This is a genomic window from Geothrix alkalitolerans, from assembly GCF_022808885.1.
Taxonomy (GTDB): domain Bacteria; phylum Acidobacteriota; class Holophagae; order Holophagales; family Holophagaceae; genus Geothrix; species Geothrix alkalitolerans.
On the sequence record NZ_JAKZLE010000003.1, the window covers coordinates 168,131 to 224,949 of the forward strand.

The following is a 56,819-nucleotide window of genomic DNA, read 5'->3' on the forward strand; positions in this document are numbered from 1 at the left end:
TCCGCCAGGGCCGCCTGGTCCGCATCGCCCCGCACCCGCATCATGGAAAACTCGAAGAAACCGGCCATGGGCGGCGGCATCACGTAGCGCGTCTCGCCGTCCTGCTCCCAATCCAGCAGCATGGCCCGCCCGGCCAGGGTCTCCAGGATCGCGCGGGCCCGCGCCTCTGGGAGCTTCCAGATGGCCGCGGTCCGGTGGGCCGTGAACGGGCGGATCGGCACCTGGGCGAGCAGACCGGCCTCCTCCTCGCTCACCAGGAGGCGGAGGATCTGGAAGAGGCGCTCGGAGGGCGGCGCGCCCTGGGGGAAGCGGTTCAAGCGGGCCGCGAAGCGCGCGTAGGCGCTGTGTCCGGGGCGGAGGGTGGCGTGGGCCATGGGGGGTTCCCGCCCCCAGGATAGTCCCGGAGCCGGCCGGATCGTCCGTCTCAGGGAATAAAACCGCTGACCCCAGGTCCAGGCGGGGCTGGGATTCTCTCCAAAAATGGTGACAATGGAGCCTTCCGCCGGGGGTGCCCATGCCGTCCAGCCTCCACCGTTCCGTCTGCCCCTATGATTGCCCCGACGCCTGCGGTCTCGTGGTCGAGGTGGAGGATGGCCGTGCCGTGGCCGTGGCGGGCGATCCCGAACATCCGTTCACCCGCGGGGCCCTCTGCCCCAAGATGAACCGCTACCAGGACACGGTGCACCATCCCGAGCGGCTCACCACGCCGCTGCGGCGCACGGGCCGGAAGGGGGAGGGCGCCTTCGCGCCCGTCTCCTGGGAGGAGGCCATCGGGGAGATCACGGACCGCTGGCGGGAGATCATCACCGCGCACGGCGCCGAAGCCATCCTGCCCTACTCGTACGCGGGCACCATGGGCCTCGTCCAGCGCAATGCCGGGCATGCCTTCTTCCATCGGCTGGGAGCCTCCAGGCTGGACCGCACCATCTGTTCGCCGGCCAAGAACGAGGGCTGGGCCCTGGTGATGGGCGGCACGCCCGCGCCCCACCCGGACGCCTGCGCCGCCAGCGACCTCATCCTGCTCTGGGGCATCAATGCCGCGGCCACCAACGTCCACAGCCTCCATGCCGTGCGCGAGGCCAAGCGGAAGGGCGCGCAGGTCTGGCTCATCGACACCTACGCCCATGCCACCGCGCCCCTCTGCGACCGCGTGGTGCTGGTGCGCCCCGGCACGGACGGCGCCCTGGCCCTGGGCATCCTCCACCTCCTGGACCGGATGAACCTCTGCGACGAGGCCTTCCTCGCGGCCCACGTCCGGGGCGCCGCCGAGCTGCGGGAACGCATCCTCCCGGACTATCCGCCGGAGCGGGTGGAGGCGATCACCGGCGTGCCCGCGGCCACGGTCCGCGAGCTGGCGGAGGCCTATGGCCGCGCCCGCGATCCCCACCTGCGCCCGGGGAACGGGATCTCCCGCTACGGCAACGGCGCCATGACCCTGCGCACGCTGGCCTGCCTCCCGGCCTTCGTGGGGGCCTACGCCAAGCCCGGCGGCGGCGCCTTCGCCTCCACCAGCACCGGGGGCGTGTTTCCCATGCGCCTCATCGAGCGCGAGGATCTGCTGCCCCGCCCTGTCCGCACCCTCAACATGAATCAGCTGGGTCGCGCCTTGAACGAGCTGCAGGACCCGCCGGTGGCCTCGCTCTACGTCTACCACTCGAACCCCGCCGTGGTGGCTCCGGACCAGAACGCCGTGCTGAAGGGCCTCGCGCGCGAGGACCTCTTCACCGTGGTGCACGAGCGGTTCATGACGGATACGGCCCTGTTCGCCGACCTCGTCCTGCCCGCCACCACCTCCCTGGAACACAGCGACCTCTACCGCGCCTTCGGGCACTACGCCATTCAGCGCGCGCGCCCCGTGGTGCCGCCCGTGGGGGAGAGCCGCTCGAACCTCGAGGTGTTCCAGGCCCTGGCCCGGGCCATGGGCTTCACGGAGGAGGTGTTCTCCCAATCCGCGGACGACCTCATCAACGCCCTCCTGGCCGAGCCCCATCCCTGGAAGGCCGGCCTGGACGCAGGCCGGCTCGCCGAGGGCTTCGCCGTGGAGCTGGATCCTCACCGGCAGGCGCTCCAGTTCGGCACGCCCAGCGGCAAGGTGGAGGTCCTCAACCCCCGTGACCCGGAGCCCCTGCCCCGCTTCCTGCCGCCCCACAGCGATGCCGACCCGCATCCGCTCCAGCTCGTCACGGCGCCGGCCGTGCAGGGGCTCAACTCGACCTTCCACGAGCGGGAGGACCTGCGGCGACGCATGGGTCGGATGACCCTCCGGGTGAACCCCGCCGAGGCCGCGACCCGGGGCCTGGCGGACGGCGAGGCGGTCACCGCGTTCAACGGCCTCGGCGAAGTGGCCTTCACCCTGGAGGTGACGGACAAGGTGCCCGTGGGCGTGGCGGTGGCCGAAGGGGTATGGTGGCGCCACCACGCTCCGGGCGACCGCACCGTCAACGCCCTGACCTCCCAGCGCCTCACGGACCGCGGCGGCGGCAGCACGTTCTACGACAACCGGGTGGACCTGCGGGCGGGCCAGCCCTTTTGACGAATCGTCAACAAAATGTCCGATGCCCCAGGCAGATAGCCCTCTTTTAGTGCTTCGCATCACCTCTTGATACTCCGCCCTCCCTCGGGGCAGCCCGTGCGGCTAGAGTCATGTCGTCCTGTTTTTGCCCCTGCATCGCGCCGCGGACGCCTCGGGACGGCCCCGCGGGATCCCAGCACGAATGCATTTCCCGGCCGGAGCCCCGGTTCCGCCTCCACACACCCTTCCTTCCCGGAGGAACCATGAGCCAGTACGTCAATGAAGTCCTTGAGGGCCTCAAGAAGAAGGCCCCCTGGGAGAGCCTGTTCATCCAGGCCGCCACCGAGATCCTCCACTCCCTGGCTCCGGTCCTCGAGAAGGAGCCCAAGTACAAGAAGCACGCCATCCTCGAGCGCATCGTGGAGCCCGAGCGCGCCATCGGCTTCCGCGTGCCCTGGGTGGACGACAAGGGCCAGATCCGCGTCAATCCGGGCTGGCGCGTGCAGTTCAGCAGCGCGATCGGACCCTACAAGGGCGGCATCCGCTTCCATCCCAACGTCACCCTCGACACCCTGAAGTTCCTGGGCTTCGAGCAGATCTTCAAGAACAGCCTCACCGGCCTGCCCATGGGCGGCGGCAAGGGCGGCTCCAACTTCGATCCCAACGGCAAGTCCGATGCCGAGGTGATGCGCTTCTGCCAGTCCTTCATGATGGAGCTCTACCGCCACATCGGGGCCGACACGGACGTGCCGGCCGGCGACATCGGCGTGGGCGGCCGCGAAGTGGGCTACATGTTCGGGATGTATAAGAAGCTCGCCAACGAGTTCACCGGCGTGCTCACGGGCAAGGGCCAGTACTGGGGCGGCAGCCTCATCCGTCCCGAAGCCACCGGCTACGGCGTGGTCTACTTCGCCGAAGAGGCCTTGAAGACCAAGGGCGAGTCCATCGGAGGCAAAAAGGTGGCCGTGTCCGGCTTCGGCAACGTGGCCTGGGGCGCCGTCACCAAGGCCACCCAGCTGGGCGCCAAAGTCGTCACCATCTCCGGCCCCGACGGCTACATCTATGACGCCGACGGCATCAGCGGCGAGAAGATCGCCTACATGGAGGAGATGCTCCGCATCGACCGCATGTCCGTGGCCCCCTACGCCCAGAAGTTCAAGACCGCCCAGTTCCACGCCGGCAAGCGCCCCTGGGAGCAGAAGGTCGACGTGGCCCTGCCCTGCGCCATCCAGAATGAGCTGAACCTCGACGAGGCCAAGAACCTGATGGCCAACGGCTGCATGGCCGTCATCGAGGGCGCCAACATGCCCAGCACCCTGGATGCCGTGGAGTTCTTCCAGGCCAACACCGGCAAGATCCTCTTCTCCCCCGGCAAGGCCTCCAACGCCGGTGGCGTGGCCACCTCGGGCCTGGAGATGAGCCAGAACTCCATGCGCCTGGGCTGGACCGCCGAAGAGGTGGACGCCCGCCTGCACCAGATCATGATCAACATCCACAAGTCCTGCGCCGACGCGGCCGCCCGCTTCGGCACCCCCGGCAACTACGTGAACGGCGCCAACATCGCCGGCTTCATCAAGGTGGCCGATTCCATGATCGACCAGGGGCTTGTGTAGTGGTTCTTGCCTTAGACCAAGGCACAGACAGGGGGGCCGTCAGCGGCCCCCCTTTTTGCGCCCAGACCAGTAAACTGCGGTGGAACCGAGGCCCCCGCATGATCAGCCGCGACTTCAACGAGATCTTCCACAAGTACGCCACGGACAAGGAGATCTTCCACGAGCTCATGCCCCTCCGCACCCGGGAGATCCTCCTGGTGGCCCCGGCCTTCGACGCCTTCACGCTGGAGCAGGACGGCCTGCTGACCGAGATCCTCTTCGACGGCTACTACCAGCTCAACATGAGCAACCCGCCCCGGGTGACCAACGTGTCCACCGTGGACGAGGCGCTGGATCGGTGCGCCAGCCGCCACTTCGACATCATCATCGTCATGAGCCGCCTGGGCCAGGGCGGCCACGTGGAGCTGTCACGGGCCCTGCGGAAGGCCGCCCCGCGGATCCCCATCTACCTCCTGCTCAACGACAACGTGGAAGTGGGCGTCATGGACCGCCGGCGCCAGGAGCTGCTGCGCCACTACGACCAGATCTTCGTGTGGAACGGGAACCCCGAGATCTTCATGGCCATGGTGAAGTTCATGGAGGACCGGGCCAACGTCCTCAACGACACCAAGGTGGGCCTCACCCGCGTGATCCTCCTGGTGGAGGACAGCATCCGCTACTACTCGCGGTACCTGCCCATCCTCTACAGCGAGATCCTCAAGCAGACCACGCGCCTGGCCAAGGAGCAGAACATGGACCGCATGACGCGCACGCTGTCCATGCGCGTCCGCCCCAAGGTGATCCTGGCCACCTCGTACGAGGAGGCCATGGCCTTCTGCGACCAGTTCCAGGACTGCCTGCTCTGCGTCATCTCGGACCGCAAGTTCCCCAAGGATGGAACCCTCGACCGGGAGGCCGGCATCAAGCTCATCCGGGCCCTGAAGGAGCGGATTCCGGACCTGCCGACCCTGCTCCAGTCCTCGGATCCGCTGAAGGAATCCTGGGCCACGGCCCTGGGCAGCGGCTTCCTCAACAAGAACTCGTTCACCCTGGGCGCGGAGCTCTCGAGCTTCTTCTACGAGCGCCTGGGCTTCGGCGACTTCATCTTCCGGAACCAGGCCGGCGAGGAGATCGCCCGGGCCACGGACATGGAGGACCTGCGGGAGAAGCTGCGCACCGTGCCCGCCGAGTCCCTGGTCTACCACGCCCTGCGCAACCACTTCTCCTCCTGGATCATGGCCCGCGGCGAGGTCCAGGTCGCCAAGGTCCTGGCCCGCTTCCGCATCTCGGACTACCGCGACCCCGAGGACATGCGGACCTTCCTCATCGACGTGGGCGACTACGTGCAGCGCATGCGGACCCTGGGCAAGGTGATCCCCCTCACCGAATCCACGCCCCGGGACGAGCCCAACATCCTCCGCCTGGGCTCCGGCTCCATGGGCGGCAAGGCGCGGGGCGTGGCCTTCACCCACTCCCTGCTCTCCCGGCTGGACCTGGAGAGCCTGATCCCCGGCGCGAACATCCGGATCCCGCGCTCCGCCATCATCGGCACGGAGGAGTTCACCGGCTTCATCCACCGGAACGGCCTGAGGCAGATGGTCCAGAGCGACGCCGACGACGACGCCATCAAGCGGCGCTTCCTCATGGGCTCTCTGTCGCCCGAGCTGATCGCCAAGCTGCGGCTCTTCCTCACCAAGCACGCCAAGGTGCCCCTGGCCGTCCGTTCCTCGGGCCTGCTGGAGGACAGCCTCTCCCATCCCTTCGCGGGCCTCTACAGCACCTTCTTCCTGCCCAACAACGACGCCGACCCCGCCGTGCGCGAGGTCCAGCTCATGGAGGCCATCAAGCTGGTCTACGCCTCGGTCTATTCGAAGGCCTCCCGCGCCTACTTCCAGGCCATCGACTACAAGATCGAGGAAGAGCAGATGGCCATCCTCATCCAGGAGGTCTCGGGACGCCGCTTCGGCGGCCGCTTCTACCCCCACATCTCCGGCGTGGCCCAGTCCTTCAACTACTACCCGGTGGCCTACACGCTGCCTCAGGACGGCATCGCCAGCATCGCCGTGGGGCTCGGCAAGTACGTGGTGGAGGGTGAGAAGGCCTACTGCTTCGCGCCGCCCTATCCCGAGATGGACATGCTGCCCCCCAAGGAGCAGCTGCGCACCACCCAGAAGCGCTTCTACGCCCTGGACATGAGCCGCACCTCCGTGGACCTCTACGCCGGGGAGGACGCCACCCTGCTCAGCCTCGACATCCAGGAGGCGGAGGCGGACGGGGCCCTGCAGCACTGCGCCTCCGTCTGGGACTGGAACGACGACCGCATCCAGGATGGCCTCGACCGCCCGGGGCCTCGCATCGTGAACTTCCGCAACATCCTCAAGTACGACCAGTTCCCCCTGGCCCCGATCCTCCAGCGGCTGCTGGAGCTGATCCGCGGGGCCATGGAGACGCCCGTGGAGCTCGAGTTCGCCGTGAACCTCGACCCCGATCCGCACAACGGCAAGCCCACCTTCACCCTCCTCCAGATCAAGCACCAGCTCATGGAGACGGGGGACGTGAACCTGTCCCCGGCGGACCTCGACCCGGCGGACCTCTTCCTCTTCTCCGAGAAGTGCGTGGGGAACGGCATCGTGGAGGGCCTGCGGGACGTCGTGTGGGTGGATCCCGAGGGCTTCGACAAGTTCGAGACGCCCGCCCTGGCCGCGGAGATCGAGAAGCTCAACGACCGCTTCCGCACCGAGGGCGGGAAGTACGTCCTGCTGGGCCCCGGGCGCTGGGGCAGCAACGACCGCCACCTGGGCATCCCCATCGTGTGGTCCATGATCTCCTGCGCCCAGGTGATCGTGGAGTACGCCATGGAGAACTTCCAGGCGGACGCCTCGCTGGGCTCGCACTTCTTCCACAACGTGACGTCCCTGAACATCGGCTACTTCACGGTGCCCTACCCCCGGGGCACGAGCCTGCTCGACTGGGGCTGGCTGCGCCGCCAGCCAGAGGTCTGGCGCTCGGGCTGCCTGGTGCACACGCGGCTGGACGAGCCCGTCCACATCGTCATGGACGGTCGGCGCAGCGCCTCGGCCATCTTCAAGCGCGCGCCGAAACCCACGCCCGAGGAGCCGGAGGAGTTCCAGTAGGAACGTCGAGGAGCGTCGCGCCTACTTCGCCCGGGTGTACTCCATCTCCATGAGCTTCACGAAGGCACCGTCCTTGCCCTTCACGAACATCGACGCGAAGCGGTGGTCGTGGTCCGGCTGGGTGTGGACCTCCTTGAAGGTGAGAGGTTTCCCGGCCTCGTCGTAGCCCTCGAAGTAGAGGGTCATCTCCCGGCAGTCCTTGGTGCAGGTGCCCTTGCTGACGGCCATCCAGGTGCCGCCGTTGTCCACCCAGCTGCCCACGTGGGCGTTCTGGTGGGTGTCGTAGCCGAAGAGGCCGTGCCCCTCGAAGGCCTGGCCCATCATCTCGGCGCGCATCTCCGACTTCAGCCACAGCCCGCCCGACACCAGCGTGTTGGTCTCCGTCCCCTTGGACACCACGGGCGGCTTGGACGGGTCCATGTACATCTTCGCCACGGCGATCCAGATGCCGGCCTGCTCCTTCATGGCCAGGTGATGGGCCGTGGGCTTGGGAAGGGGGCTTTCCTGGGCGGACAGGGTCAGGACACAGGCGAGCGAGAGGATCAGGGCGCGCATGGAACCTCCAGAGGCCCATGCTACCCCCGCCGGAACCCGGCGCCAGCCCGGCTTCCGCTAAAGTGGGGGAAGGAGGGGCCCTTGATCCAGCATCCCGGCAATGTGTTCGTGGTCTCCGCGCCGTCGGGCGCGGGCAAGTCCACGCTGACCCAGCGGCTGGTGCAGAGCGTCCCGGACCTGATCTTCTCCATCTCCTTCACCACCCGGAAGCCCCGGCCCGGCGAGGTGGACGGCCGGGACTACTTCTTCATCGACGACGCCCGGTTCGATGCCATGGTGGCGGAAGGCGGCTTCGTGGAGTGGGTGCAGGTCTACGGCCACCGGTACGGCACGGGCCGCGCCTGGCTGGAGGACGTGCTGGGTACCGGGCGCGACGTGCTGCTCGACATCGAGACCACCGGCGCGTTGAACGTGCGCCACGCCATGCCCGAAGCGCGGATGATCTTCATCCTGCCCCCCTCCGCCGCCTCCCTGGAGCAGCGGCTGCGCAGCCGGGGCAAGGACTCGGACGAGCAGATCCGCATCCGCATGGAGCATGCCCGCCACGAGCTGGAGCTGTATCCCGCCTACGACTACCTGATCCTCAATGACGACCTTGAACTCGCCTACCAGCAGTTCGAGGGCATCGTCCATGCCGCCCGGGCCAGCCGGGAGCGCATGGCCCCCACGGCCCGGCGGATCCTCGAGGGGTTCTGATAAAACCGCGCTTCGTCCTCCCTGCGGGCGGGGCGTATCCTGGAGGGACACTCCCCGGGAGCCTCATGGCCCGTTTCATCAAGCGCAATTGGATGTGGATGGTGGTGGCCGCCACGGTCGCCGTGGCGGGGCCCCTGCTGGCCCGGTCCGGCGCCGAGAGCGCCCGCCAGCGGGGCCTGGACACCCTCACCGAGGTCATGGACCTGGTGCAGAAGCAGAGCCCCGAGCCGCCCACCCCCCGCCAGATCACCCACGCCACCATCCAGGGCATGCTCCACACCCTGGACCCCCACTCGAACTACATGGACGAGAGCGAGTTCCGCCTGCTGCGCGAAGAGCAGAAGGGCTCCTTCTTCGGCATCGGCGCCATCATCCAGCAGCACGACCAGGGCATCGCCATCATCAGCCCCATGAAGGGCGGCCCGGCCGAGCGCCTGGGCGTCCGGTCCGGCGACATCATCAAGGAGATCGACGGCACGAGCACCGAGGGCATGACCTCCAACGCCGCCCTCCAGAAGCTGCGCGGCGAGAAGGGCACCCTGGTGGAGATCGCCGTGCAGCGCTCGGGCATCGCCGACCTGCTGCGCTTCTCCATCCCCCGCGCCGAGGTCCCCACCAACAGCGTCTACTACAGCTTCATGCTGAATCCCACAACAGGCTTCATCCTCATCAAGGACTTCGGCGAGACCACCTCGGACGAGTTCGAGAAGGCCGTGTCCTCCCTGAAGAAGCAGGGCATGAAGCAGCTCATCCTCGACCTCCGCGGCAATGGCGGTGGCGTCCTGGATTCGGCCATCGGGATCTGCCGCCAGCTCCTGGGCCCCGACCAGCTCATCGTGAGCCAGAAGGGCCGGGACGGCCGGGACGAGAACCAGACCCGCACCAGCAAGGGCGCGCAGCTCGACCCCTTCCCCCTCGTGGTCCTCATCAACCGCGGCTCGGCCAGTGCCAGCGAGATCGTCACCGGGGCCGTGCAGGACCACGACCGCGGGGTCGTCGTCGGCCAGACCAGCTGGGGCAAGGGGCTCGTCCAGAGCGTGCTGCCCATCAACCGGTCCCGGGGCCTGGCCCTGACCACCGCCCGCTACTACACCCCCTCGGGCCGCAGCATCCAGCGGGACTACACCCACGGCCTGGACGACTACTACAACCCTGAGGACGAGAAGGACCCCAAGCCCCAGGGCCCGGCCTTCAAGACCGACCTGGGCCGCACGGTCTACGGCGGAGGCGGCATCAATCCGGACTATCCCATGCCCCTCGTCCGCCTCGACGAGTTCATGATCAACCTCCGCTTCCGGTACTCCGCCTTCTTCCGGTATGCCGTGCAGGAGAAGGAGCGCTTCGGCATCCGGCCCGGCGAGCGCGCCGACGACGCCGTGATGGCGCGGTTCCGTGCCTGGGCCCAGGAACAGAAGCTCACCATCAGCGACAAGGACTGGGAGACCCACCTGGAGGCCATCCGGGAGCAGCTCTCCATCGAGATGCAGAACGTCGCCTTCGGCGTGGAAGCCGGCTTCAAGCTCCAGTGCGAGAAGGATCCGGTGATCCTCAAGGGCCTGGAGGTGATGCCGGAGGCCGAGGCCCTGCTCCGCAAGAAGCAGCTCCTGAGCCGCGCCCCCGCTCCCAGCACAGCCACCCTCCGCTGAATCGAGGCTCCCATGGATGTCACGCTCCCCGAGCACGTTGAGGCCCTGCGCCAGGAAGTGCGCCGGTTCGCCGAAAAGGAGATCCGCCCGCACGTCATGGCCTGGGACGAGGCCAAGACCTTCCCCATGGGCGTGGTGAAGCAGCTGGGCGAGATGGGCATGATGGGCGTCATCTTCCCCGAGGAGTACGGCGGCGCCGGCATGGGCTACCAGGAGTACGCGGTGGTGGTGGAGGAGCTCTCCCGGGTGGACGGCTCCGTGGGCATCACCGTGGCCGCCCACAACAGCCTCTGCAGCAACCACATCTACGCCATGGGCGACGAGCGCCAGAAGCAGGCCTACCTGAAGCCCCTGGCCAGCGGCAAGGCCATCGGCGCCTGGGGGCTCACGGAGCCGGGATCGGGCAGCGACGCGGGCTCCCTGCGCACCTCCGCCAGGAAGGAGGGCTCGCACTACGTCCTGAACGGCACCAAGACCTTCATCACTCACGGCACCGTGGGCGACATCTTCGTGGTCATGGCCCGCACCCGGCCCTCGCTTCCGGGCCGCAGCAGCGCCGACGGCATCAGCGCCTTCGTGCTCGAGAAGGGCATGAACGGCTTCCGGGCCGGCAAGCAGGAGAACAAGCTGGGCCTCCGGGCCAGCGACACCTCCGAGCTGATCCTGGAGGATGTGAAGGTGCCCGAGGCCAACCTCCTGGGCGAGGAAGGCGTGGGCTTCAAGCAGGCCATGAAGACCCTCGACGGCGGCCGCATCAGCATCGGCGCCCTGGGCCTCGGCATGGCCCAGGGCGCGTTCGAGGAGGCCCTGCGCTACAGCAAGATCCGCCACACCTTCGGCCACCCCCTGGCGGACCACCAGGGCATCCAGTTCAAGCTGGCCGACATGGGCACGGAGATCGAGGCCGCCCGCCTGCTCATCTACCGCGCCGCGGGCCTGAAGGACGCGGGCCTGCCCTACGCCAAGGCCGCCAGCATGGCCAAGCTCTACAGCTCGGAAGTGGCCTGCCGCGTGGCGGACCAGGCCGTGCAGATCCTCGGCGGCTACGGCTACATCAAGGACTACCCGGTGGAGAAGTACTACCGGGACGTGAAGCTCTGCACCATCGGCGAAGGCACCAGCGAGATCCAGCGCACCGTCATCGCCCGTCACCTCCTCTCTGAGTACTGACATGAACAAGGGGAGACCGCCCGGTCGCTTCGCGCCCTCTGCGTCCCCCTCGTGCACCCCCACGCGGTGTCCTGGCGAAGCCCGGCCACCACGTCTAATCCCGGAGTCCCCATGAAGGCTCAGATCCTCCTCCTCGCCGCAGGCCTGCCCCTCCTGGCCGCCCGCCCCCTCCAGGTGGACGACCTGTTCAAGGTCAAGCGTGTCACCGATCCCCAGCTCTCCGTCACGGGAGCCCTGGCCTACCAGGTGGGGACCCCGGACGTCGCCGCCAACAAGACCACCACCCACGTCTGGTACAAGCCCGCCGGCGGCGAGGCGAAGGCCCTGGACCTGGGCGCCGGCAGCCAGACCCGTCCCCGCTTCAGCCCGGACGGCAAGAAGCTGGCCTACCAGTCCGGCGGCCAGATCTGGATCGTGGACCTCGGCACCCACGAGAAGCGCCAGCTCACGAAGCTGAGCGGCGGCGCCGAAGGCCAGGTGTGGAGCCCCGACGGCAAGTGGATCGCCTTCCTCTCCACCACCGTGCCCTCGGGGAACGAGGCCGAGAACGCGGCCTACCTGAAGCGCCAGGAGGAGAGCAAAGTCAAGGCCCGCGTCATCACCCACCTCATGTACCGCCACTGGAACGAGTGGAAGGACGACCAGCAGGTGAGCCACCTCTTCGTGGTGCCCGCGGACGGCAGTGTCGCGCCGCGGGATCTCACGGCGGGCCTCGCCACGGACGTGCCCAACTTCGCCGATGTGGCGGCCGGGGACGGCTTTGACTGGGCCCCCGACAGCAAGGCCCTGGCCTTCGAGACCCACCCCGAGCAGCGGAAGGCCGTCAGCACCAACGGCGAGATCTACGAGGTGGCCCTCTCCGGCGGTCCGGCCAGGAAGCTCTCCGACAACCCGGCCATGGACACCACGCCCCGCTATTCGCCGGACGGCAAAGCCCTCGCCTGGCGCGCCCAGCGCCGGCCCGGCTTCGAGTCCGACAAGTTCGAGCTGTGGGTGTTCGACCGCGCCGCCGGCCAGGTCGTGCGCACCACCCAGGCCTTCGACCAGAGCTTCGGCGACTTCCAGTGGCAGGGCCAGGACCTGGTGGCTGTCAGCGACCAGCAGGGCCATGCGGACCTCTTCCGTTGGGACGCCAAGGGCCTCCACCGCCTCAGCAAGGGCCTGCACGTCGAGGGCTTCGCGCTGCCCCCGAGCGGCTCCGCCGTGGCGAAGGACCACGCCGTGCTGGTCTCCACCAGCCTCGCCACGCCCCAGGACCTCTACGCCCTGGACCTGAAGACGGGGACCGTCGCCCGCGCCTCCCACCACAACGAGGCCCTGGCCAGGGAGCTGAGCCTCAACCCCGGCGAGGACCTCTGGGTGGACACCCTGCCCGTGGACGGGAAGCCCACCAAGGCCCACGCCTTCGTCGTGAAGCCCGTGGGCTTTGATCCGAAGAAGTCCTATCCCGTGGCCTTCGTCATCCACGGCGGGCCCCAGGGCGCCTGGGCCGACAGCTGGCACCCCCGCTGGAACGCGCAGGCCTGGGCCGGCCGCGGCTTCATCACCGTGCTGCCCAACCCCCGCGGGTCGACGGGCTTCGGCCAGGCCTACTGCGACGCCATCAGCGGCGACTGGAACGGCGCGGTGATGAAGGACCTCATGACCACCCTGGACGCCGTCCTCAAGCAGTTCCCCAACGCCGACCCCAAGCGCGTGGTGGCCTGCGGCGGCAGCTACGGCGGCTACGCCACCAACTGGCTGGCCGGCCATGAGGCCGACCGCTTCGCCGCCTTCGTGACCCATGCGGGCATCTTCAACACCGAGAGCATGCAGGTGGGCAGCGAGGAGCTGTGGTTCCCCCGCTGGGAGTTCAAGGGCTGGCCCTGGGAGAGCGCCGAAACCAAGGCCCGCTGGCAGTCTCAGAGCCCCAGCAGCGCCGCCGCCCAGTTCAAGAAGCCCATGCTCGTCGTCCACGGCGAGCTGGACTATCGCGTGCCCGTGGGCGAGGCCTTCCAGCTCTTCAACACCCTCCAGCTCCGCGGCGTCCCCAGCGAACTGCTCTACTTCCCCGACGAGTTCCACTTCGTCCTCAAGCCCCAGAACAGCAAGCTCTGGTACGAGACCGTCCTCGGCTGGTGCGAGCGCTGGACGAAGTAGAAAGGACTGTTCAACCGCAGAGACCGCAAAGGGCGCAGAGAAGGCATTCTTCCCTCTGCGGTCTCTGCGGTCTCTGCGGTTAAGGGGTTTTTTCTTTCGGAATGACTCCACCGCACGCGCCGGGATCGGACAGGGCGCGCCAGGGTTCGAGCACGAAGGGGCGGCTGAAGGCCCGGGGGTGGGGCAGCTCCAGGCTCAGCTCGGTCCCCAGGGCCCGGAGGTCCTCGGGCGCCTCCCAGGTCCAGCTGCCGGGCGGACCATCCGTGGTGATGAGGTCCAGGTCCAGGGTGCGGGGCGCGTTCCTCCCGGCGCTGCGGTCGCGCCCGTTCGCCAGCTCCAGGCGCAGCAGGGCCTCCAGCAGACGACGGGGATCGGCCTCCTCCGTCACCAGGAGGACCACGGTGTTGAGGTAGGCGGGCCCGCGGCCCGATTCGTCCGGCGTCTCCATCACCAGGGGTGAGGGCATCACCGCCCCCAGCGTCCGCAGCGCCGCCAGCCCTGCGTCCAGGTGAGCCCGGCGGTCGCCGAGGTTCGAGCCGAGGGCGATGACGGCCTTCATGAAAAAAGGCCAAAAGAAGCCACAGATGAACGCGGATAAACACGGATGGAGACGCGGTTCGTTTTATCTGTGTTCATCTGAGTTCATCCGTGGCTACTGCTTTTTCCCGTGTTCCGCCACCACCAGCGTGCGGATGCCGCCGCGAATGAGGAAGTCGCCCTCCACACGCATCCACTGTGGTTTCGTGGCCTTCACCAGGTCGTCGAGGATCTGGTTGGTGACGGCCTCGTGGAAGGCGCCCTGATCGCGGAAGCTCCAGAGGTAGAGCTTGAGGGACTTCGACTCCACGCAGAGCTGGTCGGGCTGGTACTGGATGCGGAGCTTGGCGAAGTCCGGCTGGCCCGTGAGCGGGCAGAGGCAGGTGAACTCCTCTGTCTCGAAGGTGATCGTGAACGGCCGCCCCGGCCGCGGGCTGGCGAAGGTGTCCAGCTCCCCCGTGGGGCGCGTCACCACGTACTTCGGCAGGTCCGTCGGGAGCGTGGGCTTGGAGGTCTTCTTGGTGGCCATGGCAAATTCCTAAAAAAGATGTTTAACCGCAGAGGACACAGAGATCGCAGAGGAGGTTTCACAGGGGTTCCGGGAGGTTGTGGACCACGCGTGTGATCCCATCGACCAGTCGGACCTGATTGAAGTTCACACCAAGCCCCAAGGAGAGGCCCATCAGCTTCAGGTAGGTGAGCACCTGAGCTCTCACAAGTCCCACAGGATTCTTTGCAGCCTTGAGCTCGATGACCAACTGACCTTCCACGAGCAAATCGATCCGGTAACCGGCATCGAGCCTTTCTCCCTTGTAGGTCACAGGCACCGGAACCTGCCGTTGGTAGGCTATCCCCGCCAGTGTCAGTTCCCTCGCCAGGCAGATCTCATAGGCGGATTCGAGCAGCCCAGGTCCCAGTTCCCGATGCACCTCGATGCAGGCTGCAATGACCCGTTGAGATAGCTTGTTGAGCCCTTCAGGATCCGATTCCACTCTGCGCCCTCTGCGATCTCTGCGGTTAAATTTTCAGGTTTCCAGGAATGTACGCGTACGGAATGGGGTCGGCCACGCCGGCCTCCTTGAACCCGCGCAGACGCAGGTGACAGGAGTCGCAGTGGCCGCAGGCCTCGGCCTCGCTCTGGTAGCAGGACCAGCTGAGGTGGAGCGGGGCCTGCAGCTCGAGACCCTTCCGAACGATCTCTGACTTGCGCAGGTGCAGCAGGGGCGCGTGGAAGGCCAGGCGCGTCTCAGGCTTCGTGCCCAGGTTGGCGGTCTGCTCGAAGCTCCTCAGGAAGGCTTCGCGACAGTCGGGGTAGCCGCTGCTGTCCTCCTCCACGAAGCCCACGAAGATGGCCGTGGCGCCCAGCACCTCCGCCCAGCTCACGCAGGTGGCCAGCAGGTGCGCGTTGCGGAAGGGCACGTAGCTCACGGGCACGCCCTGGCGCTCGGGATCGCCCTCAGGCAGGGCGATGGAGGGATCGGTCAGGGCCGAGCCGCCGATGGCCTTCAGGGAATCGAAGCCGATGATGAGCCGGCGGGCGGGAGGCACGCCGTAGAAGTCCGCGATGTCGCGGAAGGCCTGCTTCTCGCGCTCCTGGGTGCGCTGGCCGTAGTCCGCATGGAGCAGCGCCAGCTCAAATCCTTCGGCCCTGGCGAGGGCGGCGGTGACGCAGCTGTCCATGCCGCCGGAGAGGGAGACGACAGCAAGCTTAGTCACGGTGGAATGCCTCCGCCCACGCTTCCAAGTCATCCATCTCGCGCTGGAGCCGCCCGGCTTCGACGCCGTCATCCGCCTTCGGTGGCACCTGGTAGGGCGTTCCGTACTTGATCACGCAGGTCGCGAACGGGAAGGGGATCACCATGCGGTCCCAGGTCCCCAGCTGGAAGCTGTGATCGTAGGCGAGGCTCACGGGGATGATCCAGGCGCCGGTCTTGCGGGCCAGGGCGACGGTGCCGGGCTTGAGCTGCATGAGCGGGCCCCGGGGACCGTCGGGGGTGATGCCGAAGTCCCAGCCCTGCTTCACGGCCTGGATCATGCGCACCAGGGCCTTGGCGCCGTCTTCGCTGGCGGTGCCCCGCACGGCGTGGATGCCGAACCAGCGCCAGGTGGCCGCGCTGCGCTCGCCGTCCTTGCTGTCGCTGGATAGGATGGCCACGCCCCGCGCCTCGCCCTGGGCATTCCGCCGGTGGAAGGGGTACGAGAGGGGCATCATGAAGAGGCGGCGGTGCCAGAAGGCCAGGATGATGCGCTGGTCCCGGGCCACGAGATCCTCGACGGGACCGAAGTCCTCGCGGCGCACCCGCAGGGTGTAGGACCAGAGCTTGGTGAGGCCGGCCACCAGGAAGGGCACCACGCGGAAATTCAGCCACACGGACAGGGGTGAGCCCAGGGGGCGGCCCCGCTCGGCGATGGCCACGCGGGTCTTCATGGCAGCAGGTCCTCGCGGGTGATGGGGTACATCGTCCCGCAGTAGTCGCAGCGGACTTCCAGGGCCCCCGGCTCCTTGAAAAGGTCCTCTTTCTGGTCTTCGGGGAAGCGGCGCAGGGTCTCCAGCAGGGCCTCGCGGGTGCAGCGGCAGCGGTAGAAGAGGTCGGTGGCGGCCAACTCGTCGGCGCCTTCGCCCTGGGATACCCAGGCGGCCAGGAAGTCCTGCGTGCGCTCCCAGAGGGGCACCACCTCCAGGCCTTCGATGGCCTGGACGAGGCGCCCGAGGCGCTCCGGCGGGCAGTCCGGCAGGGGCTCCACCAGCAGGCCCCCGGCCTCGCCCGTGCCCGCGTCGCACCAAAGGGTGAGGCTGGCCTGGATCTGCTCCGACTGCTGGAGGTAGTGCTCCACCTGCACCTGGATGCCGCCCTCCACCACGGGGAGGTGGCCCACATAGGGCTGGCCCGTGGCGTTGGATCGCATCACCTGGAAGACGCCGGGGCCCTGGATCCATGCCGACACGTCCTCGGGCCCGGGGTCGAGCACGCCCCGGATGGTGCCGTCGGGCCAGCTGTCCGAGACCACGGCCTTGGCCCGGCCGGATCCCTTCACGAGCAGCTGCAGGCGCTCGGCGAAGAACGTGCGGCTCTGCAGCAGGGCGGTGGACGTGAGCAGCTCCGTGAGGCAGCCGCAGGCCGCGGGCTCCAGATGCGGATGCCCCCGCCGGACGCCGTCCCACAGGGGGCTGGCGTCCACCAAGGACAGGCGGATGTGGCGGTCCCGGGTGAGGGACTTGACCACGCGGGCCTTGGGAACCTCTGCCATCGCTACTCCCAGCCGATCTGCCGGCCCTTGTTCTGCTGCTCCAGCCAGGCCAGCAGGGGCTTGAAGTAGTCCATCATGGCGCGGGTGGAGAGGTCCTCGCCCGTGGCCTCCTTCAGCACCTTCCGCCAGTCCTCGGTGGCGCCCTTCTCGAGGATCTTCTTCAGGAAGGCGCCCACCTCCTTGTTCCCGGCGTAGTTGCAGCTGCGGGGATCCTGGTGGAGGATCTTCCGGGCGATGTGGTCGTGCATCTGGAACTTGAAGACTGTGGCCCAGCCGTAGCTGTAGTAGTAGGCGGGGTTGTCGTTGATGTGGGTCTTGGTGGCGGCGTCGCAGAACTGCTCGCCGCGGGGGCTGGGGGGCTCCACGCCCTGCTCGTCGCGCACGAGCTTCCACCAGCGGGCGTTCATCTGGTCGGCGGGCATGGCCTTGCCGTAGAACTCCGCCTCCCACTCGGGCATGGTGCCGCAGGACCAGTACATGAAGGGGATGGCCACCTCCAGCGCGTCGTTCAGCAGCACCTGCATCTGGTCCGCCTTGTAGTCCGCCGGCAGCACGCCCGCGGACTTGAGGTACGGAATCTGCCGGGTGGCCATGGCGATGAGCTCGCCCACGCCCTCGTGAAAGCTGGGGTTGGCGCCGTCGCGAAGGAGGGGCGGCACGTCGGGGCGGGTGTAGCTCAGGAAGTAGTAGCCGTGGCCCAGCTCGTGGTGCACCGTCTCGAACCACTCGGCGTTGGGCTCCACGCTCATGAGCGAGCGGATGTCGTGGTCCAGGTCCAGGTGCCAGCAGGAGGCGTGGGCGTTCTTCTTCCGGGGATCGCCGGCCTTCACGGGATACAAGTCGGACTTGGCCCAGAAGCTGGCGGGCAGCGGCTCGAACCCCAGGCCCACGTAGAAGGCCTCCGCTGTCTTCACGATGCGCTCGGGCTGCCAGCCCTTGAAGTAGGGATCGAAGTCCACGGCGCTCACGAAGCCGGTCCAGTTCTGGCTCCAGCGGTTGTTGATCCAGTGGGCGGGGATGGCCTTGGGCACGGGCTGGCCGTACTTCTTCGCCATCTCGTACTTCACCCAGGTGTGCAGCTGGAGGTAGAGGGGCTTCAGCTCCGCCAGGAACTTCCGGTTGAAGGCCATCATCTCGTCGGTGGTGAGGCCGTAGCGGGCCACCTGGAGGGCGAAGTAGTCGGGGTAGCCCAGCTCCTGCGCCACCCCGTTGCGCAGATCGCGCAGGCGCACCAGGCCGTCCTTCAGGGGCACGCCGATCTCTTTGCTGGCCTCCCACCACTGCCGACGCTCCTCCAGGTCGCGGCTGGAGGCCAGCTTGCTGTCGATGTCGTTGGCGCTGACGGGTCGGCCGCCCACCTTGAACTGGTAGCCGTTCATGATGGAGACCTGCTTCGTCTCCGCCTCGATGCGGGCGGCCACGAGTTCGGGCTTGGTCATGGGCCCCTCGGCGCCGTAGGGCATGAGCAGCACCCGCTCCAGCTGGCGCACGGTCTTCTCGTCGAGCTGGGCCCGGGATTTGAGCAGCTCCTTGGCCTCGGTGATGACCAGCGGATTGCCGTTGAAGGCGGCGAAGGCCTTGCCCGCCCACTCGGCCGCGGCGTCGTGCTCGGGCTTCACGTCCGTGGAGGCGGCCCAGGTGGCCTGCTGGCTCACGTAGTAGAGGGACTGGTAGCCGGCGTTCACCAGCTTGAGGAAGCGGTCGGCCCGTTCCTGGACGGGCGAGAGGGCCTGGGCCATGAGGGGGGCACCAAGAACAAGGGCGGGGAGAAGGGACGGGAGGAGGCGCATGCGGGGCTCCGGGGAACCCTCTATTGTGCCTTCGGGGCGGGTGGCCGTCAGCAGGGGAGGAGGATGCTGAAGCTGGAACCGAAGCCCACCTGGCTCTGGGCCCGGATCTGGCCCTTGTGGGCCGCCACCAGGCGCTGGACGATGGCCAGGCCCAGCCCCACCCCCTTGCTGGCGTCGCTGCGCTCGGACTGGCGGAAGGGGTCGAAGATGTAGGGGAGGTCCCCCGCCGGAATGCCGCGCCCGGTGTCGATGACCGACAGGCGGAGGAAGCGCAGGCCAGCCTCCACGCCGGAACCGAACTCGATCCCGGCCTCCACCCGCACGGCCCCGCCCCTGGGGGTGAACTTGAAGGCGTTGTCCACGAGGTTCACCAGGACGCGGTCCAGCTTCGACACGTCCGCGCGGATCATCGGCAGGCCATCGGGGATCCCCACCTGGAATTCGAGGCCGGCCGAGGCGGCCCGCAGCGGATAGGGCGCCATCAGGGCCTTCAGCCAGGGCCCCGGCTCAATCTCTCCGAACTCCATGGGGAGCTGCCCGCTTTCGCTGCGGTAGATCTCCAGCATCTCGTCGAGCAGGGTCTTGATCCGCCCGACGGAGGCCTCGGCCTTGTCCAGCGCCCCGTCTCCCGCCGAGCCCTCCCGCAGCCGCTCCAGGACGAGCCTCAGCACGGTCAGGGGCGAACGGAGGTCGTGGACCAGCATGGTGGTGAAGTTGGTCTTGAGGGTGTTCACCTCCTTGAGCTTGAGGTTGGCGTCCACCAGGTTCTGGTTCTGGATCTCCAGCTCGCGCTGGAGCCGGCCCAGGTTGACCTGGTGCTCCACCCGTACCAGCACCTCCTCCGCGCTGAAGGGCTTGGTCACGTAGTCGCGCCCGCCCACCTGGAAGGCCCGCACCTTGTCCAGCGGATCGTCCAGGGCGCTGATGAAGATGATGGGGATGCGGGCCAGCACCGGATCCTGCTTGAAGGCCTCGCAGGTCTCGTAGCCGTCCATGCCCGGCATGTTCACGTCGAGCATCACCAGCTCGGGCGGGTGGCGGCGGGCGGCCGCCAGGGCCATGGCGCCGGAAGGCACGGCCCGCACCCGGTACTGGCGCTCCCGCAGCACCGCCCCCAGCAGGTCGAGGTTGGCCGCGTTGTCGTCCACGATGAGGATGTCGCCCTGGGGCACCAGCATGTCGGTCTCCTGATTCATCGGTTCAGCGCGTCAAGCAGTGCCTCGAGCTTGTAGGCCTTGAGCAGCCGCCGCAAGTCCTCCGCCAGCGCGCCGTGGCCCAAGCCCTCCACCAGGGCCAGGGCCCCCTCGGTGTCGCCGGTGACGACCGCCTCCTTCAGCGAAGCCCGCCAGGATTCCGGCTGGAGCTGGAGGCCGGCCAGGTCGCCGGGCGTTGACGGGGCTTCGGGTTCCCGGGTGAGGAACCGAAGGCCGAGCAGGCGACCGGCCACCTCGAAGAGCTGCGCCTCGCGGAAGGGCTTGCCCAGGAAGTCGTCGAAGCCCGCCTTGCGGAGGGTCTCCCGGTCCAGGTCGATGACGCTGGCGGAGATGGCCACGACAAAGGTGTGCGGGAGCCCCTGCTCCAGCTCCTTCCCGCGGAGGACCTGCAGGGCCTCGAAGCCGCTCATGCGCGGCATCCGGAGGTCCATCCAGATCAGGTCGGGATGGTGGCGCTCCCAGAGTTCCAGGGCCTCGACGCCATCGGCCGCGGTGCGCACCTGGAAGCCGACGGAGGCCAGAAGCTGGGCCAGGAGGTCGCGGTTCTCGGGTCGGTCGTCCACCACCAGCACAGCCGGCCGCCGCTGCCCGAGCGCCAGGCCCACCACCTGCCCGGCTCCCGTCAATTCCAGGGGGGGCTCCGCCTCCGCCATGGGCAGCTCGAAGCTGAAGCGGCTGCCTTCGCCCAGCCGGCTCTGGAGGCGCAGCTCGCCGCCCATGAGGTGGACCAGGGAACGGCTGATGTGGAGGCCCAGGCCCGTGCCCTCGGCCGCCAGCGCCTGGGTGGAGGCCTGGAAGAAAGCCTGGAAGAGCTGCCGCTGGTCCTCCTCGGAGATCCCCGGGCCCGTATCCTCCACGGCGAAGGTCGCCCGCCCCGCGACGTAGCCCGCCCGGAGGGTCACCGATCCCTGCCGGGTGAACTTCACGGCGTTTCCCAGCAGGTTCACCAGCACCTGCCGGAGCTTGGGCGCGTCCCCCTCCAGGTGGGGCGGCAGGGCGGGATCCACCTCCAGGCGCAACGCCAGCCCCTTCGCCTCGGCCCGAATCCGCTGCATGTCGACCACGCCCTCCAGAAGGGCGGCGGTGCCGAAGGGCTCCGGGCGCAGCTCGAGACCGCCGGATTCGATCTTGCTGAGGGACAGCACATCGTTGATGAGGGAGAGAAGGTGCTCACCGGCGGCCAGGATACGGCCCAGCTGCTCGTGATCCTCCGGGCTCCGCGCGGACCGCCGGGCCATCAGCTGGGCGTAGCCGAGAATGGCGTTGAGCGGCGTGCGGAGCTCGTGGCTCATGTTGGAGAGGAAGGCGCTCTTCGCGCGGTTCGCCGCCTGGGCCTTCGCTTCGCTCGCCCGAAGGCCGGCTTCCAGGGCCTTCCGCTCCGACAGGTCCGAGGCGACGCTCAGGTAGCCCATGGGCTCCCCCTCGGGGCCCGTCACCTGGGAGAGGGCCACCAGCATGGGGATGCGCCGCCCGTCCCTGGCCCGGAAAGTCCATTCCCGCTGGTCGGGCCCCGCCTCCGTGAGCAGGCGGATGATCTCGAGGTCACTGACCACCGGCCGGCCCGCGGTCCGAGCCAGTTCCCCGGCCCGGGCCGCCACTTCCTCCGGATCGAGCCAGTTCGCGGACGGCTGGCCCAGGACCTCGTCGGCGCGGTAGCCCAGCAACGTCTCCACATAGGGATTGAACCGGCGCACCAGGCCGTCCCGGTCGCGGACGATGACGGCTACCTGGGCGTTCTGCAGCACCGCGCGCTCGCCGGCCTCCTGTTCGGCCAGGGCCTGGATGGTCTCCCGGAGCCGGGCGACCATGCGATTCAGCTCGTGCCCCAGGTCCGCGAGCTCGTCCCGCCCCCGGACTTCGACCCGCGCCGTGAGATCGCCCTCGGCGGCGCGGCGCACCTGCGTCAGCATCGCCCGGATGCTGACGGAGAGGTCGCGGGCGATCAGGTAGCCCAAGCCCAGGGCCGTGACCAGGCCGGCGAGGATCATGGCGTAGGACAGCACCCGGGTCCGGCGGGCCCGCGCCGCCATGGCCTCCAGGCTCTGCTGGGCCGCGTCCTCCTGGGCCTGGACCAGCCCGGCGAGCAGGTTGGTCATGGGCAGGATCTGCGGCAGCAGGTCGTCGTCCACGAAGCGCCCGAGCTCCGGCAGCCGGCTCTCGGCCAGGAGCCCCTCCAGCCGGTCGAGGTCCGCGGCCAGGTAGAGCGCGAGGTGGTCCACGCGGGCCAGCGCATCCGCGTCCGTCTGGGCCGGCGCGGAGGCCTTGAACTCCGCCCAGTGGCGACCCGCCTCCCGCCGGGCGGAACGCACCTGCGCGAGCCCTTCGGCGGGCTCCAGGGTGCCTCCCCGCACCTGGCGGGCGGCGAACAGGATGCGGATGCTGTAGGCGTCCGACACCACCTTCAAGTGCCGCACGGGCACCATGCGGTTCTCGAAGACCCGGATGGCCTGCTGTTCCTCCTGGTGGAGCAGTCCAAGCTGGATCAGCGCCAGACCGGTCAGGATCGCCGCCACGGCGCTGTACCCCAGCCAGAGTTTGGTGGCGATGCGAAACCGGCTGAGGAACACGCTCATGCGGCCTTCCCCCGGGGTCCGATGGCCTGAACGGCCCAGGATGGGAACCCCCGGGGTCCGGCCAGTGGTGTGGCGGTGGTTCCGTGGAATGATGACGGGACGCCCCGCTGGCGGCAATGCTTCCAGTCCCGCCGGCTTAGAATCGACTCAGCGCCCCGGCGTCCGCCGCCCAGCCCGGAACCCACCATGCCCACCCTCCGCCTCCGTCTGCGCTCCGTCTTCATGGCCCTTGGCATCCTGGGGTTCGGCCACGCGGCACCCGCCGCAGCCCCGCCCCCACCGCTTGCCATCGCCGCCGCGGCAGACCTGCAGTTCGCCCTGGCCGAAGTGAGGACCGCGTTCATGGCTGCCCATCCGGGCCAGGAGGTGGCCATCACCTACGGCTCCTCCGGCAACTTCTACACCCAGCTCACCAACAAGGCGCCCTTCGACCTCTTCCTGTCCGCGGACCTCGCCTACCCGAAGAAGCTGGTGGAGGCGGGCCTGGCGGACGGCAGCACGGAATTCCGCTACAGCCGGGGCCGCCTGGTGCTGTGGGTGCCAAACGGCTCGCCGATTCCCGTGGAGCAAGGCCTGTCGGCGCTCCTGCATCCCGCTGCCCGCAAGGTGGCCATCGCCAACCCGCGCCACGCGCCCTACGGCCGCGCCGCCGAGGCCGCCCTGGCGAAGCTCGGCCTGCTGGAGACCCTGCGGCCCCGCCTGGTCTTCGGGGAGAACATCGCCCAGACCGCCCAGTTCGTGCAGACCGGCGCCGCGGACATCGGCATCCTCGCGCTCTCCCTGGCCAAGGCCCCGGCCATGACGGCCACGGGCCGCATGTGGGAGCTGCCCCTGGAGGCCTACCCCGCCCTGGACCAGGGCGGCGTGATCCCCAACCACGCCCGGAACCGCGCCGCCGCCCTGGCCTTCCGGGAGTTCATGCGGTCCCCGGCGGGGAAGGCCATCCTGCGGAACTACGGCTTCACCACGGACGCCCCCTGATGGACTGGCAGGCCATCCGCCTGAGCCTCTGGCTCGCCTCGCTCACCACGGTGGCGCTGCTGGTCCTGGGCCTGCCCCTGGCCTACTGGCTGGCCTTCTCCCGGCGGCGCTGGAGGTTCCTGGTGGAGGCGGTGGTGGCCATGCCCCTGGTTCTGCCGCCCACGGTGCTGGGCTTCTACCTGCTGCTGGCCATGGGTCCCCGCAGCCCCCTGGGCCGCGCCTGGGAGAGCCTCTTCGGCAGCACGCTGCCCTTCTCCTTCGAGGGCCTGCTCATCGCATCCGTGCTCTACAGCCTCCCCTTCATGATCCAGCCCCTGGCGGCGGCCTTCGCCTCCGTGGACCGCGGCCTCATCGAGGCCTCCTGGTGCCTGGGCGAATCACGCGCCCGCACCTTCCTCCGGGTGATCGCGCCGCTCTCCTGGGCCGGCATCCTCACAGGCCTGGTGCTCACCTTCGCCCACACCCTGGGGGAGTTCGGCGTGGTGCTCATGGTGGGCGGCAACCTGCCGGGCCGCACCCGCACCGTGAGCATCGCCATCTACGACCAGGTGCAGGCCATGGACTACGCCCCGGCGGGACGCACGGCCGCCCTGCTGCTGGGCGTGTCCTTCCTGGTCCTGGCCTTCACCTACGCCCTGCAGCGCCGCCAGAGGAAGCCGTGGACACTCACGTGACTTCCGGCGGCCCCTTCCTCCAGGCGGAAGCCGAGCGCCGCTTTCCGGGCGGACCCACCGTCGAGGCGCGCTTCGAGATCCCCGAGCCGGGCTTCTCCATCACCGTGCTCTTCGGGCCGTCGGGCTCGGGCAAGACCACCGCCCTACGACTGCTCGCGGGCCTGGAACCCGTGGACCGCGGGGTCATCCGGGTGGATGGCGAGACGTGGTCCAATGCCGAGACCCGAATCCACCGCCCCCCCCAGGCCCGCCGCCTGGGCTTCCTCTCGCAAACCTACGACCTGTTCCCCCACCTCACGGTGGCCGCGAACCTCGGCTATGGCCTGGCGGTGCCGGAGCGGCCCGCCCGTGCGGCGGAGCTCCTCCCCCTGCTCGGCCTGGAGGGCCTCGGCGACCGCCTCCCCGGGGAGCTCTCCGGAGGCCAGCAGCAGCGCGTCGCCCTGGGCCGGGCTCTGGCGAGAAAGCCCCGGCTGCTGCTCCTGGACGAGCCCCTCTCGGCCCTGGACCGGCCTTCGCAGCAGCGCCTGCGCAAGGAGCTCCGCGAGCTGCTGCGGACGCTCGACATCCCCACCGTCCTCGTGACCCATGACCGCACGGAGGCCCTCCAGCTGGGCGACCGGCTGGTGGTGATGGACCAGGGCCGCGTCTGCCAGAGCGGAAGCATCCAGCAGGTCTTCGACCGCCCCACGGATCCCGCCGTGGCGCGCATCCTGGGCGTGGAGACCGTGGTGCTGGGCCGCATCGAATCCATCGCCGACGGCATGGCCACCCTCTCCGTGGGCACCGCGCAGATCCATGCGGCCGATCCGGGCAGCCTCGGCTGGCAGGTCTTCGTCTGCATCCGCGGCGAGGATGTGGCCGTGGAGCGCGGCTGCGGCCCCGGCCCCGGGTCCACCGTCCGCAACCGCCTGCCCTCCCGCATCACGGGGCTGAATCCCGAAGGTCCGCTCATGCGGATCGGCCTCGACTGCGGGTTCCCTCTGGAAGCCCTGGTTACCCGCCAGGCCTGCCAGGATCTGGGCCTGCGGGAGGGGGATGAGGTCTGCGCCATCCTGAAGGCCGCCGCCGTGCACCTGATCCCGCACGACTGAGGGCCGAGTCCGCTAGCGGCTGTACCGCGCCGGCTCGGATTCGCCTTTCTCCACCCGGCCGAGGATGGTCTCCAACCGCTTGCGGTAGTCGGCATCCTTCTCCTTCGCCAGGATGTCCTTGAGGATGGCCAGGTGTGCCGCCTTCAAGGCCTCGGCGGCCGGCACGACCAGGTCAGGTTTCACGCCGACGTGCTCCCAGTTCGTCTGGGTCACGGGGTTGACCGCGCGGCCCGTGGGAATGAATGCGTTGAAGCCGTGGCCCAAGGCCACCGCATGGCCGGGATTGGCCCCGCCGCCAGTCACTTCCCCCACCAGGGTGGCCCGTTTCTGCGTCTGGAAATCGTAGGCGCACTCCTCGCCGCCGGAAAAGGTGCGCCGGGAGGTCAGCACGTACACCGGTCGCGTGTAGCGCACTGCCACGGGGCTGGTCCAGTACTGCCGCGTGGCGTTCCTGGGCCGGTTGTAGATGGAGTTGAGGTGGCGCACATCCCCCTCCCCGAAGAAATGGCTCACGAGGAACGCCACGCTCTCAGGGTCGCCACCGCCATTCCGCCGCAGGTCGAGAATGAGCGCCTCGGTGCCCGACAGGATCTGCATGGCCGCCGTGAAGGCTGGGCCCACGAACTCCGTGGGGCCGAAGCCCAGGATCTCCAGGTAGCCCACGTTGCCGGGCAGCTGTTCCACCTTGGCGATGCCGTACGCGCGGCGGGCCGCCTGCTGCCGCGCCTCGGCCACTTCCGCCGGCGTCGGGACATGATCCTCGTCTTCATCCCGGGGGTTGAAGGCGGGATCGAAGCGCACGCGGAAGTGGCCGTCCTTGCCCTGTTCCCGCAGATCTCGGGTCAGGGCCTCGGCGAAATCGCTGACTGTGACCGCGCTGTCGTATCCGCCCCGCTCGGCCTTGGCTCCCAAAACCTTCCCGAGGTCGTCGGCCACTTCCGGAAAGACGTACTGGGTCTTCAGTTCCCGGGCCAACGCCGTCACCACGGCCTTGCGCTGGCCGGGGGAGATCGCGGGAGCCGCGTCCTGGGCGGCCAGGCAGATCATGAGCGCGGGGAGGAGGAAGGCGGTCCTAAGCTGCATGGGCACTCCGGCGGATGTTCAAGTTTCGTCCGGGCACTCCAATGGTCTAGCCGGCAAGATGCCGGAAACCCGGCGAACTGCCAGAATGCCGGAATGCCCAGGCCTGACCTCGATGACATGGACCGCCGGCTCCTCGCGGAGCTGAGCGCAGACGCGCGCCTCACCCAGGTGGCGCTGGCGGCGCGGGTGGGCCTTTCGCGCTCGGCCGTGCAGGAGCGCATCAAGCGCCTGGAGCGTGAGGGCGTCATCCAGGGCTACACGCTGCGGCTGGGCCTGGAGCCGAAACCCGGCGTCCGCGCCTACCTGATGGTGAAGGGCAGCGGGCCCAGCCACGAGCGGGCCGTGCGCATCCTGGAGGCCTTTCCGGAGGTGCGCGTGGCCGATTCCGTGGGCGGCGACATCGACCTGGTCCTGCAGCTGGAGGGCGAGCGCCTCGAAGACATCAACCGCGTCCGCGACGAGGTGGCGAAGCTGCCGGGCATCGCCTCCACCCAGACCCTGCTGGTCATGTCGCCCCGCTTCGACCGGCGCTGAGAGATCCCACAAGGCGAAGGGCCCCGGAGGGCCCTTCGAGCGGCAAGGTTGGCGCGGCCTAGGCCTTCGTCCATCGCAGCACGGGCTTGCGAGCCGCTGTGGTCTCATCCATGCGGCGCATGGGAGCCAGGGTCGGCGCCTGGTGCAGGGCCTCGGCGTCGGTCTCGACTTCCTTCGCGATGGCGAGCAGGGTGTCGCAGAAGGCGTCCAGCTCGTCCTTGCCCTCGCTCTCCGTGGGCTCGATCATGAGCGCGCCCGGCACGATCAGGGGGAAGTAGATCGTGGGCGGGTGGTAGCCGTGGTCGATGAGGCGCTTGGCGATGTCCAGGGTGTGGACGTCGTGCTTGGCCTGGAGCGTATCGCTGAAGACCACCTCGTGCAGGCTGGGCGAGTCGATGTGCAGGGCGTAGGCGTCCTTGAGGCGGGCGCGGATGTAGTTGGCGTTCACGATGGCGCGCAGCGTCGCCTCGCGCAGGCCGTCGGAGCCGTGGCTCAGGCAGTAGGTGAGGGCACGCACCAGGATCCCGAAGTTGCCGAAGAAGGTGTGCACCTTGCCGATGCTCTGGGGGCGGTTCCAGTCCCAGCGATACGAATGCTTGGGCACCTCGCCCTCGCCCACCTTCACCGTGTCGCGCACGACCACCGGCACGGGCAGGAAGGGCAGCAGCTTCTCGCCCACGCAGACCGGACCGGCGCCGGGGCCGCCGCCTCCGTGGGGGGTGGAGAAGGTTTTGTGCAGGTTCAGGTGCATGACGTCCACGCCGAAGTCGCCGGGACGGGCCACGCCCACGAGGGCGTTCATGTTGGCGCCGTCCATGTAGACCAGGGCGCCCACGCTGTGCAGCAGGTCGCTGATCTCCTTGAAGCGGTACTCGAAGACGCCCACGGTGTTGGGGTTGGTGATCATGGCGCCCGCGATCTCGGGGCCCAGCTCGCCCACCAGGGTCTTCAGGCCTTTGCGGACCTTGCCGTTCACGGGGTCGGTGACGTCCTCGAAGCTGATGGTGCCGTCGGGGCGGGAGGGCAACTCCACCACGTCATAGCCCGCCATGGCGGCGGTGGCGGGGTTGGTGCCGTGGCCGCTGTCGGGGATGAGGATCACGCGGCGCTTGGCGCCGTGGGCCATATGGTAGGCCCGGATGAGCATGACGCCCGTGAGCTCGCCGGCGGCTCCAGCGCTGGGCTGGAGGGTGACCCCGGGCAGGCCCGTGATCTCCTTGAGCCACTCCTGCAGCGTGTAGAGCAGCTCCAGGTTGCCCTGCACGAGGGCGTCCGGCGCCATGGGGTGGCTGTCCGTGAAGCCCGGCAGCCCGGCGATCTTCTCGTTCAGCCGCGGGTTGTGCTTCATGGTGCAGGAGCCCAGCGGGTAGATCCCGTCGTCCACGCCGTAGTTCCACTTGGAGAGGCGCGTGAAGTGGCGGATGACCTCCACCTCGCTCAGCTCGGGCAGGGCCTCGAAGCCGCTGCGCTTGAGGTGGGCGGGCCGGGTGTCCTTGGCGGCGGGCACGTCGAGTTTCGGCAGGTCCATGCCCCGCTTGCCGGGGACGGAGCGTTCGAAGGAGAGGGGTTCGCGCTGGCGAAGAAACATGTCGCTCTCCTTACACGGTGGCGGGGACGCGGGCCAGGATCTCGACGAGGCTCTCGATCATCCGGCGGGTGTGGAGTTCGGTGGCGCACCAGAGGATGCAGCCTTCGTACTCGGGGTAGAAGCGGCCCAGGTCCAGCCCCGGCAGCAGGCTCTCCTTCAGGCAGGCCTCCTCGAGCGCGGCGTAGTCGCCGGTGTAGCGCAGCACGAACTCGTTGAAGAAGGGCGGGTCGCCGACCGGCTGCATGTCGGGCAGCTCCAGCAGGCGCTGGCGCAGATACTGGGCCTTGGCCGCATTCTGCTCAGCCAGGCCGCGGATTCCCTCGGGGCCCGCGAGCTGCATGAAGAGGTTGGCGCGCAACGCCACGAGGCCCTGGTTCGAGCAGATGTTGCTGGTGGCCTTGTCGCGGCGGATGTGCTGCTCGCGGGCGGTCAGCGTCAGCACGTAGCCGGTCTTGCCGTCCAGATCCTTCGTTTGGCCCACCACACGGCCCGGGATCTCGCGCTTGTGGGCGTCCTTCACCGCCAGGAAGCCCAGGAAGGGGCCCCCGAAGTTTGGCTTGTTGCCCAGAGACATCGCCTCGCCGCAGGCCATGTCGGCGCCGGCCTTGCCAGGGGCCTCGAACCAACCGAACGCGAAGGCCTCCTGGGTGACGCTCACCAGCAGGGCGCCGGCGGCGTGCACGGGGTCGGCCAGGGCCGTGAGGTCCTCCACGGCCCCCAGGAAGTTGGGGTAGCCCACCATCACCGCGGCCACATCCCCGTTGAGCTTGGCCTGGAGGTCGGCCATGTCTGTGACGCCATCCTTCAGGCCGACCTCCACGAGATTCAAGCCGTCGTGGGGCGCGAAGTTGGTCTTCAGAACCTCCCGGTAGAGCGGGTGAAGGCCGCGGCTCACCAGCACCGTGTGGCGCTTCTTCTGCACGCGGACGGCCATGAGAGCCGCCTCCACGCAGGCGGTGCCGCCGTCGTAGAGGCTGGCGTTGGTCACGTCCAGGCCCGTCAGGTCGCAGATGAGGGTCTGGTACTCGAAGATGTGCTGGAGCGTGCCCTGACTGATCTCGGGCTGGTAGGGCGTGTAGGCCGTGAACCACTCCTGGCGGCTCACCATGGCGTCGATGGCCGAGGGCACGAAGTGGTCGTAGGCACCGGCGCCGAGGAACTGGGCGCAGAAGCGGGTGTTCTTGTTGGCCAGATCCAGCATCTGCCAGGCCACTTCCTGCTCGGAACCCTGGGAGGGCAGGTCCAGCGCCCGGTTCAGGCGCAACCCCTCCGGAATGCCCGAGAGGAGATCCTCAGCGCGGGCGACGCCGATCGCGTCCAGGAGGGCTCGATCTTCGGCGGGAGAAGAGGGCAGGTAGCGCATGACGGCCTCGGTGAGAGCGGATGAAATCCCAGCCCTTCAGGGTATCAGCCCGGGGCGGGAGCCCCTCCTGTGCAGGCGATCACAGACCACCCAGGCGCAGACCACCACCCTTACCTTCGCTTCCATAAGTCAAACGGCTGGGTCCCGATGACCACGTCGAAGCTGCCAGTGGCCGGTCGGGTTCCCTGGGGCGTCCTCAGCTTGAGGAACCCGTAGGACAGCTCCACGTAGAACTTGGACAGCAGGGTGGTGCGCACCAGGAGCCCCTTGCCCTCGGCCCGGTAGCCGGTGTCGGCGTGGAAGAGGGCGCTCGCGTCCCGGGACATCCAGGCCAGGTCGAAGCGGGGCACCACCTCCAGGGTGAGGCCCAGGCCGCTGTACAGGCGGAAAGGCACGCCGAACCTCGCCACCCCGAAATTGGGCGCCACGAGGCCCGAGGCCCGGGAGCCGAGGACGAAAGCGGGCCCCCCCAGCACCCACCAGCGGTCCAGGGGCAGCCGGCGGCCCTGGCCCCACTCCAGATCCAGGTCGGCCCCCACGAACTCGGTGAACGAATGCAGGCCCCGGGCCCGGAAGTAGGCCTGCTGGAAGTCGCCGCCGGAAAGGGTCCCCGCCTTCGTCCGGCCCGCGCCGCCCCGGAGCCTCAGGAGCAGCCCCTCCCGGGGCAGGGTGTGCCGGTCGAAGTTGTCCCATTCGGCGGAGAGGAACGCCGCGTCCTGGGCCTGGGTCTGGCGCTGCCCCTCCTCCAGGAAGGCCACGTTCCGCCGCTCCAGGTCGAAGCTCACCTTCCCCGTCCCCAGGTTGCTGAACCGGAAGTAGGTCCGCAGCACCAGATCCGAGGCGCTGATGCGCCCCTCCACACCGCCGACGGGCAACTGGGGGACGGGCCACAGCGGGGGTATCTCCAGGCGCTGCTGCCAGTAGTTCCCGCTGAGCTCCAACCCGGCCCCCGGCGAGAAGCTGAAGGGGGCCCGCAGGGCCAGGGTGGCCTGCTGCTGCAGCCGGTTGCGGGCCGCGCTCAGCTCCAGTTCCGAGCCCGTGAAGCCCAGGTTGAGGGCCTGATAGGTCAGGCCCAGCTGCCCGCCCAGCGTGCTTTCGTAGCCCAGGGACAGGTCGAGCCGATCCTGCCGCTGGGGCACGGGGATCAGGGTCAGGACGGTTCCCCCCTGGCCGTCGGGGCGGGTGAGGTAGCGCAGCTCGGCCAGGTGGAGCCGGTGTTCGGCCAGGGCGATGCGCTGCTGGAGGGTGACCGGCCGGAAGGGCGAGCCCTCCAGGCGGCCCAGGATCCGCAACAGGTGGGCCTCGTCCACCGCCGGGCCGGACGCGGGCCACACGTTGACCTGGGTGATCAGGGGCTCCCGAAGGACCACGCTGAGGCGGCCGGATTCGGGGTCGAAGCCGGATCCGCGCGCATCCACCAGGGGACTGCCGTCCATCAGGAGGCCGTAGATCACCTGGGAGACCACGTCCCCGAAGGTCTTGGGATTGAAGGCGGCACCGACCTTGATCCGGCTGGCCAGGGCCCGCTCGACGCGGGGGATCCATGCCGGCGGCGCGTTCACGGCGAGCTCGGTCACCGGCGGGTAGGGCCGCAGGTGGACGGTCAGGGTCCGGTCAGGCTCCACCGTGGCCCAGGCCTCCCGCGCGAGTCCGTGGACCAGGACCTGCTGGAGGAGGATCCGCACGTCCTGCAGAGAGAACCCCCCAACCCCTCTCCCGCCGCCAGGGCCGGCGCCGGGGACGGTTTTCAGCGTCGCGGCCAGGATCCCCTCCAGGGTCTCCCCGACCGGAAGGGGGCTCTCGAAGACCACCCGGTCCGCCGGCAGGATTTCCTGCCCCGGGGTCTTCCCCCGCAGGAAGGTCGCGAGCTCCTCCAGGCGGGCGTCGAAGGCCTCGCGGCCCTGGAGCACCAGCTTTGGCGCCAGGCTCCCGTACTCCAGGAACGGGGCGTCGCGGATGTCAGGCCGGATGAGGAAGTCGGCCGCCGCGCGGCTCTCCCACTGGCGGCGCTCCACCACCAGGTCGAGGCTGCGGGAGGCCACGGAGAAGATGCTGGTGGCCTGGCGGTGCTCCAGGGGGCTGCTGATGTCCACCGCGATGACCACGTCGGGGTGGAAGGCTTCCTTCGCCGTGGTCACGGGCAGGTTTTCCACCAGGGCGCCATCGACGTACTGCTGCCCTTCGATCAGCACGGGCCGGAAGCCCCCGGGCACCGCCATGGAGGCGCGCACGGCCTCCACCAGGTCCCCGTTCCCGAAGACGCGCCCCTGGCCGGTCTCCAGGTTCGTGGCCAGGGTCCGGAGGGGCCGCCGCATCCGGTCGAAGTCCCCCTCGGAGAAGTAGGCGCCCCGGGCCAGCAGGCCCTGGAGCGTGCGCTGCACCTCCACGCCGCTCCGCAGGCCCTGGGCGAAGGTCGTCTGGCCGTTCTTGCGCTCGATGGACATGAGGGTGGACTCCCGGTCCTCCTGCTCGTCCAGCGTCTCCCCCGGGTTGCGCAGCAGCGGCTCCAGGAAGGCGCGGGTCAGGTCCAGGCGCCGGAAGAGATCCTCGATCTCGCCGCCCGAGAAGCCGCTGGCGTAGAGGGCCCCCACCAGGGCCCCGGCGCTGGTGCCCGTGACGCTGTCCAGGGGGAAGCCCACCTCCTCGAACCGCTGCAGCACCCCGATGTGCGCCAGGCCGCGGGCTCCCCCGCCGCTGAGGGCCAGGGCCACCCGCGGCATGCCGGGGATCTCCACCCGGGGCACGAAGCGGAAGACCATGTCCGGCGGCTGGACCGGCACTTCGATGCGCCGGGGAAGGACGGGCGGCTGGGCAGGCAGTTGGACAGGCGGCTGGGCGGGCGGCAAAGCGGCTGGAGCGGCCTGGGCCGCCAGCAGAGCCGGCACGGCCAGGGCCGCCAGGAGCGGCATGGCCGGGGCCCGCAGCTTCCGCCTCATGCGAGCGCCGCCCGCTGCGCCTCCATCAGCGCCGCGCATCCCGCGAGACCCAGGTCCACCAGTCCATCGGCCTCGGCCCGGCTGAAGGGACGGCCTTCGCCCGTGCCCTGGAGCTCCACCAGCATCAGCTCGCCGCTCCCGGTCACCCCACGAGCCGCCACCAGGTTGCAGTCCACCGCGGCCAGGTGGTCCTCTTCGTATTCGAGATCCAGCACGAGGCCCCGGCGCCCGTCGCCAGCTTCCACGATGCCCGCGCTCACCGCGGCCACTTGGCGAACCAGGGCCGCCTCCAGCCCTCGGGACCCCAGCGCCAGCGCCGCGGCCACCCAGGCCCCGGTGATCGAGGCGCAGCGGGTGCCCCCGTCGGCGTTCAGCACGTCGCAGTCCACCGTGAGGGTGCGCTCGCCCAGGGCGGCCAGGTCCACGGCCTGGCGGAGGCTGCGGCCGATGAGGCGCTGGATCTCCACCGTGCGGCCCTGCTGTTTGCCTCGGGAGGCCTCGCGGTCAGACCGGGTGTTCGTGGCCGCGGGCAGCATGCCGTACTCCGCCGTGAGCCAGCCGGTGCCTCGGCCCTTCATCCAGCCCGGCACTTTTTCCTCCAAAGAGGCGGCGCAGAGCACGTGGGTGCGGCCCATGCGGACGAGGCAGGATCCGGCCGCGTGGAGCTGGACGCCGGTTTCAAAATCCAGGCTCCGGAGCTCGTCGCCGCGGCGCATCAGCAGCCCTTCCACTCGATCTTTTCGACGCGGCGCTGGTGCCGCCCCCCTTCGAAAGGTGTTTCCAGGAACAATTTCAGGTAGTATTCCGCCTTGAGCGGATCCGTCAGCCGCTGGCCGAAAGCGATGGCGTTCGCGTCATTGTGCTGCCGTGCCAGTGCCGCGTGCTCAGGGGAGGTCACCAGCGCGCAGCGGATGCCGGCATGGCGGTTGGCCGAGATGCTGATGCCGATGCCGGAGCCGCAGACCAGCACCAGGCGCTCCCATTGATCCATGCCCTGCGCGGCCCGGTGCGCGAAATCCGGGTAGTCCACCGAGGCGGTCCCGTCCGTGCCGAAATCCACCACCTCATGTCCCTGACCCTGGGCCCACGCCTTCAGCCGTTCCTTCAGGTCGAACCCCGCATGATCGCTTGCAAAACCGAGTTTCATCGTCCTGCTCCCTGGGCCGCGCCCCATAGCCCCAAGCCTACATCGGCCGGCGCGCGCGCCGTCCGATATCTAGGGTCCGTCTCTTCATGCTGAACCCCTTCCTCCAGTACCGCCCCCAGGATCGCGGCTTCCTGCTCTGCATGCCCGAGGCGGTGGAACCCGCCGAATGGGCGCGCGCCCTCCGGACCCTCCCGGGCGAGCTGCAGGGCCGCGAGCGGCTCACCCCCGCCAAGGCCCAGATCTTCCTGCCGGACGCCGCCCTGGTGGAGATGCACGCGGTGCCCCTCCGCTGGCAGCGGGCCTACCCCTGGCTTTCCTCCCTGGCCCTCCGCCCGGCCCACGCCGGCCCCACCCTGCGCTACTGGGCCACGGCCCTGCGCCTGCTCCAGTCCCTGGTGGTCCGCGGCGCCCTGCTGCCCCAGCTGGACACCCGCGGGAACCCCTGGAAGGCCCGCTGGGGCGTGAGCCTCACCAGCCCCTCGGACCGCACCGCCCTGCGCCAGCTGGCAGAGGCCATGCCCCCCGCGGCCCTGGCCTTCCCCGAGAATGACACCTGGGCCTTCACCAAGACCGTGGCCCTGGGCGAGCTGGACGCCTTCGACATCGAGGACGACCTCGCCATGCCGCCCTCCGTGGACGCCGTGCTGTCGGCCTTCCTGGAGGACGGGGCGGACTTCATCATGCGCTTCGTGGCCGGCGGCCTGCGGGCCGGCGATGATCCCCGCCTGGGCCTCATCCACCGGCTCCGGGGCCACAAGCGGGACCGCCTGCCCTGGGACGAGCGGCTCATGGTGGCCCTGTCCCACCAGCTGCCGGAGTTCCCCACCATCGGCATCACCGAGCGCACCCTGGGCGAGCAGCTGGCCCAGTGGAGCGAGGGCGCCCGCCCCCAGTGGCTGCGGCCCCGCTTGGCCCTGGAGGCCCCGCCCGTGCCCACCCACAGCCAGGCCGTGCAGGAGGCGGACCGGCTCGTGGAGGAGGGATGGATCCTGAAGGTGGGCCTGGAGACCGAAGCGGGCGTGGACATCGGCGTCGCCAAGCTCTGGGAGCCCAGTACCGAGCCCGAGGTGCTCCAGGCGCGCCAGGTCCTCCTGCGGGGCCTGGCCCGCGCCGTGCCCTTCTTCCCCGCCCTGGAGCGGGCCCTCTCGGGCCAGCGCCCCGAGGACCTGCTGCTGCGCCCCACCGAGGCCTGGAGCTTCCTGACCCGGGGCGCGGCCCAGCTGAAGGAGGCCGGCTTCCTCGTCCACATCCCCGAGGCCCTGGCGGACTTCGGCGGCGCCAAGCGGCTGCGCGCCAAGGTGCGCCTGGGCGCCCGCAGCGTCATCGAATCGGCCCCCGCCACCCAGGTGGGCCTGGAGGGCAGCGTCAGCGCCGACTGGTCGCTCATGCTGGGCGACGACGCCCTCAGCGTGGAGGACTTCGCCCAGATGGCGAGCCTCAAGCACCCGCTGGTGGCCTGGAAGGGCAAGTGGGTGGCCCTGGATCCCGAGACCCTCAAGCAGATCTCCACGGTCCTCCAGGCCAGCCGGGGCGCCGGCTTCGAAAGCATGACCAAGGGCGAGGCCCTGGCCGCGGCCCTCACCGGAACGGCCCGCATCCCCGGCGTGAGCGAGGCCATCGAGGTGGAGGTGGCCGGCGACTTCGGCGCCGCCCTGGAGGACCTGAAGATCCTCCCCGACAAGCCCATCACCCAGCCCGCCAGCTTCCAGGGCCAGCTGCGCCCCTACCAGCTGCGCGGCCTGGCCTGGCTGGAGGGCCTGTCGCGCCTGGGCCTGGGCGGCATCCTGGCCGACGACATGGGCCTGGGCAAGACGATCCAGGTGCTGGCCCTGCTGCTGCACCGCCAGGAGCAGAGCCCCCAGCACGGACCGGCGACACTCCTGGTCTGCCCGACCTCCCTGCTGGGCAACTGGGAGCGCGAGCTGGCCAAGTTCGCGCCCAGCCTGCCGGTCTTCGTCCACCACGGCAACAACCGCGACCCGCTGCCCGGCACCTTCAAGCCCCACACCCTCGTGCTCACGACGTACGGCGTGGTGCGCCGCGAGGAGGACACGTTCTCCGCCCGCGCCTGGGGCATGGTGGTGGTGGACGAGGCCCAGGCCATCAAGAACGAGGGCTCGGCCCAGGCCAAGGCCGTCCGGCGCCTGCGGGGCAGCTTCCGCCTGGCCCTCACGGGCACGCCCATCGAGAACCGGCTCACGGAGCTCTGGTCCATCCTCAGCGCCGCCCTGCCCGGCTACCTGGGCAGCGAGTCCCACTTCAAGGAGGGCTTCGCCACGCCCATCGAGAAGTACCGGGATCCCGACGCCGCCCAGGAGCTGCGCCAGCGCATCGGCCCCTTCATCCTGCGTCGCCTCAAGAGCGACCGCGCCATCATCCAGGACCTGCCGGACAAGCAGGAGATGAAGGTCTTCACGACCCTCAGCCGCGAGCAGGCGGAGCTCTACCAGTACCGCGTCGAGAAGATGGACGAGGAGCTGACCGCCGCCAGCGGCATCGAACGCCGGGGCCGCATCCTGGCCCTGCTCACCCACCTCAAGCAGATCTGCAACCACCCCAGCCAGTTCCTGAAGGCCCAGGGGCCCTACCGCGGCCGAAGCGGCAAGCTGGACCGCCTCACGGAGATGCTCGAGGAGGTCGTCGAGGCCGGCGAGCGCGCCCTCGTCTTCACGCAGTTCAAGGAGATGGGCGACCGCCTGCAGATCCACCTGCAGGACGCCCTGGGCTTCGAGCCGCCCTTCCTCCATGGCGGCACCACGCGGGAGGGCCGCGACGAGCTGGTGCGCAGCTTCCAGGAGGATCCCGACTCCTCGCCGGTGCTGCTGCTGAGCCTCAAGGCCGGCGGCGTGGGCCTCAACCTCACGGCGGCCACCCATGTCTTCCACTTCGACCGCTGGTGGAACCCGGCCGTGGAGGACCAGGCCACGGACCGCACCTACCGCATCGGCCAGACCAAGAACGTGCAGGTCCACAAGCTCGTCACCATCGGCACCCTGGAGGAGAAGATCGACGCCCTGCTGGAATCCAAGCGCGACCTCGCGGACCGCGTGGTGGGCACGGGCGAAGGCTGGCTCACGGAGCTGGACGACGACGCCCTGCGCCGCCTGGTGGCGCTGGATCCCGACGCCGAGCTCATGGATGCCGATGAAGGCGGCGGGGAGGACCAGGCCCCCAGGCCGGTCCGCCGCAAGGCGAAGGAGGTGGCGCCATGATCAGCCACGCCGACCGCTTCGGCACCACCTGGTGGGGCCGCCTCTGGATCCAGGGCCTCGAGAAGCTCGGGGACGACTACGAGAACCGCCTGCCCCGCGGCAAGAAGTACGCCGAGGACGGCCACGTGTCGCACTTCAGCGTGCAGCCGGGCGAGATCCAGGCCCGGGTCCATGGCCGCAAGACCTACAACGTGACCCTGGGCCTCCCGGCCCTCACCGCCGCCCAATGGGAGAAGGCCCTCGCCCGCATCGCTCAGGAGAGCCGTTTCGTGGCATCCCTGCTGGCCGGCGAGATGCCCCAGGGACTCGACGAGACCTTCCGGGAAGCCGGCGCCAGCCTCTATCCCCGCGTGCCGAAAGAGCTGCAGACCCACTGCGATTGCCCGGACTGGGCCAACCCCTGCAAGCACGTGGCCGCCGTCTGCTACGTGATGGCCGAGGCCCTGGATCGGGACCCCTGGCTGCTCTTCGACCTGCGCGGGAAGAGCCGCGACGAGGTGATGCAGGCCCTCCAGGCCGCCCTGGAGGCCGCCGCCGTGGCCGCCCCCAAGAAGCGGGGCCGACCTCCCAAGAAGCAGACGACGGTGGCGGATCTCCTCAAGCGGGAGCAGGCCCAGCCCGAGCCGTGGCGGCACCTCCCCGAGGAGGCCTATGACGCCCTGCCCATGCCCCTTCCCGAGATCGCCATCCCGCGCGTGATCCCGCCCGATCCATCCGTATTCACCCAGCTGGGCCCCCTGCCCCACGCCCGCATCGAGACCAGCCTCTGCCTGGCGGCCCTCATGCATCGCACGGCCCAGTGGGTGCTGCAGCAGATCGAGGAAGGCCCCCGCCGCCTCGACGACGGGGAAGGCGAGGGCGAGCCCGAGCAGCCCGCCTCGCCCTTCGACACGCCCCTTCCGCCCCCGGCCAAGGCCGGCCGGAACTGGCGCCACAAGAAGCGGCGCTGGGGCAAAAAACAAGGACAATAGTCTGTTCCAGGAGTTCCCATGCGCGCCATCTCCACGTCGAACGCCCCCGCCGCCATCGGCCCCTACAGCCAGGCCCAGATCTCCGGCGGCCACCTGTTCACCTCCGGCCAGATCCCCCTCGTCCCGGAAACCATGGAGATGGTCACCGGCCCCATCGAGGCCCAGGCCGAGCAGGTGCTGAAGAACCTCAGCGCCGTGCTCGCCGCCGCCAACACCGGCTGGGACCGGGTGGTGAAGACGACGGTCTTCCTCACGGACATGGGCGATTTCGCGGCCTTCAACGCCGTCTACGAGAAGGCCCTGGGCGCCGCCAAGCCCGCCCGCAGCACCGTCGCCGTGGCCGCGCTGCCACGTGGCGCCAAGGTTGAGATCGAGCTGATCGCCGAAGTGTAGTTGGTTGCTTCCATGGCCCGCCATGTTCGGCGTCCCGGGTGGGTATCGCTCCTGACGCTCTCTTCGGTTCTGACCGCTCAACCTACGGGCCCCATCAGTCCCACCAAGATCCTCAATGAGGCGCGGCAGGTTTGGGCCGCAGAGGGAGGTCACACCTGGGGCCGGAGCCTGGCTGGACCGCTCCTCCTGGTCAATCCTGACACCCGCAATGTTTGGGCCTCGGAGGCGGACGGAGAGAACCAACTGCGCCACCAAGACGACCACTTTGTCGGAACGCTCCCCAAGAGTGTGATAGTGGCCAACACGGCCATGGAATGGGCCGGGAAGCGCTGGAGCATGATCCTTCTTCCCCTCCCGGAGCAGGCTTTGGAACGCCGGGTTCTCCTCCTTCACGAGTCCTGGCATCGCATCCAACCGAGCCTTGGCTTGGATGTCCAGGATCTTCCCAATGGGCACCTGGATAAATTGGAAGGGAGATACTGGCTCCAGTTGGAATGGAGGGCATTAGCCCGGGCCCTGGAAGCCCGGGGCGGTTCTCGTCGCCATTGGGTCGCCGCCGCCCTGGCCTGCCGGACCCACAGACAGTCTCTTTTCCGCGATGCTACTAAAACGGAACGCAGCTTGGAGCTGGCAGAAGGGCTGGCGGAATACACCGGGATCCATGCTGCGGGAGCCAAAAGCATGGTCCTGACCAAACTCAGGAATGCCACGGGCCCCTTTGCCAGGAGCTTTGCCTACGTGTCCGGTCCCGCCTATGGGCTTCTTCTGGACGGCGTCGCGCCCGGATGGGTGAGGCGTCTGCGTCGGACCACGGATCTCTCCGCCCTTCTTCAAGAGGCTTACCGCCTCCCGGCGGCGGGCTTCGGCGATGCTGAAACAGCTGCCGCCGGATTGGGAGGGGCTGAGCTGCGCCATCGCGAGGTGGCCGAGGAGAAGGTCAGGCAGCAACGGCTCGCACTCGTCACAGTCCCGCTTCTCAAGGGGCCTATCCTGAGGGTGCCAGGTCCCTTTCGTGTCCAGTTCAATCCCAGCAATACAGAAAACCTTGATGGCGGGTCTGTTTTCCACCCCACGGCGACTTATCTCGGAGCCTGGGGAAGGCTCGAAGTGACGGGGGGCAGCCTGCGGGCCGCGGACTGGTCCGAGACTCGCGTCTCAGCCCCCGCGGACCCGAAGGCCAATCCACTGACAGGACCAGGTTGGATACTGGAACTGGCCCCAGGCTGGACCCTGTTGCCCATCGAGCCGGCAGGATCCTTCCGGCTCGTCTCCGAGAAGCATGAAAAATGAACTTCTCCGCCCAAATCCACCGGGTGGATCAAGTGCTCTTCTCCAGCTAGGCGAGCCCCAGTCGCACCTTCAGTCCCGGCGCTGCCCCGCGGCTGACCTCCACTTCGGCGCCTCCGGCAAGGCGCACGAGGAGGCGGCCGGAGTCGCCGATGCGAACGCCCACCACGGCTTCGGGCCGGATGAGCAGGTGCCGGTGGCCGCGCACCACCCGGGGACCCAGGGCCGTCTCCGCCTCGGCGAGGGTCTTCCAGGTGGTGCGCAGGCGATCTCCGGCGTAAGCCCACACGGCCTCCTCCTCGAAGGCGAAGTGGGTGGTCTTGGCCAGGTCCACGAGCACCAGGCCGTCCCCCGCACGCACGGGGAAGCGGAAGGGCCCGCCCGGGCGGGGGCCCTCCCGCTCCAGCCGCGTCCGCAGGCGCTGGAGGGTGGTGCCGAGCCGCTCGGCGGTGACGGGCTTGAGCAGGTAGTCCGCCGCGGCCTGGTCGAAGGCCTTCACGGCATGCTCGGCGTAGGCCGTCACGAACACCACGGGGAGGTCCCGGGGCAGGTCGGCGGACACGTCCAGGCCCGTGAGGCCGGGCATCTGGATGTCCATGAAGAGGGCGTCCACGGCCTCGCCGCGGTCCAGCCAGGCCAGCACGGAGGGGCCGTCCTCGAGCTCGGCCACCACCTCGCAGCCCGCCTCACGCAGCAGCCGTGAAAGGCGCTTCAGGTTGAAGGGCTCGTCCTCGGCCACGAGCACGCGCAGCGGCTTCACGGCGCCACCTCCAGGTCCAGCTCGGCGATGGTCCAGTCGCCCTCCCGGCGCAGTCGCAGAGCCTCCGGTCCTGCCCCCAGCAGATCCAGGCGTTCCCGCAGGTTCGCCAGCCCCACGCCCTTCCCCTCGCCGTCCGGCGCCGGGCCGGTGTTGGCCACGCGGATGTGGAGACGGGTCCCCTCGCCGCGCACCACGACCTCCAGCTCGCCGCCCCCGACGGCCTTCGACACGCCGTGCTTCAGGGCGTTCTCGACCAGGGGCTGGATCATGAGCGGCGGAACCTCCGTAGCGTCCAGCCCGGCGGGCCAGTCCCAGCGCTCACGGAGGCGCCGGCCCAGGCGGATGCGCTCCAAGGCCAGGTGCCGCTCCACCAGGCGGCGCTCGTCGCCCAGGGGGACCCGCAGGCGAGAGCCCTGATCCAGCAGGGCCCTCAACAGGTCCGACAGGTTCACCAGCGCGGCTTCCGCAGCCGCCGGATCCTCGCGCACCAGCTCCGTGAGCCCGCTGATGGCGTTGAAGAGCACGTGCGGGTTCATCTGACCCTGAAGGGCACGGGTCTGGGCCTCCTTCGCCGCGCGGCGTGCGGCCGCCTCCTGGAACTCGGCGCGCTCGCGATCCGCCAGCACCCAGCCCAGCAGGAGGCCGAAGCAGAGGTGCGCGACGCCGAGGGCCCAGAAGCGAGGATGGATGGGGAACCCATGCCTTTCGGTGCCCGGTCCCATCATCGAGCCGGGCATCGGACCGGGGCCCCGGCGGGGGCCGCCGTGCTCCATCATGCCCATGCCCCGGCCCGGCCCGGCCCCCGGCCCCCGGCCCATGGGCATGGGCGAGGCGCCCGCGGCTGTCAGGGCCAGCAGCGCCACCAGGGTGAGGGCCGCCATCCAGGGAAGGGCCTGGACCGCCCCGCGCGGGGGACTGGCCATGGGCGCCTCGTCCCCGCTCCACTGCCAGGGCAGCGGCGCGAGCACCAGGAAGAGGACCACCCACAGCGAGGGCGCCAGCAGGTCCAGGAGATCCGGACCGGGCCATCCCAGGAGCAGCCTCGCGCCGTTCCAGGCGAGGCCGAACAGCAGCGCGGCGCCCCAGGTCCGGGGGCGCCGCGTCCGCTGCCAGGTGGCCTGGAGGACCGCAGAGGCGCGCATCGCTGGTCAGGATAGCGGCTGGCCGGTCACTTCCCCATCGGACAGTCGGGGTTCATCCCCGGGCCGCGGCCGTGACGGGGCCCCATGCCGGCGCCGCGTCCCATGCCGGGCCCCATGCCGGGACCTTGGGGCATCTTCTCGAACTGGGCCTTCTGCTCGGGCGTCAGCAGAGGGACGATCTCCTGCCGCACGGCGCGGTGCTCCAGCATCACGGCGAACTGGGCGGCGGAGGCCTTCTCGTGCAGGGCCTGGAGCGTCTTGGCATCGGTGCCGGCGTTGGCCATGGCCTCCCGCAGGGCCTGGCGGGCGGCCTGGGCGGCTTCCACCTTGGCCTGGATGGCCGCCTGGTGGCGCTCATGGATGGCCTTCACCTGGGTCTGCTGGGCCTCGGTGAGGTGGAGGGCCCTGAGGCCCCGGCCAGACGCAAATCCGGGTCCGAAGCCTGGGCCCCGGCCCTGGGCGGCCAGAGAGACGCCGAGAACCAGCACGGCGGCGGCGAGCGTGGTGAATCGGAAGGGATGGGAGATCATGGGAAGCTCCTGGAGGGTCGGGGACGGATCATCCGTCCACACCAGGAGATGCCCACCACAGGGGAAAGGTGGAGCCGGGTTCGCGAATGGCAGACGCAGGGGGCCGAATCGCAGCTTCGGGGGGTCGAACGGCGCTCAGTTGCTCCGCAGCCGCTTCCGGTAGAGCTGGGCGATCTCCGCGGGCAGCGGGTAGAGGGAGGCCTGCGTCACGGCCGTCTGGCCCTGGCGGGACAGGACGAACTGCAGGAACTCGGAGAGGGCCGGCGCGAGGGCCTTGCCCGGAGCCCGGTTCAGGTAGAAGTAGTAGGTCCGGGACAGGGGGTACTTGCCCGACACCACATTCTCCTGGGTGGGCGGCACCGGGTCCTTGGCCTGCAGGGGCGTCACCGCCAGCGTCTTGTTCCGCGACAGCCAGTTGGAGAGCGTGGCGATCCCGAGACCGTTGGCGTCGGTCATCACGGCCTCCGCGATGCTCGGCCAGTCCACCTCGTCATGCACGGTGGTCTTGTACTTGCCCTTCAGGAGCACCAGGTCGCGGATGGCCGAGCGCGAGGCCGTGCCCTCCGCGCGCATGTAGAGGTGGATGGGGCGCTTGGCGTAGTCGCCCCGAACGCCCAGATCACCCCAGGCGTCCACGGCCGAGTCCTTGTGGTAGCCGGCGTTGCGGGTGGTGGAGAAGGCCGCGTCCAGCTGGTCCATCCCGATGTCCTTGATGGGGTTGCCGGCGTTCACGAAGACGATGAAGGCGTCGTAGCAGACCACCAGCTTGGTGGGCGCATAGCCGAACTTCTTCTCGAAGGCCTGGTGCTCGTCGAGGGTGAGCTCCCGGGCCATGTGAATCATGGGGACCGTGCCGTCCATCAGCGCCTTCACGGCGGTGGTGGACAGGCCGTTGACGACCCGGAACTGCACCTGGGGCTGCACCGCCCGGAATCCGGTCTTCCACTCCTCCCAGACATCCGTGAGGGAGTCGGCCCCGACGCTTTCGATGGTCGCGTTCACGTTCTGGGTGGCGGCATAGGAGGACAGGCCTGGATCCAGCTTGGAGGCGTGCTGGGCCACCCCCTGGCCGAGAAGCAGGGTGCTGGTGGCGATGGCGAAGAAGAACGAGCGCACGGAAACTCCTGCCTAGGCAAACACGGAACTCATGAAGCAAGACGACTTGTAGGGTCCTGGCAAGGCCCCGGAAAGCTCCAGCTTACTGTATTTCATGATTATTCTTTTGGCTTTTTACCAAGCCAGACCGGGACCGCAGACCGGCGATCACCCTTCCTCGGTTTCCCCGATGTCCTCCTCGATGCCCTCCCACCGCCGGTGGGCCTGGAAGGCGGGATCCTCCAGGCGGGTCATGAACTCCGCCATGCGAGGACCCCAGGTCGAGCCGGGCACGCAGCCTTCCGGGGCGTGGGGCAGCAGGTCCGCCGGAGCCTCCTCCAGGCAGAGCTGGGTGAGGATCAGGCTCTGGCGGTAGCTTTCCCCTACGGGGGTGAGATTGGCGGCCAGGGTCTCCAGCACCTCTGCCAAGGGGGCGTCCTCGGCCAGCCCTTCGAGCTCCGCCTCCAGGAGCGCCACGGTCTTCAACCGCGCCGCGAGGAGCTTGAGATGCAGCCGCTCCAGGTCCCGGCGGGCGGCACCGCGGGCCAGGGCATGGGCCGCGTCCTCCAGGTGCGGGTGGAGCTTGCGGAACAGCAGGGACAGGGCGGTTTCCGCCGCAGACATGGGCACAGCTTCGGTCATGACCCCAGCCTACTACCGCCGCCTCCGGACGCATCCCATTGGACGGATGGGCCTCCCCTGGTTCAGCATGAGGGCAGGAGTTCCTGTGGCCCTATCGGACCTGCTCGATCTGACGACGCTCCAGAATCTGGTGGAGCTGGACGACGGCCAGCATGGGCTGGTGGTCGAGATGATCGGCATCTTCCGGGACGATACCCAGGGGCGCATCGAGGACATCCTCGCGGCGGCAGGCCAGGACGATGCCGAAGCTTTTTCCCGGGCCTCGCACGCCCTCAAGGGCGGGGCCGGCGCCCTGGGCGCCAAGGCGCTTCGGGCCCTGGCGGCGGACCTGGAGGCGCTGGGTCGCAAAGGCTCTGTGGAGGCCGGCCCCGATCTGCGCCCCCGCCTGGAATCCCTGTTCCGGGAAAGCCTCGCGGCCCTGGAGGCCTACGTGCGCGAGGGCCAGGCCAGGCAAGGCTAAGCGCAGGATCAGACGAAGGGTTAGGCGTAGGGCCAGACGTAGGGTCAGGGGCAGGCAGGCGGGGCTTCAAGGCTCCCCGAAAGACTTCACGCCGACGGTGCCCTTGGGCGGCGGCTGATCGCTGATCTGCACGCGGCCCGTGGCGTCGGTCCACTGGTAGATGCGCGTGGCGGCCCGCTGCTGGACCGTGGGCTCGGATACGGTCTTCTCTTCATCCACCTTGAATCCGCCGCGACCCTTCTTGAGCAGGGCCATGCTGCCCGCCAGCTTCGGATCGGGCTGGACGGCCTTGCGCTGGTAGAGGTCCAGCACCTTGGGCACATAGGCCCGGGTCTCGCGGAAGGGGGGGATGCCCTTGTAGCGGTTCACGGCGCCCTCGCCGGCGTTGTAGGCCGCCACCACCTTGTTCAGGTCGCCCTCGTAGTAGCCGTGGAGCCACTTCAGGTACTTCACGCCGCCGCTGATGTTCTGGCGGGGATCGAAGGGATCGAGCACCCCGAAGCGCTCCGCCGTGGAGGGCATGAGCTGCATGAGCCCCAGGGCCCCTGCCTTCGATCGGGCCTTGTAGTTGAAGGCGCTCTCGGCCTGGATGATGGCCCGGGCCAGGTGGATGTCCACGCCCTCCGCCTGCGCGATCTCGTCCACCAGCGCGATGAGCTCGGGGCTCCGGAGCGCCTTCGCCATCTCCGCGGAGGTCACCGCAAGACGCACCTTGCCCACACCTACATGCTTGAGCACCAGGCCCTGGCTCTTGACGTAGCTGGGCGGCAGGTTGTTGATCACCAGGCGGCCCTGCTTGTCGTAGTAGGTGTAGAGGTAGGTGACGCCGGGCTTCGCTCCCCTGGAAGCCTTCGGCGCCCCGGCGCCAAGCATCAGGGCTGGCGCCAGGAGGGCGAAGGGGAGGATGAGGATCGGGCGGACCATCGAACTCCATGATACGTGCACGGAAATCGACAAGCCCGCTTTGGGGGGCGGGCATTCTCGGTCTCCTGGCATAAGCTCCTCGCCGGATCCCGACTTCGCAGGCTGCCCCGCAGCCTGCTCCGTCACCCGACGGTCGTGTGGCATAAGCTTCTCGCCGGATCCCGACTTCGCAGGCTGCCCCGCAGCCTGCTCCGTCACCCGGCGGTCGCTTACATGTTTCTCCGGTACTGCCCGCCCACCTCGTAGAGGGCGCTGCTGATCTGGCCGAGGCTGCAGACCTTGGCGGCGTCCAGCAGGGCCAGGAAGAGGTTGCCGCGGGCCTGGGCGACCTCCTTGAGTCGGGCCAGGGCCGCGGGCGCACGGTCGGCGTTGCGGGCGTGGAAGGCCTCGAGGTTGCGGATCTGCTGCTGCTTCTCGGCCTCGGTGCTGCGGATCAGCTCGGGCGCGCCCAGCTCGGCGGGCTTGGGGTTCAGGAAGGTGTTCACGCCCACGATGGGCAGCTCCCCGCTGTGCTTGAGGTGCTCGTAGTGCATGGACTCTTCCTGGATCTTGCCGCGCTGGTACATGGTCTCCATGGCGCCCAGCACGCCGCCGCGGTCCGCGATGCGGCGGAACTCCGCCAGCACGGCCTCCTCCACCAGCTCCGTCAGCTGCTCGATGAGGAAGGAGCCCTGGAGCGGGTTCTCGTTCTTCGCCTCGCCCAGCTCGCGGTTGATGATGAGCTGGATGGCGATGGCCCGGCGCACGCTCTCCTCGGTGGGCGTGGTGATGGCCTCGTCATAGGCGTTGGTGTGCAGGCTGTTGCAGTTGTCATAGATGGCGTAGAGGGCCTGCAGCGTGGTGCGGATGTCGTTGAAGTCGATCTCCTGGGCGTGGAGCGACCGGCCCGAGGTCTGGATGTGGTACTTCAGCTTCTGGCTGCGGTCGTTGGCGCCGTACTTCTCCTTCATGGCCACGGCCCAGATGCGGCGGGCCACGCGGCCGATGACGCTGTACTCGGGATCGAGGCCGTTGCTGAAGAAGAAGCTGAGGTTCGGCGCGAAGTCGTCGATGTGCATGCCGCGGGAGAGGTAGTACTCGACGAAGGTGAAGCCGTTGGCCAGGGTGAAGGCCAGCTGGCTGATGGGGTTCGCCCCGGCCTCGGCGATGTGGTAGCCGCTGATGCTCACGGAGTAGAAGTTGCGGACCTTCTCCTCGATGAAGGTCTGCTGGATGTCGCCCATGACCTTGAGGCTGAACTCCGTGCTGAAGATGCAGGTGTTCTGGGCCTGGTCCTCCTTGAGGATGTCGGCCTGCACGGTGCCGCGCACGGTCTGGAGGGCCTCGGCGCGGAGCTTGGCATAGACCTCCGGTGGCAGCACCTCGTCGGCGGTGGCGCCCAGGAGCGCCAGGCCCAGGCCGTCGTTGCCCTCGGGCAGTGTTTCGCCATAGCGGGGGCGAGTCATGCCCTTGGCTGCGTACAGCGCGTCAATCTTCTTCTGGGCCGTCTCCAGCTGTCCGTGTTCCTTCAGCCACACCTCGGCCCGCTGGTCGATGGCGGCGTTGAGGAAGAAGGCCAGCATGGTTGGCGCGGGCCCGTTGATGGTCATGCTCACGCTGGTGGTGGGGCAAAGCAGGTCGAAGCCGGAATAGAGCTTCTTGGCGTCGTCCACCGTGCAGACGGAGACGCCGCTGTTGCCGATCTTGCCGTAGATGTCGGGGCGGACGTGGGGGTCCTCCCCGTAGAGGGTCACGCTGTCGAAGGCGGTGCTCAGGCGCACGGCCGGCTGGCCCTTGCTGACGTAGTGGAAGCGCTTGTTGGTGCGCTCGGGCGTGCCCTCGCCGGCGAACATGCGGGTGGGATCCTCGCCCACGCGCTTGTACTCGAACACCCCCGCCGTGTACGGGAAGCGGCCCGGCAGGTTCTCCAGCAGCTGCCAGCGCAGCAACTCGCCCCAGCCCGAGAAGGGCGGCAGGGCCACCTTGGGCACCAGGGAGCCGCTGAGGGACATCGTGTAGTTCTGGGTCCGGATCTCCTTGCCCCGAACCACATAGACGTTCTCGGGTTCCGTGTAGCTGCGCTTCAGCTCGGCCCAGTCGTGGATGAGGCGCCGGCTCTCGGCATGCAGCTCGCCCAGGTGCTCCTGGTAGCGCTGGCGCAGCACCAGGATGGCCGTGCCCTGGTCCCCCTCGCCCGCCTCCGTGAGATGCACGGCGTCGTAGAAGCCGCCCGCGGGCGGCACTTTGTCACCCAGGGCGCGGAGGCTGGTCCAGAGGGCGTGGGCCAGCTCGGCGGTCTCCGCCTGGCGGCGGGCCCAGGCCTTGAAGCCCTGGACGGCATCGGCGATCTCCGCCAGGTAGCGCACCCGCTCCGGCGGGATGATGGCGGCCCGGCGCGGGTTCCCGGGTTCGGCCTCCAGCGTCGGGGCCCAGGCCACGCCCGTCTTCGCCGCCAGGGCCTTCACCAGGTTCACGAAGAGCCAGTTGGTGGCGGGGTCGTTGAACTGGCTGGCACAGGTGGCGTAGACCGGCATGTCGTCGGCGGGCTCGCTGAAGCGCTTGTGGGCCCGCTGGTACTGCTTGCGGACATCCCGCAGGGCATCCTCGGCGCCGCGCTTGTCAGCCTTGTTGAGCACGACGAGGTCGGCGAAGTCCAGCATGTCGATCTTCTCGAGCTGGCTGGCGGCGCCGTATTCCGGCGTCATCACGTACATGGACAGATCCACCAGGTCCGCGATCTCGCTGTCGCTCTGGCCGATGCCCGCGGTCTCGACGATGACCAGGTCGTAGCCCGCGGCCTTGGCGGCGGCGATGCTGGACACCAGGGCCTCGCTGGTGGCCCGGTGGGCCGCGCCGCGGGTGGCCAGGCTGCGCATGAAGACCCGGTCCCGGAGCTGGGGATGGTAGAGCGAGTTCATGCGGATGCGGTCGCCCAACAGGGCGCCGCCGGTCTTGCGCTTGGTCGGGTCCACGCTGAGCACCGCGACGCGGTTCTCGGGGAAATCCACCAGGAAGCGACGGAGCAGCTCGTCGATGAGGGACGATTTACCGGCGCCTCCCGTACCGGTGATGCCGAGGACGGGCACCCTCTTGGACGGCTCTTCGAACCTGCCCGCGCCGCCTGCCTCGACCTCGGTGATCTTCCGCGCCAGCGGCAGCGCCGCGGGCTTGGCCTGCGGATCAAAGTCGCAACGCGCCACCATGTCGTCGATCATGCCCTGGAGGCCCATGTGACGGCCGTCCTCGGGACTGTAGATGCGGGCCACCCCGTAGGCCTCCAGTTCGCGGATCTCCTCGGGGACGATCACGCCGCCGCCGCCGCCGAAGACCTGGATGTGGCCGGCGCCCCGCTCCTTCAGCAGGTCCACCATGTACTTGAAGAACTCCACGTGGCCGCCCTGGTAGCTGGAGAGGGCGATGCCCTGGGCATCCTCCTGGATGGCCGTCTCCACGATGTCCTGCACGGAGCGGTTGTGGCCCAGGTGGATCACCTCGCAGCCCGTGGCCTGGATGATGCGCCGCATGATGTTGATGGCCGCGTCGTGGCCGTCGAAGAGGCTGGCGGCCGTGACGAACCGGATCTTGTGCTTGGGCGTGTAGCCCTCCGTCGCGTGGGCGGCTTCGGGCATGGCGAGTGTGGACATGGATCCCCCCATCGGGCGAACCCTCAGTCTACCCGGGGCCTGCGCCCCTCTCGAAGGGCTGTTCACCTGGAGGTCAGTTGTCCTCGAGCAGGCCGATGGGGAAGCGGTCCTCCATGAGGCTCTGCCGTTCCTTCAGGTGCTGCAGGAGGGCCTTCCACTTGGGCAGGCCCCGGAGCGGCTCCAGCATGGGGCTGCGCTCATACCAAGCTGTGCAGCCGAACCCGCGGGCGAAGGCCCGTCCCGCCATGTCCATGGCGCTGGCCCGGTCGCCGATGAGGGCATAGGCCTCGGCCAGCCGGAGGGTGAACTCGCCGTCGGGCTCGCGCATGCCGATGCGCTCCTGGTCGTATTCCCGCAGGCGCTTCCAGGCCTCGTCCTTGCGGCCCTCCAGGATCAGGTCATAGATCTGGCTCAGGCGGACGATGTTCGGATAGCCGTTGGCCAGGGATGCCGCGGCCTTGAACTCCCGCTGGGCCTTCGTCTGGTCCCCCAGCACCAGGGCCAGGTAGCCCCGGTAGAAGGGCAGCACCCCGGAGGTGCTGCGCAGGTGGCCCGGCTGCTCCTGGAGGCTGGCCTCGAAGCGCTGGATCTCCCCGGTGTACAGGCAGGTGATGTCCACGGCCTGGGGCTGCAGATGGGCGAAGGCCAGCTGGTCCCGGAGCTCCATGGCGCGCCGCGCCAGGGGTAGGAGTCCGGCTCCCCGGGCCGCATACGCGATGCCGGTGAGCAGCGTGGGGTTGTAGGGCTGCCGGCGCCGCGCCTGCATCAGCAGGTCCAGGGCCTCGCCCTGATCGCCGCCGTCCGCCTTCAGCAGCGACAGCAGGAAGAGCCCTCTGGGATGATAGGGGGCCAGGTCCAACCCGCGTTGGATGAGGTTCTCCGTCTCCGCCTGCTCCTGGCGGAAGGCCGCCGGGTTGTTCAACATGCGCCGGTAGCGGAGGTTGCCGATGAGGATCCAGGCGCTGGCGCAGGACGGCTCCGTCGCGGCGGACCGCTCCGCCAGCGCCAGGGCCTCGTCCAGGTGCTCGTTCTTGAGCCGCCAGGCGCCGGCCTGGATCAGGTCCCAGAAGCTGGCGGGCTGCCGGGGAACCAGCGGAGAGGCCGAAGGCACGCGGATGCGCTTCGGGAAGCCGCCCAGGAAGGCTTCGAAGGCTTCCGCGGGCTTCAGCGGCGGCGCCTGGACGCGCTTCCAGGCAGGGGGCGCACCCTTCGTCAGACCATCCCCCCAGACATAGCGATAGGAAAGCGCCAGCGCCTCTCCCTGCCGGGAGGGCTGCAGCTCCACCACCAGGGTCTGGGCCTGGGTGCGGAGGTCCTCCAGGTCCGCAGGCAGCTCCGTGACGCTGGTGACGGCCGCCTGACCGAAGGCCTCCAGGTGGTCCTGCACCAGGGCCCCGATGGCCCGGCAGGAGGCAGGGTCGAGGCTTGCGCCCGGGTCCAGGCCTGGGTCCGCGCTCAGCCCGCTGCCCGGCGTGACCAGAAGCACGCGGAGGGGGCTGCGGAGGCCCCGGGCGGCCAGCCACCAGGCCAGCCCCCCCCCCGCACCGAGGATGGCAAGGAACAGCAGGCCCAGGACCAGGGCTGGGCGGCGGGGATGGAAGGTGGATTCACGCATCGGGTCATTCAAGGTTACGGGTTTTTCATGATCCCCCAAAGGAAGAAGGTGGTTCGGCGACCCCCACGTCTGCGCTTGGCCCCATATCCCCGCAAAGCCGCATAATCTCCGAGGAGCCGCCATGAACCCCAGCCCCCGCCGCCTCCTATCGGTCCTGGCCACCCTCGCGGCTTGGCCCCTCATGGCCCAGTCGACGGCCCAGGCACCCAGCGAGGAGGCCACCATCCAGCGCTTCCGCGCCCACGCGGCCCCCCGCGCCGTCGCGAAGCGTCCTCCCCTCAGCGCCGAGGAACGGAACACCATCCGGCGCTTCAAGGAGGCCAAGCCCAGCGTGGTCTATGTCTCCGCCATCGCCCCGGTCCAGGACCTGCGGACTCGGGACATCACCAAGATCCCCACGGGCACGGGCACCGGCTTCGTGTGGGACGAGTGGGGGCACGTGGTCACCAACCACCACGTCATCACCGTGGAGGACCAGGGCAAGCGCATCGGCGATGTGGACGAGGTGGAGGTCACCCTCGCGGACGGCAAGACCTACAAGGGCCGGGTGATCGGCACCAGCTTCGCCTACGACATCTCCGTGCTTCAGGTCTTCGCGCCCCTCGGCGCCATGCGGCCCATCCCCATCGGGCGCAGCTCCGACCTCCAGGTGGGGCAGGCCGTGATGGCCATCGGCAATCCCTTCGGCCTGGACCACACCCTCACCCGAGGCGTCATCTCCGCCCTGGGCCGGGAGATCGGCACGGGCTACAACACCCATATCCTGAACGTCATCCAAACGGATGCGGCCGTGAATCCCGGCAACTCCGGCGGGCCGCTCCTGGACAGCGCCGGGCGCCTGGTGGGCATGAACACCGCCATCGCCGCCGCCACGGGGGCCTCCGTGGGCATCGGCTTCGCCATCCCCGTGGACACCCTGAACCGGGTGGTGCCCCTGCTGATCGCGAAGGGTCGGCTGGAGCCGCCCCGCATGGGCTTCGAGACTCTGGGCAGCTACGAGGCCCAACAAATTTTCGGCATCACGCGCGGCCTGGTCGTGAAGGTGGTGGATCCGGATTCGCCCGCCGGCCGGGCTGGCCTCCGCGCCCTCGAAGTGGACGCCTCAGGTCGCGTCAAGACCATGGGCGACATCCTCCTGGGCTACCAGGGGAGGCAGATCGAGAACGAAGGGCAGTTCATGGCCATGTTGGAGCTCGAGTCCCCGGCCGACGAGGTGGTCTTCGATGTCCTGCGTGATGGGCGGGTCATCAAGGTGAAGCTGAACCTCAAGACTTCGAAGAAGAAGGAGCCCACGAGCATCTGACCCCGAGAATCCGCCTTCAGATGAACGCGGGTCCTAGTGATGGCGGGGCTCCTCCACGACCTGCGGCGGCGGTACTGAACCTTTGGCCGGGCGGGCTTTGGGATCCAGGTAGAACAGGGGCACCCGGAGAGGCTCGTCCAGGTTGGCGCAGTGGACCAGCAGCAGGGCCTCCGGTGTGATCCCGGTGCGCCGGATCCGCAGGACCTGCCGCGCCGCCTCGCCTTCGGGCGCATCCAGCACCTGGAATCCGCGACCCTGGACCTCCGTCTTCAGGATCCGGAAGGGCTTCCCGTCCCGGGCCTTCAGCTCCAGGGCCAGGAGCGTGGTCTTCGGCTCCGTGAACACCACGCGCGAAGGCTCGGGCACCACGGGCAGCGCGATGCGCCAGTCCAGGTAGAGGGTGAAGAGGGGCTGCTTTGGCGCGTTGGTGGCCACCTTGAGCACCTCCAGGCCCGCCGTGACGCCGGGCTTCAGGCGCCGGGGCCGCAGGGTCAGCCGCAGGTCCTCCCCGCTGTCCCCGGGCAGCAGTTCCGCGTCGAGGTAGTCCGGAACCTCCGAGGCCAGCACCAGCTTCAGCGGGTCGCCGCCTTCGCGCCGGAAGCGGAAGTCCAGTTCGGGGCTCTCGTGGGGGGCCACGTCGCCGAAGCTCTTGCGCTCGGCGTCCACCGTCACCTCAGGCCGCACCATCATGTCGTAGCGCAGGATGTAGTTCGGCTGGCCCGGATCGTCCGTGCCCAGGCGCACCGCCCCCTTGACGGGCCCCACCAGGCCCGTGGGATCCACCTTCACCTTCACCAGGCGGACCTCGCCGGGCTGCAGGGGCGCGGCCAGCTGGGCCTCGTCCAGGCTGAGGCCCAGGGACAGGTCCAGCACCCGCAGGTGGAAGGGCCGATCGTGGAGGCTCTTGATGCCGTAGGCCGCCTCGCGGATCTCGCGCGGGCCCACGCTGCCCAGGTGGACCGGGAAGGGCGTGGTGAGCTCGATGCGGGCGGGCGGCACCGGATCCGGCTTGGCCGGCGCGGGCGCGGCGGGCAACTGCGTCAGGAGGAGGAGAGCGGGCGGGAACAGCATGTCGAGTCCTGGAGGCGTACCTCCAGTGTGCCGCGCCGGCGGCGACGACCCGAGATGTTAATTGTTGTTAAGTGCATCAATTTCACCTCGCGGTCACACCCCGTCCGGATGGAATGGGGAGGATTCATTTTTCTTTCGACGAGGTGATCATGCCTGCCTTCCGCGTCCTATTGAGCCTGGCCCTGGCCGTGGCGCTCGGGGCCCAGACCCCCAAGAAGATCCTGTTCGACCACACCCGCCACGAAGAGGCCGGCACCTCCGCCGAGTGGGTGATCTGCTCCGCCAGCGAGCCCGACCCCAGCCCGGTGGCCCCCGCCTCTGAGACCGACTGGAACGGGGGCATCAGCGCCTGGGCCTTCGACCTCTACAAAGCCGGGTACAAGGTCCAGTCCCTGCCCCCGGCGGGCCGAGTGACCTACGGCGACGCCACCAACGCCCAGGACCTCTCCAGCTACGCCGTCTACGTCATTCCCGAGCCCTACCTCCTGTTCACGGCGGCGGAGAAGCAGGCCATCCTCAGCTTCGTCCAGAACGGGGGCGGGCTGTTCATCGTGTGCAACCACCCCGGCGCCGCACGCTACAGCGGCACCGGCGGCACGGACGCCTACACCGTGTTCAACGACTTGGTGGCCGTGAACGGCGGCAACCCCTACGGCTTCACCTTCGTGCCCGGCCACGGCCCCGGCGACACCCTGGCGAACACCACCAGCACCGCCTTCGCCACAGGCACCAGCCCCGCCGAGCAGGCCATCATCCACGGCGCCTACGGCGGCCTGGGGCTGATGGACTTCCACTCCTACTCGTACCTGAACTTCAACACGGCCCAGAACCCCAACGTGCAGGAGATCCTCCACACCCAGATCAGCGGGGACACGGGCTCCTTCATCGTGACCTGCACCGTGGGCTCCGGTCGTGTGGTGGCCATCAGCGACAGCGCCCCCTCGGATGACGGCACCACGACCACCACCGGCAAGTCCCTGCACAACAGCTACACCCTCAACAGCAACAAGGCCTTCTTCCTGAACGCCACCGCCTACCTGGCCGGCGACGCGGGACCGACGGCACCCACGCCTGTGGTGGGCATCACCTCCCCCAGCGCCAACGTCACCCTGACTGCCGGCGGGTCCGTCAGCTTCCAGGGCAGCGCCACCATCGCCGACGGCAGCGCCATGACCTACAGCTGGTCTTTCGGCGACGGAGGCAGCGCCTCCCTGCTGGGCCCCGTCAGCCACACCTACGCGACCGCGGGCACCTACACCGCCACCTTCACGGCCACCAGCAACCAGGGCAAGTCCGCCTCCGCCAGCCGCACCATCACGGTGACGCCCGCCTCCTACACGATCACGGCCAGCGCCGGGACCGGCGGCACCATCACCCCCTCGGGCGCGGTCACGGTGGCCTCCGGCGGCAGCCAGACCTTCACCATCAGCCCCTCCGCGGGCTACGTCATCAGCAGCGTCACGGTGGATGGCGTGAACCAGGGCGCCGCCAACTCATACACCTTCAGCAACGTCACGGCCGCCCACACCATCGCCGCCGCCTTCGCCGCCAGCGCCGGCAGCAGCCTGAAGGAGACCTTCGACACGGGCACGAAGGGGGCCTATGCCGTAGGCAGCGTCGCCCTCGCCACTGGCTCCTGGACCCTGGATGACGCCCTCCTGGGCAACACCACCGCGGACCGCAAGGTGGGCGCCCAGAGCGTGCGCACCCGCAACAGCGGCAAGGTGACGATGGCCTTCAACTTTGCCACGGGCGCCAAGACCGTCTCCGTGAAGCACGCCAAGTACGGCAGCGACGGCAACTCCACCTGGGGCCTCTGGTACTCCACCAACAGCGGCTCCACCTGGATCCAGGCCGGAAGCAGCGTGACCACCACCTCCACCACCTTGGCCACCGCCAGCTTCACCGTGAACGTGGCGGGCGGCATCCGCTTCCAGATCCGCAAGACTGACGGATCCGCCAACCGGGTGAACTTCGACGACTTCCAGATCGCCGGCTACTGATCCACCCGCGCCCCATGAACCCCGGGCCCTGGCCCGGGGTTTTTCGTTATGCTCCCCCCATGAAGAGCCATCGGAAGGTCCTCACCCTCCACCTGCCCGGCCGCACGGGCTTCGTGAACATCACGGCCGAGGTGGCTGCCGCGGTCCGGGAGAGCGGCGTGCGGGAGGGCCTCTGCCTGGTGAACTCCATGCACATCACCTCCAGCGTCTTCATCAACGACGAGGAGTCCGGACTGAAGCAGGACTACCTGCGCTGGCTGGAGAAGCTGGCCCCCTTCAACGCCGGCAGCGACCCCGCCACGGGCGGCTACCTCCACAACCGCACGGGCGAGGACAACGGCGACGCCCACCACAAGCGCCAGATCATGGGCCGCGAGGTGGTGGTGGCCATCACCGGCGGGCAGCTGGACTTCGGCACCTGGGAGCAGATCTTCTACGGCGAGTTCGACGGCAGGAGGGACAAGCGTGTTCTTATCAAAATCATCGGAGAATGACTCCATCTATCGAACGCCGCACTCCGGCGTCCTCCCAGGATCCGCTATCGCAGATCCTGGAGATGGAGCCTCTGGCGAGTTCGACGGCAGGAGGGACAAGCGCATCCTCATCAAGATCATCGGGGAGTGACCATGATCAGCCGCGACCTCGCGAGCCTTCCCAGGCGCGACGCCTACCGCATCCTCTCCAGCCTGGTGATCCCCCGCCCCATCGCCTGGATCACGACGGTGGACGAGACGGGCCGGGTGAACCTGGCCCCCTTCAGCAGCTTCATGGGCGTCTTCGGGCCGCCCATGCTGGCCTTCACGGTGGGCCGCCGCCGGGACGGCTCCCTCAAGGACACCCAGCGCAACCTACGAGCGAACGGAGAGGCCGTGGTCCACCTGGCGGACCTGCCCCTGCTGGAGCCCCTTCACGCCAGCGGCGCCGAGGCCGATCCCGAGGTCAGCGAGGTGACCCGGCTGGGTCTGGCCACGGAGCCCTCCCTCCTGGTGGCCCCGCCCCGCCTGAGGGATGCCCCGGTCGCCCTGGAGTGCCGGCTGAACCGCGAGCTGGACCTGGGGCCCACCACCACCCTGGTCCTGCTCGACGTGGTGATGGCCCACGCCGCGGAGCGCATCTGGAATGCCGAGCATGACTGCGCGGATGCCAGCCAGTGGACGCCTGTCGTCCGGCTGGCCTCCGTGGTGGGGCCCAACTATGGCGCCCTGGGGGCGACCTTCCGCCTCGGCCCCTCCGAGCTGCCCTGATCAGGCCTCGTCCGGCTCCACGAACAGGTGCTGGATCTGGGGGAAGCGCTGGTGGAGGTCCCGCTCCAGGGCGTTGATGGCCGCCACCAGGGCCGTCCCGCTGGGCTGGTCGTGGAACTTCACCTTCAGGGCCACCATGAGCCGGTCGCTGCCCACGATGACGGCCACGAGGCTCAGCACCTGGTCCACGGCGGATGCTTCCTCCACGGCGCTGCGGAGAGCGGCGCGCAGGGCCAGGGGCGGCGCCTCGTTCATGAGCAGGCTCGCCACCTCGACGCCCACGAAGAGGGCCACCGCGATGAGGAGGAGCCCGATGGCCACGCTGCCGATGCCATCCCAG

The 56,819-nt window shown here is 69.1% G+C and carries 47 protein-coding genes (2 of these 47 running past the window's edge); 20 read left to right on the plus strand and 27 right to left on the minus strand.

Going from position 1 to position 56,819, the window contains the following annotated elements; genetic code table 11:
- Positions 1–374, minus strand: partial view of a 4Fe-4S dicluster domain-containing protein gene (locus MLJ35_RS08440; protein WP_243383960.1) — the start only. Its footprint begins 910 nt before the window's first position; 374 of the gene's 1,284 nt are visible here — the first part of the coding sequence; it begins with the start codon at positions 372–374; the stop codon falls past the left edge of the window.
- Positions 375–514: 140 nt separating this feature from the next.
- Here MLJ35_RS08440 and MLJ35_RS08445 point away from each other — a divergent pair, with 140 nt between their 5' ends.
- From MLJ35_RS08445 to MLJ35_RS08455, 3 genes are all read left to right on the plus strand, one after another.
- Positions 515–2,533, plus strand: a complete 2,019-nt coding sequence (locus MLJ35_RS08445) for a molybdopterin oxidoreductase family protein (RefSeq protein ID WP_243383961.1) — start codon at positions 515–517, stop codon at positions 2,531–2,533.
- Positions 2,534–2,775: 242 nt separating this feature from the next.
- Complete coding sequence (gene gdhA / locus MLJ35_RS08450) at positions 2,776–4,125, plus strand: NADP-specific glutamate dehydrogenase (protein ID WP_243383962.1); 1,350 nt, start codon at positions 2,776–2,778, stop codon at positions 4,123–4,125.
- A gap of 98 nt (positions 4,126–4,223) precedes the next feature.
- A complete protein-coding gene (locus MLJ35_RS08455; protein WP_243383963.1) occupies positions 4,224–7,238 on the plus strand; it encodes a PEP/pyruvate-binding domain-containing protein in 3,015 nt (1,004 codons plus the stop codon).
- Positions 7,239–7,259: 21 nt separating this feature from the next.
- On the opposite strand, the gene MLJ35_RS08460 is transcribed toward MLJ35_RS08455, so the two are convergent.
- A complete protein-coding gene (locus tag MLJ35_RS08460; protein ID WP_243383964.1) occupies positions 7,260–7,793 on the minus strand; it encodes a DUF1579 domain-containing protein in 534 nt (177 codons plus the stop codon).
- A gap of 81 nt (positions 7,794–7,874) precedes the next feature.
- Here MLJ35_RS08460 and gmk point away from each other — a divergent pair, with 81 nt between their 5' ends.
- From gmk to MLJ35_RS08480, 4 genes are all read left to right on the plus strand, one after another.
- Positions 7,875–8,489 (plus strand): guanylate kinase, encoded by a 615-nt coding sequence (gene gmk, locus MLJ35_RS08465; RefSeq protein WP_243383965.1) that lies wholly within the window; start codon positions 7,875–7,877, stop codon positions 8,487–8,489.
- A gap of 65 nt (positions 8,490–8,554) precedes the next feature.
- Positions 8,555–10,135, plus strand: coding sequence for a S41 family peptidase (locus MLJ35_RS08470; protein ID WP_243383966.1), 1,581 nt, complete (start codon positions 8,555–8,557; stop codon positions 10,133–10,135).
- A 12-nt stretch (positions 10,136–10,147) separates the two neighbouring features.
- On the plus strand, positions 10,148–11,305 hold the full coding sequence (locus tag MLJ35_RS08475; RefSeq protein ID WP_243383967.1) for an acyl-CoA dehydrogenase family protein: 1,158 nt from the start codon (positions 10,148–10,150) through the stop codon (positions 11,303–11,305).
- A gap of 111 nt (positions 11,306–11,416) precedes the next feature.
- A complete protein-coding gene (locus tag MLJ35_RS08480) occupies positions 11,417–13,444 on the plus strand; it encodes a dipeptidyl-peptidase 5 (protein WP_243383968.1) in 2,028 nt (675 codons plus the stop codon).
- Positions 13,445–13,523: 79 nt separating this feature from the next.
- On the opposite strand, the gene folK is transcribed toward MLJ35_RS08480, so the two are convergent.
- The 9 genes from folK to MLJ35_RS08525 form a co-directional block, all read right to left on the minus strand.
- Entirely contained in the window at positions 13,524–14,003 is a 480-nt protein-coding gene (gene folK, locus MLJ35_RS08485; protein ID WP_243383969.1) for a 2-amino-4-hydroxy-6-hydroxymethyldihydropteridine diphosphokinase, read from the minus strand.
- A gap of 93 nt (positions 14,004–14,096) precedes the next feature.
- Positions 14,097–14,456, minus strand: coding sequence for a preQ(1) synthase (gene queF / locus MLJ35_RS08490; protein ID WP_420843032.1), 360 nt, complete (start codon positions 14,454–14,456; stop codon positions 14,097–14,099).
- Positions 14,457–14,568: 112 nt separating this feature from the next.
- Positions 14,569–14,973 carry a GxxExxY protein gene (locus MLJ35_RS08495; RefSeq protein WP_243383971.1) on the minus strand — a complete coding sequence of 135 codons (405 nt, stop codon included), beginning with the start codon at positions 14,971–14,973 and terminating at the stop codon, positions 14,569–14,571.
- Positions 14,974–14,998: 25 nt separating this feature from the next.
- Complete coding sequence (gene queC, locus MLJ35_RS08500; RefSeq protein WP_243383972.1) at positions 14,999–15,697, minus strand: 7-cyano-7-deazaguanine synthase QueC; 699 nt, start codon at positions 15,695–15,697, stop codon at positions 14,999–15,001.
- Complete coding sequence (locus tag MLJ35_RS08505) at positions 15,690–16,409, minus strand: lysophospholipid acyltransferase family protein (RefSeq protein ID WP_243383973.1); 720 nt, start codon at positions 16,407–16,409, stop codon at positions 15,690–15,692. The genes queC and MLJ35_RS08505 overlap by 8 nt, the downstream gene beginning before the upstream one ends.
- Positions 16,406–17,230: an Hsp33 family molecular chaperone HslO gene (locus MLJ35_RS08510; RefSeq protein WP_243383974.1), complete on the minus strand. Its 825-nt coding sequence runs from the start codon at positions 17,228–17,230 to the stop codon at positions 16,406–16,408. The genes MLJ35_RS08505 and MLJ35_RS08510 overlap by 4 nt, the downstream gene beginning before the upstream one ends.
- 2 nt (positions 17,231–17,232) lie before the next feature.
- Positions 17,233–19,020 carry a M2 family metallopeptidase gene (locus tag MLJ35_RS08515; protein WP_243383975.1) on the minus strand — a complete coding sequence of 596 codons (1,788 nt, stop codon included), beginning with the start codon at positions 19,018–19,020 and terminating at the stop codon, positions 17,233–17,235.
- A 47-nt stretch (positions 19,021–19,067) separates the two neighbouring features.
- The gene (locus MLJ35_RS08520) at positions 19,068–20,198 is read right to left on the minus strand and encodes a hybrid sensor histidine kinase/response regulator (RefSeq protein WP_243383976.1); all 1,131 of its coding nucleotides are present in this window, start codon (positions 20,196–20,198) and stop codon (positions 19,068–19,070) included.
- Positions 20,199–20,212: 14 nt separating this feature from the next.
- A complete protein-coding gene (locus MLJ35_RS08525) occupies positions 20,213–22,807 on the minus strand; it encodes an ATP-binding protein (protein WP_243383977.1) in 2,595 nt (864 codons plus the stop codon).
- Between the two features lie 186 nt (positions 22,808–22,993).
- On the opposite strand from MLJ35_RS08525, the gene modA reads away from it, so the two are divergent.
- The 3 genes from modA to MLJ35_RS16130 are packed head-to-tail and all read left to right on the plus strand — an operon-like array spanning position 22,994 to position 25,553.
- Positions 22,994–23,788, plus strand: coding sequence for a molybdate ABC transporter substrate-binding protein (gene modA / locus MLJ35_RS08530; RefSeq protein WP_243383978.1), 795 nt, complete (start codon positions 22,994–22,996; stop codon positions 23,786–23,788).
- Positions 23,788–24,462, plus strand: a complete 675-nt coding sequence (gene modB / locus MLJ35_RS08535) for a molybdate ABC transporter permease subunit (protein ID WP_243383979.1) — start codon at positions 23,788–23,790, stop codon at positions 24,460–24,462. The genes modA and modB overlap by 1 nt, the downstream gene beginning before the upstream one ends.
- Positions 24,447–25,553 carry an ABC transporter ATP-binding protein gene (locus MLJ35_RS16130; RefSeq protein ID WP_243383980.1) on the plus strand — a complete coding sequence of 369 codons (1,107 nt, stop codon included), beginning with the start codon at positions 24,447–24,449 and terminating at the stop codon, positions 25,551–25,553. The genes modB and MLJ35_RS16130 overlap by 16 nt, the downstream gene beginning before the upstream one ends.
- A 12-nt stretch (positions 25,554–25,565) precedes the next feature.
- Here the strand turns inward: MLJ35_RS16130 and MLJ35_RS08545 are convergent, their stop codons facing one another.
- Positions 25,566–26,636, minus strand: a complete 1,071-nt coding sequence (locus MLJ35_RS08545) for a S41 family peptidase (protein WP_243383981.1) — start codon at positions 26,634–26,636, stop codon at positions 25,566–25,568.
- 93 nt (positions 26,637–26,729) lie between these two features.
- On the opposite strand from MLJ35_RS08545, the gene MLJ35_RS08550 reads away from it, so the two are divergent.
- Entirely contained in the window at positions 26,730–27,170 is a 441-nt protein-coding gene (locus tag MLJ35_RS08550; RefSeq protein WP_243383982.1) for an Lrp/AsnC family transcriptional regulator, read from the plus strand.
- A 58-nt stretch (positions 27,171–27,228) separates the two neighbouring features.
- Here MLJ35_RS08550 and gcvPB read toward each other — a convergent pair whose 3' ends face one another.
- The 5 genes from gcvPB to rpiB all read right to left on the minus strand — a co-directional run bounded on the left by gcvPB (position 27,229) and on the right by rpiB (position 34,204).
- A complete protein-coding gene (gcvPB, locus tag MLJ35_RS08555; RefSeq protein WP_243383983.1) occupies positions 27,229–28,758 on the minus strand; it encodes an aminomethyl-transferring glycine dehydrogenase subunit GcvPB in 1,530 nt (509 codons plus the stop codon).
- Positions 28,759–28,768: 10 nt separating this feature from the next.
- A complete protein-coding gene (gene gcvPA, locus MLJ35_RS08560) occupies positions 28,769–30,121 on the minus strand; it encodes an aminomethyl-transferring glycine dehydrogenase subunit GcvPA (protein ID WP_243383984.1) in 1,353 nt (450 codons plus the stop codon).
- A gap of 110 nt (positions 30,122–30,231) precedes the next feature.
- Positions 30,232–33,057 (minus strand): patatin-like phospholipase family protein, encoded by a 2,826-nt coding sequence (locus MLJ35_RS08565; RefSeq protein WP_243383985.1) that lies wholly within the window; start codon positions 33,055–33,057, stop codon positions 30,232–30,234.
- Positions 33,054–33,773, minus strand: a complete 720-nt coding sequence (rph, locus tag MLJ35_RS08570) for a ribonuclease PH (RefSeq protein ID WP_243383986.1) — start codon at positions 33,771–33,773, stop codon at positions 33,054–33,056. Before rph ends, MLJ35_RS08565 begins: the two co-directional genes overlap by 4 nt.
- Positions 33,773–34,204: a ribose 5-phosphate isomerase B gene (gene rpiB, locus MLJ35_RS08575; RefSeq protein ID WP_243383987.1), complete on the minus strand. Its 432-nt coding sequence runs from the start codon at positions 34,202–34,204 to the stop codon at positions 33,773–33,775. The genes rph and rpiB overlap by 1 nt, the downstream gene beginning before the upstream one ends.
- Positions 34,205–34,290: 86 nt before the next feature.
- Here rpiB and MLJ35_RS08580 point away from each other — a divergent pair, with 86 nt between their 5' ends.
- The 4 genes from MLJ35_RS08580 to MLJ35_RS08595 all read left to right on the plus strand — a co-directional run bounded on the left by MLJ35_RS08580 (position 34,291) and on the right by MLJ35_RS08595 (position 40,070).
- Positions 34,291–37,416 (plus strand): DEAD/DEAH box helicase, encoded by a 3,126-nt coding sequence (locus MLJ35_RS08580; protein ID WP_243383988.1) that lies wholly within the window; start codon positions 34,291–34,293, stop codon positions 37,414–37,416.
- Positions 37,413–38,387 carry an SWIM zinc finger family protein gene (locus tag MLJ35_RS08585; RefSeq protein WP_243383989.1) on the plus strand — a complete coding sequence of 325 codons (975 nt, stop codon included), beginning with the start codon at positions 37,413–37,415 and terminating at the stop codon, positions 38,385–38,387. Before MLJ35_RS08580 ends, MLJ35_RS08585 begins: the two co-directional genes overlap by 4 nt.
- A gap of 18 nt (positions 38,388–38,405) precedes the next feature.
- The gene (locus MLJ35_RS08590; protein ID WP_243383990.1) at positions 38,406–38,780 is read left to right on the plus strand and encodes a RidA family protein; all 375 of its coding nucleotides are present in this window, start codon (positions 38,406–38,408) and stop codon (positions 38,778–38,780) included.
- A gap of 336 nt (positions 38,781–39,116) precedes the next feature.
- The gene (locus tag MLJ35_RS08595) at positions 39,117–40,070 is read left to right on the plus strand and encodes a hypothetical protein (protein WP_243383991.1); all 954 of its coding nucleotides are present in this window, start codon (positions 39,117–39,119) and stop codon (positions 40,068–40,070) included.
- A gap of 46 nt (positions 40,071–40,116) precedes the next feature.
- Here MLJ35_RS08595 and MLJ35_RS08600 read toward each other — a convergent pair whose 3' ends face one another.
- From MLJ35_RS08600 to MLJ35_RS08620, 5 genes are all read right to left on the minus strand, one after another.
- Positions 40,117–40,827: a LytR/AlgR family response regulator transcription factor gene (locus MLJ35_RS08600; RefSeq protein WP_243383992.1), complete on the minus strand. Its 711-nt coding sequence runs from the start codon at positions 40,825–40,827 to the stop codon at positions 40,117–40,119.
- On the minus strand, positions 40,824–41,969 hold the full coding sequence (locus MLJ35_RS08605) for a sensor histidine kinase (RefSeq protein ID WP_243383993.1): 1,146 nt from the start codon (positions 41,967–41,969) through the stop codon (positions 40,824–40,826). Before MLJ35_RS08605 ends, MLJ35_RS08600 begins: the two co-directional genes overlap by 4 nt.
- 26 nt (positions 41,970–41,995) lie before the next feature.
- Positions 41,996–42,499: a Spy/CpxP family protein refolding chaperone gene (locus MLJ35_RS08610; protein ID WP_243383994.1), complete on the minus strand. Its 504-nt coding sequence runs from the start codon at positions 42,497–42,499 to the stop codon at positions 41,996–41,998.
- A 135-nt stretch (positions 42,500–42,634) separates the two neighbouring features.
- The gene (locus MLJ35_RS08615; RefSeq protein ID WP_243383995.1) at positions 42,635–43,615 is read right to left on the minus strand and encodes a PstS family phosphate ABC transporter substrate-binding protein; all 981 of its coding nucleotides are present in this window, start codon (positions 43,613–43,615) and stop codon (positions 42,635–42,637) included.
- A gap of 147 nt (positions 43,616–43,762) precedes the next feature.
- Positions 43,763–44,236 carry a hypothetical protein gene (locus MLJ35_RS08620; RefSeq protein ID WP_243383996.1) on the minus strand — a complete coding sequence of 158 codons (474 nt, stop codon included), beginning with the start codon at positions 44,234–44,236 and terminating at the stop codon, positions 43,763–43,765.
- A gap of 85 nt (positions 44,237–44,321) precedes the next feature.
- On the opposite strand from MLJ35_RS08620, the gene MLJ35_RS08625 reads away from it, so the two are divergent.
- Entirely contained in the window at positions 44,322–44,696 is a 375-nt protein-coding gene (locus MLJ35_RS08625) for an Hpt domain-containing protein (protein ID WP_243383997.1), read from the plus strand.
- Between the two features lie 66 nt (positions 44,697–44,762).
- Here MLJ35_RS08625 and MLJ35_RS15920 read toward each other — a convergent pair whose 3' ends face one another.
- From MLJ35_RS15920 to MLJ35_RS08645, 3 genes are all read right to left on the minus strand, one after another.
- Positions 44,763–45,620 (minus strand): transglycosylase SLT domain-containing protein, encoded by an 858-nt coding sequence (locus MLJ35_RS15920; protein ID WP_275976455.1) that lies wholly within the window; start codon positions 45,618–45,620, stop codon positions 44,763–44,765.
- Between the two features lie 209 nt (positions 45,621–45,829).
- Positions 45,830–49,243 (minus strand): methylmalonyl-CoA mutase family protein, encoded by a 3,414-nt coding sequence (locus tag MLJ35_RS08640; RefSeq protein ID WP_243383998.1) that lies wholly within the window; start codon positions 49,241–49,243, stop codon positions 45,830–45,832.
- 73 nt (positions 49,244–49,316) lie between these two features.
- On the minus strand, positions 49,317–50,858 hold the full coding sequence (locus MLJ35_RS08645) for a tetratricopeptide repeat protein (protein WP_243383999.1): 1,542 nt from the start codon (positions 50,856–50,858) through the stop codon (positions 49,317–49,319).
- Between the two features lie 121 nt (positions 50,859–50,979).
- Here MLJ35_RS08645 and MLJ35_RS08650 point away from each other — a divergent pair, with 121 nt between their 5' ends.
- On the plus strand, positions 50,980–52,161 hold the full coding sequence (locus MLJ35_RS08650) for a S1C family serine protease (RefSeq protein WP_243384000.1): 1,182 nt from the start codon (positions 50,980–50,982) through the stop codon (positions 52,159–52,161).
- Between the two features lie 33 nt (positions 52,162–52,194).
- Here the strand turns inward: MLJ35_RS08650 and MLJ35_RS08655 are convergent, their stop codons facing one another.
- Complete coding sequence (locus tag MLJ35_RS08655; RefSeq protein WP_243384001.1) at positions 52,195–53,232, minus strand: hypothetical protein; 1,038 nt, start codon at positions 53,230–53,232, stop codon at positions 52,195–52,197.
- A 149-nt stretch (positions 53,233–53,381) separates the two neighbouring features.
- On the opposite strand from MLJ35_RS08655, the gene MLJ35_RS08660 reads away from it, so the two are divergent.
- From MLJ35_RS08660 to MLJ35_RS08670, 3 genes are all read left to right on the plus strand, one after another.
- Positions 53,382–55,235: a PKD domain-containing protein gene (locus MLJ35_RS08660; RefSeq protein ID WP_243384002.1), complete on the plus strand. Its 1,854-nt coding sequence runs from the start codon at positions 53,382–53,384 to the stop codon at positions 55,233–55,235.
- Between the two features lie 59 nt (positions 55,236–55,294).
- Positions 55,295–55,729, plus strand: a complete 435-nt coding sequence (locus tag MLJ35_RS08665; protein ID WP_243384003.1) for a secondary thiamine-phosphate synthase enzyme YjbQ — start codon at positions 55,295–55,297, stop codon at positions 55,727–55,729.
- 132 nt (positions 55,730–55,861) lie between these two features.
- The gene (locus MLJ35_RS08670; protein WP_243384004.1) at positions 55,862–56,479 is read left to right on the plus strand and encodes a flavin reductase family protein; all 618 of its coding nucleotides are present in this window, start codon (positions 55,862–55,864) and stop codon (positions 56,477–56,479) included.
- On the opposite strand, the gene MLJ35_RS08675 is transcribed toward MLJ35_RS08670, so the two are convergent.
- A protein-coding gene (locus MLJ35_RS08675; protein ID WP_243384005.1) for a cation diffusion facilitator family transporter crosses the window boundary here: on the minus strand, positions 56,480–56,819 show its 3' end. The gene runs 563 nt beyond the window's last position; the window shows 340 of its 903 coding nt (coding positions 564–903); the start codon falls outside the window, past its right edge; its stop codon occupies positions 56,480–56,482.

Bases quoted from the DNA above. Each gene is read 5' to 3' on its own strand.
- MLJ35_RS08445 (WP_243383961.1), top strand. From the start codon at position 515: ATGCCGTCCAGCCTCCACCGTTCCGTCTGCCCCTATGATTGCCCCGAC.
- gdhA (WP_243383962.1), top strand. From the start codon at position 2,776: ATGAGCCAGTACGTCAATGAAGTCCTTGAGGGCCTCAAGAAGAAGGCC.
- MLJ35_RS08455 (WP_243383963.1), top strand. From the start codon at position 4,224: ATGATCAGCCGCGACTTCAACGAGATCTTCCACAAGTACGCCACGGAC.
- MLJ35_RS08460 (WP_243383964.1), bottom strand. From the start codon at position 7,793: ATGCGCGCCCTGATCCTCTCGCTCGCCTGTGTCCTGACCCTGTCCGCC.
- MLJ35_RS08470 (WP_243383966.1), top strand. From the start codon at position 8,555: ATGGCCCGTTTCATCAAGCGCAATTGGATGTGGATGGTGGTGGCCGCC.
- MLJ35_RS08475 (WP_243383967.1), top strand. From the start codon at position 10,148: ATGGATGTCACGCTCCCCGAGCACGTTGAGGCCCTGCGCCAGGAAGTG.
- MLJ35_RS08480 (WP_243383968.1), top strand. From the start codon at position 11,417: ATGAAGGCTCAGATCCTCCTCCTCGCCGCAGGCCTGCCCCTCCTGGCC.
- folK (WP_243383969.1), bottom strand. From the start codon at position 14,003: ATGAAGGCCGTCATCGCCCTCGGCTCGAACCTCGGCGACCGCCGGGCT.
- MLJ35_RS08505 (WP_243383973.1), bottom strand. From the start codon at position 16,409: ATGAAGACCCGCGTGGCCATCGCCGAGCGGGGCCGCCCCCTGGGCTCA.
- MLJ35_RS08510 (WP_243383974.1), bottom strand. From the start codon at position 17,230: ATGGCAGAGGTTCCCAAGGCCCGCGTGGTCAAGTCCCTCACCCGGGAC.
- MLJ35_RS08515 (WP_243383975.1), bottom strand. From the start codon at position 19,020: ATGCGCCTCCTCCCGTCCCTTCTCCCCGCCCTTGTTCTTGGTGCCCCC.
- MLJ35_RS08520 (WP_243383976.1), bottom strand. From the start codon at position 20,198: ATGCTGGTGCCCCAGGGCGACATCCTCATCGTGGACGACAACGCGGCC.
- MLJ35_RS08525 (WP_243383977.1), bottom strand. From the start codon at position 22,807: ATGAGCGTGTTCCTCAGCCGGTTTCGCATCGCCACCAAACTCTGGCTG.
- modA (WP_243383978.1), top strand. From the start codon at position 22,994: ATGCCCACCCTCCGCCTCCGTCTGCGCTCCGTCTTCATGGCCCTTGGC.
- modB (WP_243383979.1), top strand. From the start codon at position 23,788: ATGGACTGGCAGGCCATCCGCCTGAGCCTCTGGCTCGCCTCGCTCACC.
- MLJ35_RS08545 (WP_243383981.1), bottom strand. From the start codon at position 26,636: ATGCAGCTTAGGACCGCCTTCCTCCTCCCCGCGCTCATGATCTGCCTG.
- MLJ35_RS08550 (WP_243383982.1), top strand. From the start codon at position 26,730: ATGCCCAGGCCTGACCTCGATGACATGGACCGCCGGCTCCTCGCGGAG.
- gcvPB (WP_243383983.1), bottom strand. From the start codon at position 28,758: ATGTTTCTTCGCCAGCGCGAACCCCTCTCCTTCGAACGCTCCGTCCCC.
- gcvPA (WP_243383984.1), bottom strand. From the start codon at position 30,121: ATGCGCTACCTGCCCTCTTCTCCCGCCGAAGATCGAGCCCTCCTGGAC.
- MLJ35_RS08565 (WP_243383985.1), bottom strand. From the start codon at position 33,057: ATGAGGCGGAAGCTGCGGGCCCCGGCCATGCCGCTCCTGGCGGCCCTG.
- rph (WP_243383986.1), bottom strand. From the start codon at position 33,773: ATGCGCCGCGGCGACGAGCTCCGGAGCCTGGATTTTGAAACCGGCGTC.
- rpiB (WP_243383987.1), bottom strand. From the start codon at position 34,204: ATGAAACTCGGTTTTGCAAGCGATCATGCGGGGTTCGACCTGAAGGAA.
- MLJ35_RS08580 (WP_243383988.1), top strand. From the start codon at position 34,291: ATGCTGAACCCCTTCCTCCAGTACCGCCCCCAGGATCGCGGCTTCCTG.
- MLJ35_RS08585 (WP_243383989.1), top strand. From the start codon at position 37,413: ATGATCAGCCACGCCGACCGCTTCGGCACCACCTGGTGGGGCCGCCTC.
- MLJ35_RS08590 (WP_243383990.1), top strand. From the start codon at position 38,406: ATGCGCGCCATCTCCACGTCGAACGCCCCCGCCGCCATCGGCCCCTAC.
- MLJ35_RS08595 (WP_243383991.1), top strand. From the start codon at position 39,117: ATGATCCTTCTTCCCCTCCCGGAGCAGGCTTTGGAACGCCGGGTTCTC.
- MLJ35_RS08605 (WP_243383993.1), bottom strand. From the start codon at position 41,969: ATGCGCGCCTCTGCGGTCCTCCAGGCCACCTGGCAGCGGACGCGGCGC.
- MLJ35_RS08610 (WP_243383994.1), bottom strand. From the start codon at position 42,499: ATGATCTCCCATCCCTTCCGATTCACCACGCTCGCCGCCGCCGTGCTG.
- MLJ35_RS08620 (WP_243383996.1), bottom strand. From the start codon at position 44,236: ATGACCGAAGCTGTGCCCATGTCTGCGGCGGAAACCGCCCTGTCCCTG.
- MLJ35_RS15920 (WP_275976455.1), bottom strand. From the start codon at position 45,620: ATGGTCCGCCCGATCCTCATCCTCCCCTTCGCCCTCCTGGCGCCAGCC.
- MLJ35_RS08640 (WP_243383998.1), bottom strand. From the start codon at position 49,243: ATGTCCACACTCGCCATGCCCGAAGCCGCCCACGCGACGGAGGGCTAC.
- MLJ35_RS08645 (WP_243383999.1), bottom strand. From the start codon at position 50,858: ATGCGTGAATCCACCTTCCATCCCCGCCGCCCAGCCCTGGTCCTGGGC.
- MLJ35_RS08650 (WP_243384000.1), top strand. From the start codon at position 50,980: ATGAACCCCAGCCCCCGCCGCCTCCTATCGGTCCTGGCCACCCTCGCG.
- MLJ35_RS08655 (WP_243384001.1), bottom strand. From the start codon at position 53,232: ATGCTGTTCCCGCCCGCTCTCCTCCTCCTGACGCAGTTGCCCGCCGCG.
- MLJ35_RS08660 (WP_243384002.1), top strand. From the start codon at position 53,382: ATGCCTGCCTTCCGCGTCCTATTGAGCCTGGCCCTGGCCGTGGCGCTC.
- MLJ35_RS08665 (WP_243384003.1), top strand. From the start codon at position 55,295: ATGAAGAGCCATCGGAAGGTCCTCACCCTCCACCTGCCCGGCCGCACG.
- MLJ35_RS08670 (WP_243384004.1), top strand. From the start codon at position 55,862: ATGATCAGCCGCGACCTCGCGAGCCTTCCCAGGCGCGACGCCTACCGC.